This is a genomic window from Bradyrhizobium sp. 62 (genome assembly GCF_023073035.1).
In the GTDB taxonomy this organism is placed as follows: Bacteria; Pseudomonadota; Alphaproteobacteria; order Rhizobiales; family Xanthobacteraceae; genus Bradyrhizobium.
Genome location: NZ_JADPIT010000032.1, coordinates 433,774 through 478,762, shown reverse-complemented (window position 1 = coordinate 478,762; position 44,989 = coordinate 433,774). Strand labels below are relative to the sequence as shown.

Annotated in this window: 36 protein-coding genes and 1 pseudogene; 14 read left to right on the top strand and 23 right to left on the bottom strand. The window is 64.7% G+C overall.

Going from position 1 to position 44,989, the window contains the following annotated elements:
- Window positions 1-165 precede the first annotated feature (165 nt).
- The 14 genes from IVB47_RS31615 to hpaR all read right to left on the bottom strand — a co-directional run bounded on the left by IVB47_RS31615 (window position 166) and on the right by hpaR (window position 19,018).
- On the bottom strand, window positions 166-1,374 hold the full coding sequence (locus IVB47_RS31615; RefSeq protein ID WP_247467370.1) for an ABC transporter substrate-binding protein: 1,209 nt from the start codon (window positions 1,372-1,374) through the stop codon (window positions 166-168).
- A gap of 175 nt (window positions 1,375-1,549) precedes the next feature.
- A complete protein-coding gene (locus IVB47_RS31610) occupies window positions 1,550-3,073 on the bottom strand; it encodes an FAD-dependent oxidoreductase (RefSeq protein WP_247467367.1) in 1,524 nt (507 codons plus the stop codon).
- Window positions 3,074-3,100: 27 nt separating this feature from the next.
- Window positions 3,101-3,727, bottom strand: a complete 627-nt coding sequence (folE, locus tag IVB47_RS31605) for a GTP cyclohydrolase I FolE (RefSeq protein ID WP_247467365.1) — start codon at window positions 3,725-3,727, stop codon at window positions 3,101-3,103.
- Window positions 3,728-3,862: 135 nt separating this feature from the next.
- On the bottom strand, window positions 3,863-4,753 hold the full coding sequence (locus tag IVB47_RS31600) for an alpha/beta hydrolase (RefSeq protein WP_247467363.1): 891 nt from the start codon (window positions 4,751-4,753) through the stop codon (window positions 3,863-3,865).
- Window positions 4,754-4,765: 12 nt separating this feature from the next.
- Window positions 4,766-5,593, bottom strand: a complete 828-nt coding sequence (locus tag IVB47_RS31595) for a metal-dependent phosphohydrolase (protein WP_027568994.1) — start codon at window positions 5,591-5,593, stop codon at window positions 4,766-4,768.
- A 216-nt stretch (window positions 5,594-5,809) separates the two neighbouring features.
- Window positions 5,810-6,688 (bottom strand): transglutaminase family protein, encoded by an 879-nt coding sequence (locus tag IVB47_RS31590; RefSeq protein ID WP_247467361.1) that lies wholly within the window; start codon window positions 6,686-6,688, stop codon window positions 5,810-5,812.
- Window positions 6,685-9,222 carry a circularly permuted type 2 ATP-grasp protein gene (locus IVB47_RS31585; protein WP_247467360.1) on the bottom strand — a complete coding sequence of 846 codons (2,538 nt, stop codon included), beginning with the start codon at window positions 9,220-9,222 and terminating at the stop codon, window positions 6,685-6,687. Before IVB47_RS31585 ends, IVB47_RS31590 begins: the two co-directional genes overlap by 4 nt.
- Window positions 9,223-9,249: 27 nt before the next feature.
- On the bottom strand, window positions 9,250-12,519 hold the full coding sequence (locus tag IVB47_RS31580; protein WP_247467357.1) for a transglutaminase family protein: 3,270 nt from the start codon (window positions 12,517-12,519) through the stop codon (window positions 9,250-9,252).
- Window positions 12,520-12,770: 251 nt separating this feature from the next.
- Entirely contained in the window at window positions 12,771-14,075 is a 1,305-nt protein-coding gene (locus IVB47_RS31575; RefSeq protein ID WP_247467353.1) for a methyl-accepting chemotaxis protein, read from the bottom strand.
- Window positions 14,053-14,574 (bottom strand): PAS domain-containing protein, encoded by a 522-nt coding sequence (locus tag IVB47_RS31570; protein WP_247467349.1) that lies wholly within the window; start codon window positions 14,572-14,574, stop codon window positions 14,053-14,055. Before IVB47_RS31570 ends, IVB47_RS31575 begins: the two co-directional genes overlap by 23 nt.
- Before the next feature lie 186 nt (window positions 14,575-14,760).
- The gene (locus IVB47_RS31565; protein WP_247467346.1) at window positions 14,761-16,284 is read right to left on the bottom strand and encodes an altronate dehydratase family protein; all 1,524 of its coding nucleotides are present in this window, start codon (window positions 16,282-16,284) and stop codon (window positions 14,761-14,763) included.
- 92 nt (window positions 16,285-16,376) lie between these two features.
- Window positions 16,377-17,153 (bottom strand): aldolase/citrate lyase family protein, encoded by a 777-nt coding sequence (locus tag IVB47_RS31560; RefSeq protein ID WP_018456947.1) that lies wholly within the window; start codon window positions 17,151-17,153, stop codon window positions 16,377-16,379.
- Between the two features lie 142 nt (window positions 17,154-17,295).
- Window positions 17,296-18,381: a malate/lactate/ureidoglycolate dehydrogenase gene (locus tag IVB47_RS31555; RefSeq protein ID WP_247467343.1), complete on the bottom strand. Its 1,086-nt coding sequence runs from the start codon at window positions 18,379-18,381 to the stop codon at window positions 17,296-17,298.
- 118 nt (window positions 18,382-18,499) lie between these two features.
- Complete coding sequence (hpaR, locus tag IVB47_RS31550) at window positions 18,500-19,018, bottom strand: homoprotocatechuate degradation operon regulator HpaR (protein WP_027568986.1); 519 nt, start codon at window positions 19,016-19,018, stop codon at window positions 18,500-18,502.
- A 110-nt stretch (window positions 19,019-19,128) separates the two neighbouring features.
- On the opposite strand from hpaR, the gene hpaH reads away from it, so the two are divergent.
- The 6 genes from hpaH (at window position 19,129) to IVB47_RS31520 (ending at window position 25,472) form a co-directional block, all read left to right on the top strand.
- On the top strand, window positions 19,129-19,935 hold the full coding sequence (gene hpaH, locus IVB47_RS31545; RefSeq protein ID WP_247467339.1) for a 2-oxo-hept-4-ene-1,7-dioate hydratase: 807 nt from the start codon (window positions 19,129-19,131) through the stop codon (window positions 19,933-19,935).
- 30 nt (window positions 19,936-19,965) lie between these two features.
- Window positions 19,966-20,364 (top strand): 5-carboxymethyl-2-hydroxymuconate Delta-isomerase, encoded by a 399-nt coding sequence (locus tag IVB47_RS31540; protein ID WP_247359939.1) that lies wholly within the window; start codon window positions 19,966-19,968, stop codon window positions 20,362-20,364.
- Complete coding sequence (hpaE, locus tag IVB47_RS31535) at window positions 20,357-21,895, top strand: 5-carboxymethyl-2-hydroxymuconate semialdehyde dehydrogenase (protein WP_247467336.1); 1,539 nt, start codon at window positions 20,357-20,359, stop codon at window positions 21,893-21,895. The genes IVB47_RS31540 and hpaE overlap by 8 nt, the downstream gene beginning before the upstream one ends.
- A 66-nt stretch (window positions 21,896-21,961) precedes the next feature.
- A complete protein-coding gene (hpaD, locus tag IVB47_RS31530; protein ID WP_027568982.1) occupies window positions 21,962-22,945 on the top strand; it encodes a 3,4-dihydroxyphenylacetate 2,3-dioxygenase in 984 nt (327 codons plus the stop codon).
- 3 nt (window positions 22,946-22,948) lie between these two features.
- Window positions 22,949-23,818: a fumarylacetoacetate hydrolase family protein gene (locus IVB47_RS31525; RefSeq protein WP_247399354.1), complete on the top strand. Its 870-nt coding sequence runs from the start codon at window positions 22,949-22,951 to the stop codon at window positions 23,816-23,818.
- A 25-nt stretch (window positions 23,819-23,843) separates the two neighbouring features.
- A complete protein-coding gene (locus IVB47_RS31520; protein ID WP_247399356.1) occupies window positions 23,844-25,472 on the top strand; it encodes a thiamine pyrophosphate-dependent enzyme in 1,629 nt (542 codons plus the stop codon).
- Here the strand turns inward: IVB47_RS31520 and IVB47_RS31515 are convergent.
- The 5 genes from IVB47_RS31515 to IVB47_RS31495 all read right to left on the bottom strand — a co-directional run bounded on the left by IVB47_RS31515 (window position 25,450) and on the right by IVB47_RS31495 (window position 30,340).
- Window positions 25,450-26,691 (bottom strand): MFS transporter, encoded by a 1,242-nt coding sequence (locus IVB47_RS31515; protein WP_247467333.1) that lies wholly within the window; start codon window positions 26,689-26,691, stop codon window positions 25,450-25,452. The genes IVB47_RS31520 and IVB47_RS31515 overlap by 23 nt on opposite strands.
- Window positions 26,692-26,745: 54 nt before the next feature.
- Window positions 26,746-27,399 carry a DNA oxidative demethylase AlkB gene (gene alkB / locus IVB47_RS31510; RefSeq protein WP_247468155.1) on the bottom strand — a complete coding sequence of 218 codons (654 nt, stop codon included), beginning with the start codon at window positions 27,397-27,399 and terminating at the stop codon, window positions 26,746-26,748.
- A 9-nt stretch (window positions 27,400-27,408) separates the two neighbouring features.
- Window positions 27,409-28,155, bottom strand: coding sequence for a 2OG-Fe(II) oxygenase (locus tag IVB47_RS31505; RefSeq protein ID WP_027568977.1), 747 nt, complete (start codon window positions 28,153-28,155; stop codon window positions 27,409-27,411).
- Window positions 28,156-28,311: 156 nt separating this feature from the next.
- Window positions 28,312-28,998 carry a DUF2848 domain-containing protein gene (locus IVB47_RS31500; protein WP_247467330.1) on the bottom strand — a complete coding sequence of 229 codons (687 nt, stop codon included), beginning with the start codon at window positions 28,996-28,998 and terminating at the stop codon, window positions 28,312-28,314.
- Complete coding sequence (locus tag IVB47_RS31495; RefSeq protein ID WP_247467327.1) at window positions 28,991-30,340, bottom strand: amidase; 1,350 nt, start codon at window positions 30,338-30,340, stop codon at window positions 28,991-28,993. Before IVB47_RS31495 ends, IVB47_RS31500 begins: the two co-directional genes overlap by 8 nt.
- A gap of 173 nt (window positions 30,341-30,513) precedes the next feature.
- Here IVB47_RS31495 and IVB47_RS31490 point away from each other — a divergent pair, with 173 nt between their 5' ends.
- The 4 genes from IVB47_RS31490 (at window position 30,514) to IVB47_RS31475 (ending at window position 34,272) form a co-directional block, all read left to right on the top strand.
- Window positions 30,514-30,927, top strand: coding sequence for an OB-fold domain-containing protein (locus tag IVB47_RS31490; protein WP_247467323.1), 414 nt, complete (start codon window positions 30,514-30,516; stop codon window positions 30,925-30,927).
- A 4-nt stretch (window positions 30,928-30,931) separates the two neighbouring features.
- Complete coding sequence (locus tag IVB47_RS31485) at window positions 30,932-32,071, top strand: thiolase (RefSeq protein WP_247399370.1); 1,140 nt, start codon at window positions 30,932-30,934, stop codon at window positions 32,069-32,071.
- Window positions 32,072-32,076: 5 nt separating this feature from the next.
- Window positions 32,077-32,991: an SDR family oxidoreductase gene (locus IVB47_RS31480; RefSeq protein WP_247288650.1), complete on the top strand. Its 915-nt coding sequence runs from the start codon at window positions 32,077-32,079 to the stop codon at window positions 32,989-32,991.
- 114 nt (window positions 32,992-33,105) lie between these two features.
- On the top strand, window positions 33,106-34,272 hold the full coding sequence (locus IVB47_RS31475; RefSeq protein ID WP_247467321.1) for an SMP-30/gluconolactonase/LRE family protein: 1,167 nt from the start codon (window positions 33,106-33,108) through the stop codon (window positions 34,270-34,272).
- A gap of 50 nt (window positions 34,273-34,322) precedes the next feature.
- On the opposite strand, the gene ppc is transcribed toward IVB47_RS31475, so the two are convergent.
- Together ppc and IVB47_RS31465 are read right to left on the bottom strand one after the other, a co-directional pair.
- Window positions 34,323-37,112, bottom strand: a complete 2,790-nt coding sequence (ppc, locus tag IVB47_RS31470) for a phosphoenolpyruvate carboxylase (RefSeq protein ID WP_247467318.1) — start codon at window positions 37,110-37,112, stop codon at window positions 34,323-34,325.
- Between the two features lie 847 nt (window positions 37,113-37,959).
- A complete protein-coding gene (locus IVB47_RS31465; protein WP_247399381.1) occupies window positions 37,960-38,850 on the bottom strand; it encodes a LysR family transcriptional regulator in 891 nt (296 codons plus the stop codon).
- A 194-nt stretch (window positions 38,851-39,044) separates the two neighbouring features.
- Between IVB47_RS31465 and dctA the strand changes: the two genes are divergently transcribed.
- Both dctA and IVB47_RS31455 read left to right on the top strand, forming a co-directional pair.
- A complete protein-coding gene (gene dctA, locus IVB47_RS31460) occupies window positions 39,045-40,361 on the top strand; it encodes a C4-dicarboxylate transporter DctA (protein WP_247425989.1) in 1,317 nt (438 codons plus the stop codon).
- A 32-nt stretch (window positions 40,362-40,393) separates the two neighbouring features.
- Window positions 40,394-41,557 carry a mandelate racemase/muconate lactonizing enzyme family protein gene (locus IVB47_RS31455; protein ID WP_276576887.1) on the top strand — a complete coding sequence of 388 codons (1,164 nt, stop codon included), beginning with the start codon at window positions 40,394-40,396 and terminating at the stop codon, window positions 41,555-41,557.
- Here IVB47_RS31455 and IVB47_RS35605 read toward each other — a convergent pair.
- Together IVB47_RS35605 and IVB47_RS31450 are read right to left on the bottom strand one after the other, a co-directional pair.
- Window positions 41,558-41,680, bottom strand: a pseudogene (locus IVB47_RS35605) (Ohr subfamily peroxiredoxin); the annotation flags it as partial.
- 46 nt (window positions 41,681-41,726) lie between these two features.
- Window positions 41,727-42,599, bottom strand: a complete 873-nt coding sequence (locus tag IVB47_RS31450) for an SDR family oxidoreductase (RefSeq protein ID WP_247467314.1) — start codon at window positions 42,597-42,599, stop codon at window positions 41,727-41,729.
- Window positions 42,600-42,724: 125 nt separating this feature from the next.
- Between IVB47_RS31450 and IVB47_RS31445 the strand changes: the two genes are divergently transcribed.
- Together IVB47_RS31445 and IVB47_RS31440 are read left to right on the top strand one after the other, a co-directional pair.
- Window positions 42,725-43,348, top strand: a complete 624-nt coding sequence (locus tag IVB47_RS31445) for a TetR/AcrR family transcriptional regulator (RefSeq protein ID WP_247467312.1) — start codon at window positions 42,725-42,727, stop codon at window positions 43,346-43,348.
- 343 nt (window positions 43,349-43,691) lie between these two features.
- Window positions 43,692-44,609, top strand: a complete 918-nt coding sequence (locus IVB47_RS31440; RefSeq protein WP_247467310.1) for an NADP-dependent oxidoreductase — start codon at window positions 43,692-43,694, stop codon at window positions 44,607-44,609.
- Window positions 44,610-44,989: the final 380 nt, after the last annotated feature.

Here is a 44,989-nt window from a genome sequence, read left to right as displayed (position 1 = left end):
GTGGCGCGAAGCGCCGGATGAGGGGTTTCTGTCGGCAAATTCTTCTCGTGAGAGTGGCACACGCGGAGCGAGACCCCTCACCTGTTTCGCCGCTACGCGGCGATCCACCCTCTCCCACAAGGGGAGAGGGTGGACCGTCTCTGCAGCCGCTCGTTTCGCAGTCCCTCACGTGCCGCGCAACAGCTCGCTCGCGACGATCCAGTCGTTGCCGTTGAACTGAAGCATATAGCCGTCCTTGATCGGGCGGAAATCCTGCGGCGTGGTGTTGAGCGTGATGCCGGGCATCAGCAGCGACAGCGGCACGTTCTTCAAATTGGCCGCCTGCGCCATGATGTTCTCGCGCGTCAGATTGTCCTTGCACTGCTTCAGCAAGACCACCAATGCCTCGGCGACGGTGTAGCCGTAGAGACCCGCGACGTTGTTGACGTCGGCATTGGGCAGGCGCTTCTTCATGAAGTCGATATAGGCCGTCATCGCCGGATCGTCCTTTGGCGCCTCGACGAACGGCTTGAGCGAGCCGAGCGAGAGCACGCCCTTGCCCGCATCGAGGCCGGCCGGCACCATCACGGTGGCCTTGTTGGCGCAGCCCGAGGCGAGGAAGCGCGTCGCCTGCCAACCGACCTCATGCGCTTTCCGGATCGCCTGGGCGCAGGCACGCGGCGTCACCGAATAGATCATGAACACGTCGGCCTTGGTGTTGGCGAGCGTCAGCACCTGGGAATCGACGGTGGGGTCGGCGACCTCGAAGCTCGACGCCATCGCGATCGCCTTGTCGGCGTCGGCGCCAAGCGCTTCCTTGACGCCGCGCAGATATTCCTTGCCGGCGTCGTCGTTCTGATAGAGCACCGCGAAGCGCGCATTCGGGTTCTTGGCGCGGGCATAGGCGACGTCGATGGCCGCCTCGCTGGTGTAGTTCGGCGCCCACGGCAGCGCCATCGACCAGGGCATGTTGGCCGGGTCGTTCCACTTCGAGGCCGAGCTGATCAGAAACAGCTGCGGCACCTTGTTGCTGTTGAGATATTTCGCAATCGCCGAGCTCGGCGCGGTGCCCATGGTCGCGAAGATGAAGGCGACGCCATCGCCCTCGACCAGCCGGCGCGCCGCTTCCATGGTCTTCGGCGGCGAGAAGGCGTCGTCGAGCGACAGGAGATTGAGCCTGCGGCCGTTGATCCCGCCCTTCTCGTTGACCTCGTCGAAATAGGCCGAGATCACCCTGCCGGTGATGCCGAGCGGCGATGCGGGGCCGCTATAGGGCATGGTGTTGCCGATCTTGATCTCGGTGTCGCTGACGCCCGGACCGTAGGATTTTTGCGCGGAGACAGGCGTGGACAGGCAGGCAGCCAAGGCTGCAGCCAGGACCAAAGCGGCTTTCATGGTTTCTCCCCGGTGATGATCGCCACGACTCGGAAGGCGCGGCGTGCTGCTCTTGCCAGCACGTCAGATCAGCGGAGTTCCACAAGGCGGTCTTGCGTCGAGTTGCTGATCAGCCGGTGCACAGCCGCCGCCGCGGGCAGCAACATTGACGCCAATCAAGATCGGATGCGGCGCCTCAGCCGCGCGTCCGCTCCATCTCCAGCTCGGCCTTGAGGTTGTCGAGATCCCGATAAATTGAAGCAATCGCAAGGACACGGCCGCCCTTGCGATACTTCAGCAGGCAGTCCTTGCCGGAAATGCTGCCGTCGATTGCGATATCGTCAAAACTATCGGCGTGGCCGACATAGTTGATCGGCACGTCATAGTGCTGCGACCAGAAGAACGGCACGGCCTCGAAGCGCTCGCGCTTGCCGAGCATGTTGCGGGCCGCGGTCTGGCCCTGCCGCTCCGCCACCACCCAGTGCTCGACGCGGATAGTTTGCCGCGAATGCGGATCGGGCCAGCGCGCGATGTCCCCGGCCGCAAAGATACCGGCTATGCTGGTCTCCAGATATTCGCTCACGCTGACGCCCCGGTCGGCCGCAAGCCCTGCCTGCTCGGCGAGCGCGAGGCGCGGCTTGACGCCGATACCGACCACGACCAGGTCGGCCTCGATCACGCCGCCGCTTTTCAACGTCGCGCGCGTGCCGTCCAGCTTCTCCACGGTGTCCTCGAGGTGGAAGTTGACGCCATTCTCCTCATGCAGCGCGCGCACGAAGTCGCCCATCTCGGGACCGAGCACCCTCTGCATCGGCCGTTCGTCCGGTGCGACCACGTGCACCTCGATCTTGCGTGCCCGCAAGGAGGCCGCAACTTCCAGGCCGATGAAGCTGGCGCCGATCACCAGCGCACGCTTGGCGCTGCCGGCCGCCTTAATGATGGCGCGGCTGTCGGCGACGGAGCGCAGGGTGTGGACATGAGGCTGGTCGGCCCCCGGAATCTGCAATCTGACCGGCTCGGCGCCGGTCGCGAGCAGCAGCCGGTCGAACGGCAGCCTGTCGCCGTTGCCCAGCGTCACGCTGCGCGTCTTCGCCTCGATCGCGGCGACATTCGTGTTGAGCCTGAGATCGATGCCGGCGTCCCGATAATAGTCCTCGCCCCGCAGCGGCAGCCAATCCTCCGGCGCGTTGCCCGCGAGGTAATCCTTGGAAAGGTTGGGCCGGTCCACCGGCATCGCGCTGTCATTGCTGAGCATGGTGATGGCGCCGGCAAAGCCCTCGCGACGGAGCGTCAGCGCCGCCGCGAAACCCGCCGCGCCGCCGCCGATGATGACGAATTTTTCCGGCGTTGGCGCCGTCCGGTGAGGCGCCGGAGGCTTCGGCATCTCGCGCTTGCGCTGAACGACGATCTTGTCCTGATCGCGCGAGACCTCCCACACCGCCAGCGCATTCAGCGCCGGCGGACGGGTCGCCTCGCCTGACCGCAAGGAGAAGCAGGCATGATGCCAGGGACAGCGGATGGTGTCGCCAACCACCAGTCCTTCCGCAAGCGGTCCGTGATAGTGGCTGCAGGTCGGCTCGATCGCAAAGATCTCGCTGCCGGCCTGCACCAGCAGGACGTCTTCCTCGCCGACATGGCCGAGCAATTTGCTGTCCTTGAACGCGGCGAGCGTCACGCCTCGACTCAAGTCGGGTCCGCTTGGCTTCTTGTCCTCGGTCATGGCGTTGCCTCCTTGAGCCGTCGCGGATCAATCGTCCGAATTGGCCAGCCCCAGCAGCTCCTGGCGCGTCAACGCGTTGTCGCGGAACACGCCGAGCATGCGGCTGGTGACGAGATCTGTCCCGGGCTTGTGTGCGCCGCGCGTGGTCATGCAGTGATGCGTTGCCTTGATGATGACCCCGACGCCTTCGGGCCTCAGCACATCGTTGATCGTATTGGCGATCTGCGCGGTCATCTTCTCCTGGATCTGAAGCCGCTTGGCGTAGATGTCGACGAGACGCGCGAGCTTGGAGATGCCCACGACGCGCCCTTGCGGGATATAAGCGACCCAGGCGCGGCCGACGATCGGTGCCATGTGGTGCTCGCAATGGCTTTCGAAGCGAACACCGCGCAGAACGATCATCTCGTCATAGCCTTCGATCTCCTCAAAGGTCTTTTGCAGGATTTCGGTCGGATCCTGCGCATAGCCGGAGAAATACTCCTCGAAGGCGCGCGCGACCCGGTCCGGCGTATCGCGCAGACCGTCGCGCGCGGGGTCATCACCGGCCCAGCGGATCATGGTCCGGATCGCGTGCTCGACCTCCGCCCTCTCAGGCCGCTCGCTCGGCGCCTGCGCGACCGCGACACGTTCCAGCCTGCGCGTTTGCGTCTTCATCTAAAACTCCCCTGCAACGAACCGCATACAGAAGGCGGCCCACAGCTTGGACGGCTGCGATCGGAAAAGGTTCCCGGGATCAGGAAAAATTGGAAGCTGTGAGAGCGGCAAGACAGCGGGACGAGAAATCCGGCGCTATGAGGCCGCTTTCCGTACATCGAGCACGGCCTGGGCCCATTCGGCCGGCCGCTCCTGCGGCAAATTGTGGCCGGCCCCTGCAAAGACGCGCCGCTCGAAAAAGCCCTCGAATTTGCCTGCGTGGTGAGCGGTGCCGGAATTGACCCCGTCGCTGTCACCGTCGATCGCGATGGTCGGCACCCGAACCGGCGGCTGGGCGGCGAGCTTCGCCTCGATCGCGGCATAGGCGGGATCGCCGGCGACCAGCGCGTAACGATGTCGATAGGAGTGGATCACAACATCGACGAAATCAGGATTGTCGAACGACATGGCGCTGGTCTCGAACGTCGCGTCGTCGAAGGCCCATGTCGGCGACCACATCGACCAGAGCTGGCGCGCAAAACCGCGCCGGTTGCGCTCCAGCGCGCGGCGGCCGCGTTCGTTGTGGAAGAGATATTGATACCAGAGCGCCGCCTCCTCGGTTGGCGAAGCCGGCTCCATCGAACACGCGATGTTCTGGATGTTGTAGGAATTGCCCGAGACGAGGCCGATTACGCGCTCCGGATGCAGAACCGAGACCACGCAGGCCGCGCGCCCGCCCCAGTCGTAACCGCCGACCACCGCGTGCGAGATTCCAAGCGCATCCATGAAGGCCAGGAGATCGGCGCCAAGCGCCGCCTGCTCGCCGGAGCGCAACGTCGCAGCGGAGCGAAACCGCGTCGGCCCGTAGCCGCGCAGCCAGGGCACCAGCACCCGCGCGCCCGCTTGCGCAATGATCGGCGCGGACTCGGCATAGGCGTTCACGTCGTAGGGAAAGCCGTGGCCCATGATGCAGGGCCAGCCGTCCGGCGCGCCGTATTCGCGATAGGCGATATCGAGGATATCGGTGGCGACTGTTTTTTGTTGCATTACAAAGCGGAGCTATTTTTGCGGCCCGGACAACGTGATGTCACGCTCGGCGCGGAACACGTTGCTGTAGAGGTTGGCGATCCACTGCCGACCGATCTCGGTCTTGTTGAGGTAGCCGATCTCGGTTTGAATGTGCGGTGCGACGCTATTCCAATAGAACTGCGGATAGCGGTTCACGATGTCGGCCGGCGAATCGTAGCCGAGCTGGCGGTTCATGCCGACTTCTTCGAATTCGTAATAGAGCGCGTTAGCCTTGCGCAGATAGTTGGGGTCGCCGAGCTGGCCGATGAAATCGGCGGCGCGCAGGATCGAGGCGTCGTCGTCGTATTCCTGGCCCTCGCGGGCCGGGAAGCGGGTGCCCTCGATGGCGCGCGCGATCCGCTCTGGATCAAGTCCGGGAATATGCTGCAGCCGGCGCATGACGTAGAGCTTGGAACGGTCGACGTGATACATCATCAGACTGGCATCTGATGAGCCGCGGGGCAGCGAGACCTTGCTGCCTGCCGCATCGACCACAAAACCGTCCTCGTCATCTTCCTCGAACAAGCCACGGACATAGCCAATATCGTGCGCAAGGCAGGCGATCAGGACGTGGACGTAATCCTCGGCCGAGAGATGAATATGAAGATACCGGCCGCTCAGGATGGAATGACCCGCGAGCGTGACCAGCATCGTATGTTCGACATTATGATAGAGCGCGTCGCTGTTTCCGATGCATTCCATAGCGGTACGGGTCGCGCTCTCGACGATGTTTGCCGGAGAATCGCCGTACCTGCGGCGCATGAACGAACCTAGCGTCTTCTCAAGGGATTCAGCCGCCAGTCTCGGTAACGTGATCATGGATGCAGCCCCGTCTGTCGGTGGTGTCCCACGCCAACTACCGACGTCTCATTCTCGTCCTCGACGCAAGCGCCAGCATAGCCCATCTTGGGCCGACTGACCAAATCCTGGGACGACAACACGGAAATATATTGCTGTTGTGCCACGCAACATAAGATTGCGGTTACAACTCAGTACATCCATGGCGCCGACGGCTCCGTAGCGGCAAAGCCGCAATCATTCCACCAGCAGCACGTCGACGGCGACGTCGAGCTTCTGCTTCGGCGAGCCGACAATGATGCCGTCGACCGGCGAAACGTCGGAAAAGTCGCGGCCGACCGCGAGCACGATATGGTCGCCAGCGACCATAAGGTCGTTGGTCGGATCGAAATCGACCCAGCCAAGCTCCTCCCCGCACCACAGCGACACCCAGGCATGGGTGGCATCGGCGCCCTGCAGGCGCGGCTGGCCCGCCGGCGGAATGGTGCGCAAATATCCGCTGACATAGGCCGCGGGCAGTCCCAGCCCGCGCAAGCCCGCAATCATCACATGGGCAAAATCCTGACAGACGCCATGGCGCTTGACGAAGACCTCGTCGAGCGGCGTCGAGATCACCGTCGCCTTGGGATCGTAGCGAAATTCGGTGCGGATGCGATGCATCAGATCGACCGCCCCGGCGAGGATGCCCGCGCCGGCCGCGAAGCTTTCCGCGGCATAGGCGCTGACCGGTCCCAGCACCGGCACCAGCGGGCTCGCAAAGACATAGCCGACCGGCGAGGACGGCCCGAGGCTCGTCGCCTCGAAGGCGATGTCGCGAATGCTCTCCCAGCCCGGACTGGCAGCGTCGCGCGCCGGCGGCTGGCGCGACACCTTCACGCGAGAGCGGGAATCGATGCGCAGGGTGCGATGCGCGGCCTCGATCACGACACTCTCGGTCAGGGTGCCGAAGAAATCGCGCCGGACGCTACGCTCCGCGGGGCGCGGACGAATCTCGACCTTATGCGAGATCAGCTCCTGGCCATGGCCGCTCCTCGGCTCCAGCCGCAGCGTGCAGCGGGCGAAGCTGACCGGGCTCTCATATTCGTAGGTGGTGACGTGACGGATGTCGTAGATCACGCCAGCCCCGTCAGCTTTTCCGGCCGGCTGGCATTGGGGCCGTGCGGGAAGTAGTGCTGCCCGACTGCCTCGGCGAGGCTGAGCAGATCCTGCTCCAGTGCGAACAGCGTCTTGACCTCGATCCTCTCGGCCTCCGCGGTCGCGAGCATCGCTTGCAGCGCGACCGCAAGCCGCTGCGGCTTCTCGATCAGGCCGTGCTCCTTCAGGCTTGGCAGCGCGGCGATATGCTCGTTCAGCGCCGTCACCTGGAACGCCACCGAACGCGGATTGTAACTGTCGAGCACGGCGAGATCGCGCACCGGCGCAAGGATCGGCGCCAGCAGATAACGCGAGCGGTAGGTGATCTGGCAATCCACCAGCGTCAGCAGGATATCGAGATCCTCGTCGCCGGCTTCGTCATAGGCGAACTGCCGGGCAAAGCGCGTGGTGTTGATGGCGCGCTCGGTGCGGCGGCCGATATCGAGGAAGCGCCAGCCGGCGGCGCGGTTCATGTTCTCATGCGCAAGGCCGGCAAAGCTCGCGAGCTCCTGCAACGTCAGCTCGGCCGCGCTCAGCACGCTGTCGTCGTCCTCGACCTCGACGGCCAGCCGCTCGACCATCTCGGTGATGACTTGCCAGGCATCGGGCGACAGCCGCTCGCGCAAGGAGGTCGCCGTGCGCTGGGCCGCGCGGACCAGCGACAGTGCCGAGCCGAAACGCTCCGGGCTTTGCAGCGCCTCGGCAACGATGCGGCCGGGCGCCGCGCGCGAGGTCTGTGAGATCGCGCCCCAGGTCACCAGCAGGCGCTGGATACGCTCCGCCGATTGCAGCGAGGCCGCGGTGCCCTTGTTGGGCCCGCTCGGCGAGCCCAGCGCCCGCACCAGCCGCAGCGTCGCCTCGGCGCGTTCGAGATAGCGGCCGAGCCAGAACAGATTGTCGGCGGCGCGACTCGGCAGCACTCCGGCGATACGACGGATGCGCACCTTGTCGACCGCAGGCAGCAGCGTCGCGGTCGAGACCTGCTTGTCCGAGACCACCCAGACGTCGGCGGAACGCGCGCCGTCGCCCATCGACACCGCGCGCGCATCCGGCTGCTCGGCGATCCGGCAGAAGCCGCCGGGCATGATGGCCCAGCCGTCCGGCGTCGCGGCTGCGAACACGCGCAGCACGAAGGGACGGGACGTGATCTGCCCCTGCTCCCATACCGGCATGGTCGAGAGCCGAACCACCTCCTGGCCGACATAGTCCATGCCGCGCGCAGCGATCGCGTTGCTCAGGCGCCGGCGGCCGGCGGCATCGAGCTCGCTCGCGAGCACCGGACCGTTGCTGTCGAAACCGGGAACGCCGCGCCGATAGGCGCCTTCGATCGCGACCTCGTCGAGCCGCGACAGCACCTCGTCGCGCGCCGAGCGCTGGCCGCACCACCAGGTCGCGATGTGCGGCATCTTCAACTCTTCACCGAGCAGGCGGCGGCTCAGCGCCGGCAGGAAGCCGAGCATCGCGCGCGCCTCCAGCACGCCCGAGCCCGGCATGTTGGCGACGACGACGCCGTCCTTGCGCAGCACGTCGATCAGCCCGGGGACGCCAAGCCGCGAGGAGGCTTCGAGCTCGAGCGGGTCGAGCGAATTGGAATCGACACGGCGCAGCAGCACGTCGAGCCGCTTGAGGCCCGCAACCGTGCGGATGTGGATATGGTTGTCGCTGACGGCGAGATCGTCGCCCTCGACCAGCAGGAAGCCGAGATAGCGCGCCAGCGTCGCGTGCTCGAAATAGGTCTCGCTGAAGCTGCCCGGCGTGAGCACGCCGATCCGCGGCTCGTCGCGGTCGGCGCGCGCCCGAAGACTGTCGCGAAACGCCTCGAAGAACGGCGCGACGCGCGGCACGTTCATCGACTTGTAGAGATCCGAGAAGGCGCGCGAGAGCACCAGGCGGTTCTCCAGCGCATAGCCCGCGCCCGACGGCGCCTGCGTGCGGTCGCCGAGCACCCACCAGCGGCCGTCGGGCCCGCGGCCGACATCGGCGGCATAGAGCGAGAGATAGCGCCCGCCCGGCGGCGGCACGCCGCAGACGGGGCGGAGATATTCGGGGCTGCCCGCGATCGCGGCCGCCGGCAGCGCGCCTTCGGCGACGAGGCGGCCCTCGCCATAGATGTCGCGCAGCACGAGCTCGAGCAGCTCGGCGCGCTGGGTGATGCCATCGGACAGCTGCTTCCAGTCGGCCTCGTCGATCAGCAGCGGCAGATGGCTGATCGACCAGGGCCGGTCGGCGCTCTCGCCGGGCGCGCGATAGGTGACGCCGGCCTCGCGGAGATGACGGTCGGCCATGCCGAACCGCCGCTCGACCTCGTCGGGCGCGAGCGCGCCGAAGGCATCGAAGAAGCGGCTCCAGACCGCGCGGGGCTTGCCGTCCGGGCCGAGAAACTCGTCGGGGATGCCGGGCAGGCGCCTGTAGTCGCGGACCCATTGCGCGAAACGGCGCTGGCCTTCGCGCTGGCCATTGCGTTGACCTTGCGCCTTACCCGCCTTGTCGTTCTCTTCGGCTGCGCCCTCGGCCATGCGCCTCTCCCTGCCCCCGCATCATACTCATTGCAGGAGCGGGGTCCGCAAGTCGAGGGTCAGCGGAAACTCATTTGTGCGTTCCTCGGGCGGCGGCTGCATCGGGCCCGGCGTATGGCCGTGGTCCTGGAAGCGCGCCAGCCGCCGCGCCTCGGCCTCGTAGGTGTTGACCGGCTTGGTGTCGTAGCTGCGGCCGCCGGGATGGGCGACGTGATAGACGCAGCCGCCGAGCGAGCGGCCGTTCCAGGTGTCAATAAGATCGAAGGTCAGGGGCGCGTGAACGGGAATGGTCGGATGCAGACCGGAGGCCGGCTGCCAGGCCTTGAAGCGGACGCCGGCCACGGCTTCGCCGGAGCGGCCGGTGGCGGTCATCGGCAGGCGGCGGCCGTTGCAGGTGACGATATGGCGGCCCTCGACGAACCCCTCCGCCTTGACCTGGAGCCGCTCGACCGACGAGTCGACATAGCGCACGGTGCCGCCGGCCGATCCCTCCTCGCCGAGCACGTGCCAGGGCTCCAGCGCCTGCCGCAGCTCCAGCGTCACGCCGCCATGATGGATACGGCCGAAAGCGGGGAAGCGGAATTCGAGCTGGGCCAGATACCATTCAGGCTCGAACGGATAGCCGGACTGCTTCAACTCGGTGAGCACTTCGAGGAAATCCTCCCAGATGAAGTGCGGCAGCATGAAGCGATCATGCAGCGCGGTGCCCCAGCGCACGAACTTGCCTTGTTGCGGCTCGCGCCAGAATTTTGCGATCAGCGCGCGGATCAGCAGCTGCTGCGCCAGCGACATGCGCGGATCCGGCGGCATTTCGAGCGCGCGGAATTCGACCAGGCCAAGGCGGCCGGTCGTGCCGTCCGGTGAATAGAGCTTGTCGATGCAGATCTCGGCGCGATGGGTGTTGCCGGTGATGTCGACGAGGAGATGCCGGAACAAGCGATCCACCAGCCACAGCGGCGCCTGAACGCCCGGCGGCGGCACGTGCGTGAGCGCAACCTCGAGCTCGTAAATGCTGTCGTGGCGGGCTTCGTCGATGCGCGGTGCCTGACTGGTCGGGCCGATGAACAGGCCGGAGAAGAAATAGGACAGCGCCGGATGCCGCTGCCAGTGCAGCACCAGGCTCTTCAACAGATCAGGCCGGCGCAGGAACGGCGAGTCCTGCGGACTCGAGCCGCCGACCACGACGTGATTGCCGCCGCCGGTGCCGGTGTGGCGGCCGTCGACGAGGAAGCGGTTGGCGCCGAGGCGTGTCTTGCCCGCATCTTCATAGAGCCCGACGGTGATATCGACCGCCTCGCGCCAGTTCTTTGCCGGCTGGACGTTGACCTCGATCACGCCGGGATCGGGCGTCACCTTGATGACGTCGACACGCGGATCGAACGGCGGCGGATAACCCTCGACATGGACCTGGAGCTGCATCTCCTCGGCCGTCGCTTCGAGCGCCGCGATCATCTCGAGATAATCCTCGATCTGCTCGACCGGCGGCATGAAAGCACAGAGCACGCCGTCGCGGACCTCGACCGACATCGCGGTGCGAACCGGGACGGAGGTGTTGAGCTCTTCGGGCTCGAGCCGCTCCGGCGAGTCCGGACGCGCTGGAAGGCTGAACACGGGCAGCTTGCCGCGGGCCTCCATCGGATCTCGCTCGACGATGTAGGGGTATTGATCGGGCGGGACATAGCCGAGCGAGTCCAGCGGCAGGCGCAAGCCCAGCGGGGAATCCCCCGGCATCAGGAAAAGATGACTGCGCCGGAGCTGCCAGCGCTCGCTGCGCCAGCGTGGCGCCGCATTCCAGCGCTGCACCGGCAGCACGAAGCCGCGAGGATTGTTGAGCCCCTGCTCGAACACTCGCGCCATCCGCGCGCGGGCCTCCGGATCGGACAATTTGGAATCGGATGGATCGACGTTGACGGGAAGCTCGGATTCCTTCTGCAGCCAGTACGCGGTGTCCTCATAGGCCGGCATGATGTAGCCGGGATCGAGACCAAGCCGCAGCGCCGCGCCCTCCACGAACGCCTGGACGTCCTTGGCCTGCGCCGGCCGCGGATTTTCGATGCTGGCGATGAGGTCGGCATTCTTCCAGATCGGCACGCCGTCCTTGCGCCAGTACAGGCCAAAGGCCCAGCGCGGCAGGCTTTCGCCGGGATACCATTTGCCCTGACCGAAGTGCAGCAGGCCCCCGGGTCCGAAACGCGCGCGCAGGCGGCGGATCAGATCGTCGGCGAGCCCGCGCTTGGTCGGACCGACCGCGTCCGTGTTCCACTCGGCGCCTTCGAGATCATCGACGGAGACGAAGGTCGGCTCGCCGCCCATGGTCAGACGCACGTCCTGCGCCGCAAGATCGCCGTCGACCTGCTCGCCGAGATCGTTGAGCCGTATCCAGGATTCGTCCGAGAATGGTTTTGTGATGCGCGGCGCCTCGCGAATGCGCTTGACGCTCATGTCGAAGGCGAATTCGACCTCGGCAAAGCCCGCGCCGCCGGAGATCGGCGCGGCCGAGCGGTAGTGCGGTGTCGCGGCGACCGGGATGTGGCCCTCGCCCGCAAGCATGCCCGAGGTCGCGTCGAAGCCGATCCAGCCCGCGCCCGGCAGGTAGACCTCGGCCCAGGCGTGCAGATCAGTGAAATCGTTCTCGACCTCCGGCGGCCCCTCGATCGGATCGATGTCGGGACGGACCTGGATCAGATAGCCCGAGACGAAACGGGCGGCGAGACCGAGGTGCCGGAAGGTCTGGATCAGAAGCCAGGCGGAGTCGCGGCACGAGCCGGCCGCGGAGGAGAGCGTCTCCTCCGGCGTCTGCACGCCCGCCTCCATGCGGATGACGTAGCCGATCCTTTTCTGCAGCTCCCTGTTGAGATCGACCAGGAAGTTGACGGTGTTCGGGGCTTCGTGCGGGATCGTGTCGAGATATTTCGCGAACAGCCGATCGGGCTTGACGGTCTCGAGATAAGGCGCGAGTTCGGTCTTAAGATCCTGCGTATATTCGAACGGAAAGCTGTCGGCATAGGGTTCGACGAAGAAGTCGAACGGATTGACCGTGGTCATCTGCGCCGTGAAATCGACCTCGATCTTGAGCTCGGTCGTCTTCTCCGGGAAGACGTAACGCGCGATCCAATTGCCCAGCGGATCCTGCTGCCAGTTCACGAAATGATTGGCCGGACTGACCTTGAGCGAATAGCTCAGGATCGGCGTGCGGGTATGCGGCGCCGGCCGCAGACGGATGGTCTGCGGGCCGAGATCGATCGGGCGGTCGTATTTGTAGTGCGTGACGTGGTGTAATGCGACGTAGATCGACACGGGGTGCGGTACTCCAGCAGCTTTTTTGAGCAGAACACCGCTGGTGACCTCGATCAAGCACTAACAACGGGCAAAGGGTGCCTAGGAAGTATCCCCGCTCTCCCCGGGGCAATCGCAGCGTCATGGCCGGGCTTGTCCCGGCCATCAACGACCTTCTTTCACTGCCCCCAAGAACGTGGATGCCCGGGACGTCTAGCGCGAAGACGCGCTTCGCGCTTCTGCCCGGGCATGACGACCTCATGTGGGCAACGTTACGCCGCTGACGTCAGCCGCTGCAAAAACTGCGTCACCTCGCGCCGGAGCGTCTCGACCTCGCCATGGACGCGTTCGGAGGCGCTGTTGACGCGGCTCGCCACACGGCCGGTGTCGGCGGCGGCTTCGCTGATGCCGGTGACGTTGGAGGACATTTGCGCGGTGCCGGCCGAGGCTTCCTGGACGTTGCGGGCGATCTCCCGGGTGGCGAGCCCCTGCTGCTCGATCGAGGTCGCGATCGAGGCGGTGATGGCGTTGATCTCGGTAATGGTCTGCGCGATCGCCTCGACGGCTGCGACCGAATTGGTGGTCGATTGCTGCATCTCGCCGACCTTGGCGCTGATCTCCTCGGTCGCCTTCGCGGTCTGGTTGGCGAGGCTCTTGACCTCGGATGCGACCACGGCGAAGCCGCGGCCGGCCTCGCCTGCCCGCGCGGCCTCGATGGTGGCGTTGAGCGCCAGGAGGTTGGTCTGCTCGGCGATCGCGCTGATCAGCTTGACCACGTCGCCGATCCGCATCGCCGCGTCCGCAAGCGTGCGGATCTCGCTGCCGGCACGATTGGCTTCGTTCACCGCCCGCCCCGTGCTCGTGGTCGAGCCGGCCACCTGGCGGCCGATCTCGGCGATCGACGATGCGAGTTGCTCCGCGGCGCCGGCGACGGTGGCGACGTTGCGCGAGGCCTGGTCGGACGCACTGAGCACGCCGGAGGTCTGCCGGCTGGTCTTCTCGGCCGCCGCCGCCATCTGGCCGGCGTCGGATTCGAGATCGGTCGCCGCGCCCATGAGAGTGCCGGCGACCTGGTCGAGATGCGTGCCGAACTGCTTTGCGAGGTCCGCGATCTCGACCACGCGACGGCCGAGGCTGTCGGTGCCGGAATTGATGACGGTGGCCGAACGGCGGAACGAGCCGGGTAATCCGCGCGCGAGGATCTTGCGGAAATATTTGCCGCGGCTCGCATAGTCCATCGACGCCGAAGCTTCCCGCAAATAGGCGTCGGTGATGTCGAGCATGTCGTTGACCGACTTCTGAATGGCGCCGATCCGCCCGGCCTGGCGGTTGCTGAGAATGCGCGCCTCGAGATCGCCACGTGCGGCCTTGCGGCACACGTCTGCCACCTCGTCGACGGCCACCGCCGTGCGGTGCTGGCACCAGACGGCGTACCCAAGCAGCACGACCGTAACGCCAGGCAAAGCCGCGCCGGAAATTCCAGTCGCACCGGCCAGCGAGAGCGCGAACGCCACGACGGCGAGAACGGATGCGAGCGCGGTCGCTCCCTGCGCCTTAGAGAGAGAGCACAAATTCATCGTAACCGACACCCTGTTGCTTGAGCAGCCCGACCATCGCCTCGAAGCTCGCATGCATGCCGTCCTTGGCATTGGCATGCCGCGCCTCTTCCGCGCACAGCGCCTTGTATATCGGCTTGATACGCTCGATCTGCGCCGGATCGGGTCTGCGACGGTTGGAGTGATAGCCGACGATATTGCCACGCTCGTCGAATGTCGGCGTGACGTGGGCGAACACCCAGTAATGACTGCCGTCCCTCGCGAGGTTGACGACGTAGGCGAAGATCTCCTGCCTGGACTGAAGCGTGTCCCACAACAGCTTGAAGACGGAGCGTGGCATCTCGGGGTGGCGGATCAGGCTATGGGGGGCGCCCATCAGCTCCTGCCAGGAGTACTTCGCCATGCGGATGAAGACATCGTTGGCGTAGGTGATGCGGCCCTTGAGATCGGTCTTCGACACGATCAGCTCCTCCTCACCGAGGAGATGTTCCACGCCGGTCGGCCGTATCACACGCGTCATCGTTGACGAATCCTCACGAAGGGCGAACTCCCCACATGAGTGGAGGTCGCATCCTCCCAAGGGATTACGGCAGAAGATGTTAATCAGGTGTGACCGCGGGAACCCCCGTGTTCACTTGACGGCTCCGTATCATTACTTAGGAGCGTCGCTTGCAGCGTGTTGTTGCCGCCGACGCGAAACGAGGAACTACATCGTCGCGCCCAGCACCCAGGGCGCGAACTCGGCGCCGCCGAAATCAAAACTCTCGCTCTTGGTCGGCTGTCCGGACGCGGTCTTGAGGATGAGATCGAAAATGCGCTGGCCGCACTGCTGGACGCTCTCCTCGCCTTCGAGGATGGTGCCGCAATTGACGTCCATGTCCTCTTCCATGCGCTTGTACATGGGCGTGTTGGTCGCGAGCTTGATCGAGGGCGCCGGCTTGCAGCCGAACACGCTGCCGCGGCCCGTGGTGAAGCAGACCAGATTGGCGCCGCCGGCGACCTGCCCGGTCGCGGCAACGGGATCGTAGCCGGGCGTGTCCATGAAGACGAAACCCTTCTTGGTGATGGGTTCGGCGTAGCGCAGCACCTCGACGAGATTGGTGGTGCCGGCCTTCGCCATCGCGCCGAGCGACTTCTCCAAAATGGTGGTGAGACCGCCGGCCTTGTTGCCCGGGCTCGGATTGGCGTTCATCTCGGCGCCTTCGCGCGTCGTGTATTCGTCCCACCAGCGCATGAGATCGACCAGCTTCTCGCCGACTTCGCGGCTGACGGCGCGGCGCGTGAGCAGATGCTCGGCGCCATAGGTCTCCGGCGTCTCCGACAGGATCACGGTGCCGCCGTGACGCACGATGAGATCGCTGGCCGCACCCAGCGCCGGATTGGCGGAGACACCGGAATAGCCATCCGAACCGCCGCATTGCAGCGCCACGGTCAATTCGCTCACCGGAACGGACTCGCGCCTGACCTTGTTGGACTCCGCAAGCGCCTCGCGCACGAAGGCGATGCCGGCTTCCACCGTCTTGCGGGTGCCGCCGACCTCCTGGATGTCCATCGCGCGCAGGCGGCCGGCGAGCTTCTGCTCCTCCATCAAGCCGCCGATCTGGTTCACCTCGCAGCCGAGGCCGAGCACGATGACGTGGGAGAAGTTCACGTGCCGCGCATAGCCACCGAGCGTGCGGCGGAGCAGCGCCAGCGGCTCGTTCTGCGTCATGCCGCAGCCGGTCTTGTGGGTCAGCGCAACCACGCCGTCGACATTGGGGAAGTCGGCCAGTGGATTGTCGCCGGTGAACGGATTCTTCTTGAAGACGTCGGCGACGAGGCTTGCGACATGCGCGCTGCAATTCACCGAGGTGAGGATGCCGATATAGTTGCGCGTGGCGACGCGGCCGTCCGGGCGGCGGATGCCTTCGAAGCTTGCCGGCAGCTCGAAATTCGGCGTCGGCTTGACGTCGGCGCAATAGGCATAGTCCTTGGCGAAATCGCCCATGCCGCAGTTCTGCACGTGCACGTGCTGGCCCGGCGCGATCGGCACCGTCGCAAAGCCGATGATCTGGCCATAGCGGATCACCGGCTCCCCGACTGCGATCGGCTTGATCGCGACCTTGTGGCCGGAAGGAATGCGCTCGACCGTGGTCACGCCGTCGGCGACTACCGTTCCCGGCGGCAAACTCGCGCGCGCGATCAGCACGCCATCATCGGGATGCAGACGAATGACGGGGCTGATGGTCATGGGAGTCTCCTTAGGCGAATAGTGAGTAGCGAGGGGCGAATGGAAAAAGGGAGCAGCTCATTCGCTACTCCCCATTCGCCATTCGCGAGTTCTCAGGCCTTGCCGCCGGAATCCTTCCGCGTGGCATTGACCTGCATCTTGGCGTAGGTCGTCATCAGGCCGACCTCGTTCGAGAGCGTCACCAGCTTGAAGCCCATGTTGATGGCGCGCGCGGCACCTTCGGCGCCGCTGCAATGGATACCCGGGTTGAGGCCGCGCTTGCCGCACTCCTTGATGATCTTCTCGTAGATCGCCAGGATTTCGGGCTCGGTGCGATCGAGCTTCGGTTCGAGGCCGTAGGAGAAGCCGAGGTCGGACGGGCCGATATAGACGCCGTCGATGCCTTCGACGTCGAAGATCGCTTCCATGTTCTCGACCGCGGTTTTGGTCTCCATCATCGGCAGCAGCACGATGTCGTCGTTGGCCGTCTTCTGGTAGGAGCCCGCGGTGCCGTACATGCCGGCGCGGATCGGGCCGTTGGAGCGGACGCCCTTTGGCGGGTACTTGGCATAGGAAACGAGGTTCCTGGCTTCCTGCGGGGTGTTGACCATCGGGCAGATCACGCCATAGGCACCGCCATCGAGCACCTTGCCGATGATGCCGGGCTCGTTCCAGGGCACGCGGACCATCGGCGTGATCGGATGCTTGTCCATCGCCTGGAAGCACTGCACCATCGACAGATAATCCTGCACGCCGTGCTGCATATCGACGGTGACGCTGTCGAAGCCGCACTGCGCGATCATCTCGGCCGAGAAGCCGGAGGGAATCGCGAGCCACGCGTTGACCACGGCCTTGCCCGACTTCCAGATTTCCTTGACCTTGTTCGCCACGTTGCCTTCCTTCTTGTTTTGGACCGCTATTGTTTAAGTCGTCGTTATTTGGACCTTCGTCACCATGACGAGCGTCGCGACAGCACAGCCCCGCTGTTACCGCGAACTGGCGCGCCGCGCTACGCTCGCAATGACGCAAGACCTATGCGGTCGCCCTCTGGATGCTCACTTCGCTGACGCCGACCTCGCGGGCCGTATTCACTATTGCCGCCCAGGTGTCATCCGGCAAGGGGACGCCGTTCTGGCTCCGCTCAGCCCTGGTTTTCCGCTCGGGATCGCCGGGAATCAGCACCTGATCGACCCCGGCCACCGGCTTGGTGGCACGGATGAAGTCCGCAAAGCGCGACACCTCTGCGTCGAAGACATGGGAGGTATCGACCACTTTCGGATCGATGTAGAAGGCCAGCATGCCGTTGGCGAAGCGCCGACCGCCGGACGTGGCCCCGGTTCCGGTCAACGCCCCGCCGAGCAGCTCGCACATGAAGGCAAGGCCCGAGCCCTTGTGCTCGCCGAACGCTCGGATCGCGCCCGTTCCCTTGGTGTGGTCGCGCGGCCCGTCCGGCGTGTAGGGGCCGTAGAGCACGGCCGGCTCCTCGCTCAGTCTGCCGTCGGCATCGACCAGCGCGCCCTTCGGCAGCTTCTTGCCGCCGCGGCTCGCGACCAGCACCTTGCCCTCGGCCACGACCGAGGTTGCGAAGTCCAGCACGATCGGGTCTTGGCCCTCGCGCGGAATGCCGACGCAATAGGGCGCGGTGGAGAGCCGTTTCTCGACGCCGCCGAACGGCGCCACCAGCAGCGAGCCCGCGGCATTGACGAAATGCACCGAGATCAGCCCTTCTGCGGCGGCCATTTCGGCCCAATCGCCGACGCGGCCGATATGGCCCGCATTGCGTAGCGCGACTGCGGCAAGTCCCGCCTTCCTGCACTTCTCGATGCCGATCCGGACCGCTTGCGGCGTCACGGTCTGGCCGTAGCCGAACTTGCCGTCGATCACCGCGAGCGAAGGCGTGTCGAGCACCAATTCGGCGTTCTGGTTGGGCACGACCGCGCCGGACTTCTGCCAGCGAATATAGACGGGGACGCGGATCACGCCGTGGCTGTCATGGCCGGTCAGATTCGCCGTGGTCAGGTAGGTGGCGATGCGCCGGGCTTCGTCGGGCGACGACTGCGCATGCGCGAAGACCTCGGTGACGAAGTCGATCAGCTTCTGAACCTGGATGGTGACCATGAGGGTCTGTTTGCCTCTACCTCGGCGCCGATTTTGCAGTGATCGGCTTGAGCGGCACTTGAGCGAAAAACTGCGGCGATGTCCATGATTGTTGACGCGCGCTTGCGCATATCTGCTTTCACTCCTCGGCACTTGCCTCCTCGCCCGCGCCGAGCCCTGCGAGACTTTGTTCGAGCTCGCCGAGCATCTCCTGCAACTCGACGAGCTTGCGTGCGCCAAAGCGTCGCGTGATCTCCGCATAGATCGCTTCGGAGGACGGCGCCACGGAGGCCATCAGCTTCACGCCCTTTTCCGAGATCGAGACCATGCTGCGGCGCTGGTCCGCCTTGGCGGTCTTGCGCTCGATCAGGTTGCGCGCCTCCAGATCACGCAGGATGCGCGACAGGCTTGGTCCAAGCAGGAACGCGGTGCGCGCCAGTTCCGTGACCTCGACCGTGTCGATCGCCGCGAGCGCGCGCAGAATGCGCCATTGCTGCTCGGTCAGGCCATGCTCGCGCAGCGATGGACGGAATTGCCGCATCACCGCTTCGCGCGCCCGCAGAAGCGACATCGGTAGCGAGCGCGAGAAGTCGCGCATCGGCACCTGCCGGACGGCGGGCTCGCTTGCGTTCGCAGGATCAGCCGGTCTCTTCACCATGACGCCCCTTCAAGCCGCGAAACGTTTGCAGTGCAGCAAGCCAATTTGCGATTGACGCATTCACTTAACATGTTAAGTATCTTCCCGCACCACGATTTGTAAGATCACAAATGGCGCTTTCCAACGACGATATCCGAGCTTGCGCGAACCGTCTGCACCAGGCGGAAAAGACCCGTACGCAGATCCGGCAGCTCTCGCAGGACTTTCCCGACATCAGCATCGCTGACGCCTACGCGATTCAGAAGGCCTGGGTCGACATCAAGATTGCCGAGGGGCGCATCGTCAGGGGACACAAGATCGGCCTGACCTCGAAGGCGATGCAGAGCGCGCTCGGCATCAACGAGCCGGATTCCGGCGTGTTGCTGGACGACATGTTCTTCGCCGATGGTGGCCTGGTCCCGACGGAGCGCTTCATCGCCACGCGGGTGGAAGCCGAGCTCGCCTTCGTCATGAGCAAGCGCCTCGCAGGCCCCGACTGCACGCTGTTCGACGTGCTCAACGCCACCGACTTCGTGGTGCCGGCGCTGGAGATTCTGGACACGCGGATCGAGCGCGTCGATCCCCAGACCAAGGCGACGCGAAAGATTTTCGATACCATCGCCGATAACGCGGCGAATGCCGGCATCGTGCTCGGCGGACGGCCGATCCGCCCGCTTGACGCCGATCTGCGATGGATCGGTGCGTTGTGTTTCAAGAACGGCCAGCTCGAAGAGACCGGCCTTGCCGCCGGCGTGCTCAATCATCCCGCCACGGCCGTTGCCTGGCTCGCCAACAAGATCGCACCGCTCGGCCTTGCACTCGAGCCCGGACAAATCGTGCTCGCCGGCTCTTTCATCCGTCCGATCGAGACCCGCAAGGGCGACACAATCCAGGCCGATTATGGCGCCTACGGCTCGGTGAGCTGCTACTTCGCTTAGACGAACAAGAAAACAGGGAGTGAAACCGCGATGCCGCATTTCACGATCGAATATTCGGCCAATCTCGACGACCGCCTCGACATCGGCGCGGCGTGCGAGGTGGTGCGCAAGGCGGCGGTCGAGACCGGCATCTTCCCGCTCGGCGGCATCCGCGTCCGCGCCGTCAGATGCGAGCACTATGCCATCGCGGACGCGCGGCAAGACTACGGCTTTCTCGACATGGTGCTGCGCATCGGCGAAGGCCGCGATCTGCCAACCCGCAAGACGGCCGGCGAGCATGTCTTCCAGGCGCTCTCCCGGCATCTCGATCCCGTCTTCGCAAGCTCGAAATTCGCCCTCTCGTTCGACATGCAGATCAACGACAAGGACACGAGCTGGAAGCGCAACAACATCCACGACGCCCTGAAAGCGGAGGCCGCCCATGGATAAGCCCACGCCGAAAACCGATGTGTTCCAGGCCAACCGAGACCGCGTTGCACCGCTGCTGAAGACGCTGCGCGCCGACGGTATCGGGCACATGATCGACGGCAAGATCGTGCCATCGATCTCAGGCGAGACGTTCGAGACGAAATCGCCGATCGACGGCGCGACACTCGCAAGCGTCGCCCTCGGCATTGCCGCGGATGTCGATCGCGCCGCCACCGCTGCCGCCCTCGCCTTCAAGCCCTGGCGCGACATGGCACCGGCGATGCGGAAGAAGCTGCTGCATCGCGTGGCCGACGCCATCGAGGACAATGCCGAAGACATCGCGGTGCTCGAATGCATCGACACCGGCCAGGCCTATCGCTTCATGGCCAAGGCCGCGATCCGCGCCGCCGAAAATTTCCGCTTCTTTGCCGATCGATGCGGCGAGGCGCGCGACGGCCAGAACACGCCGAGCGACGAGCATTGGAACGTCTCGACGCGCGTGCCGATCGGCCCGGTCGGCGTGATCACGCCGTGGAATACACCGTTCATGCTCTCGACCTGGAAGATCGCCCCTGCCCTCGCAGCCGGCTGCACCGTCGTGCACAAGCCGGCGGAATGGTCGCCGATCACGGCGGCTATCCTCGCAAAGCTCGTCAAGGAAGCCGGCGTGCCCGATGGCGTGCTCAACACCGTGCACGGTTTCGGGGAAGAGGCCGGCAAGGCGCTGACCGAGCATCCCGCCATCAAGGCGATCGGCTTCGTCGGCGAGAGCTCTACCGGCTCGGCGATCATGGTTCAGGGCGCGCCGACCTTGAAGCGCGTGCATTTCGAGCTCGGCGGCAAGAACCCCGTGATCGTGTTCGACGACGCCGATCTCGACCGCGCGCTCGATGCCGTCGTGTTCATGATCTACTCGCTCAATGGCGAGCGCTGCACGTCGTCGAGCCGCCTGCTGATCCAGGCCGGCATCGCCGAGAAGTTCACCGAGAAACTCACGGCGCGCGTAAAAGCCCTGAAGGTCGGCCATCCCCTCGATCCCGTAACCGAGATCGGGCCACTGATCCACGAGCGTCACCTGGCAAAGGTGTGCTCGTATTTCGACGTCGCACGCCAGGACGGCGCGACGATTGCCGTCGGCGGCAAGGCCTATGACGGCCCGGGCGGCGGACATTATGTCGAGCCGACCCTGGTGACCGGCGCGCATGGCAAGATGCGCGTGGCGCAGGAAGAGGTGTTCGGCCCCTTCCTGACCGTGCTGCCCTTCAAGGACGAAGCCGACGCCGTCGAGATCGCCAACGACATCCGCTATGGCCTGACCGGCTATGTCTGGACTAACGACCTTGGCCGCGCATTGCGTGTCGCGGATGCGCTGGAAGCCGGCATGATCTGGCTGAACTCGGAAAACGTCCGGCATCTGCCAACGCCGTTTGGCGGCATGAAGGCCTCCGGCATCGGCCGCGACGGCGGCGATTACTCGTTCGATTTCTACATGGAAACCAAGCACGTCTCGCTGGCGCGGGGCACGCACAAGATTCAGAAGTTGGGAATCTAACGCCCGCGGTTCCTCGGCGCGCGGAGCGCGGACGGGGAATGGCGGGGTCTAGAGAGGGGAAACGCAATGCCCGTACCGCAACATATCTTCGAGCCGCCGTTCAACATCATCCGCTCCAGCCACGCCGTGCTGGACGTCACCGACCTGAAGCTCAGCCGCGAGTTCTATGAAAGCGTTGTCGGCCTGCATGTGGAGGACGCCGACGACAAGGTCGTCTACTTGCGCGCCGCCGAGGAGCACCAGCATCACTCGCTGGTGTTGCGCAAGGCGGCGGCGCCTGCCTGCAACCGGCTCGGTTTCAAAGTTGGCAACGACGGGGATCTGGACAAGGCCGCGAAGTTCCTGTCCGAGAACGGCCTTGGCTACGCCTTCGTCGATCAGCCCTTCCAGGGCCGCACGCTGCAGTTCACCGACCCCTTCGGCTTCCAGATCGAGCTGTATGCGTCGATGGACCGGCGGCCGCACCTGCTGCGCCGCTACGATCTCTACAGGGGCTGCCATCCGCAGCGGCTCGACCATTTCAACGTGTTCGCCGCCGAAGTGCAGGACACCGTCGAATTCTATGCCCGGCTCGGCTTTCGCCTCACCGAATACGCCGAGGAGGACGGACCGAACGGGCGCATCGCCGCGGCCTGGATGCATCGCAAGGGCAATGTCCACGATTTTGCCATCACCAACGGCAAGGGCCCGCGGCTGCACCACTTCGCGTACTGGACGCCGACGGCGATGAACATCATCCATCTCTGCGACGTCATGGCCTCGCAGGGCTTCGTCAAGAACATCGAGCGTGGCCCCGGCCGCCACGGCATCTCGAATGCGTTCTTCCTCTACGTCCGCGACCCCGATGGACACCGGCTCGAGCTCTACACCAGCGACTATTTCACCGGCGATCACGACCACGAGCCGCTGCGCTGGTCATTGCGCGATCCCCGTCGCCAGACATTGTGGGGCGCGCCGGCCCCGCGCTCCTGGTTCGAGCAGGGCTCGCCGTTCGCAGGACAAGCCGTGCGTGAGCCGAACTTCGTGGCCGACGTGCTGGTGGCGGACTAAGCGATGAACCTCCCTCGCATCGCCACCTATTCCGTCAAGGGTGCAACGAAGTACGGCGCCGTCGTGGACGGCGGCATTGTCGATCTCTCCGCGCGCCACGCAAAGGACTATCCGACGCTGCGCGAGGTGATCGCGGCAGGAAAGCTCGCGAGCTTCGCGGAAGAGGCCGCCGGCCGCACGCCCGATCACGCGCTCAGTGACATCATCTGGCTGCCGCCGGTGCCCGCGCCGGAAAAGATCATCTGCATCGGCGTCAACTATCCCGACCGCAATGCCGAGTACAAGGACGGCCAGGACGCGCCGAAATATCCGAGCATGTTCATGCGCTCGCCGCGCTCCTTCGTCGGCCACGACACACCGCTGGTGCGCCCGCGCGCCTCTGCGCAGCTCGACTATGAGGGAGAGATCGTGCTGGTGATCGGCAAGGCCGGTCGGCACATTGCGGAAAGTTCGGCGCTCGATCACATCGCCGCGCTGACGCTCTGCAATGAAGGTTCGGTGCGCGACTGGCTGCGCCATGCCAAGTTCAACGTCACGCAGGGCAAGAACTTCGATTCCAGCGGCAGCCTCGGCCCGTGGCTGGTGCCCTACGCACAGGAATCGCAGGTCGCCGACATCCGCCTCACCACGCACGTCAACGGAGAGCTGCGGCAGGACGACCGCACCAGCCGGCTGATGTTTCCGTTCCGCTATCTCATCAGCTATATCTCGACCTTCGCAACGCTCGTTCCCGGCGATATCATCGTCACGGGCACGCCAACCGGCGCCGGTGCGCGGTTCGACCCGCCGCGTTATCTGAAGCCCGGCGATGTTATCGAAGTCGCGGCCGAGGGCATCGGATCTTTACGCAACGGCGTCGTCGACGAAGCCTGAACAATAATCGAAATGGAATAATGCCATGACTACCCTCACCGGCGGCGAAGCCATCGTAAGCGGCCTTGTCGCCCATGGCGTCGATACTGTATTCGGCCTGCCCGGCGCCCAGGTCTACGGCCTGTTCGACGCGTTCCACCAGGCCCAGCTCAAGGTGATCGGCGCGCGGCACGAGCAGGCTTGCGGCTACATGGCGTTCGGCTATGCGCGCTCCAGCGGCAGGCCCGGCGTGTTCAGCGTGGTGCCCGGCCCCGGCGTGCTCAACGCCAGCGCCGCGCTGCTCACCGCCTTCGGCTGCAACGAGCCGGTGCTGTGCGTCACCGGTCAGGTGCCGACGCAGTTTCTGGGCAAGGGCCGCGGCCATCTGCACGAGATGCCGGACCAGCTCGCTACCTTGCGCACCTATGTGAAATGGGCGGATCGGATCGAATATCCCGGCAACGCGCCGACCACCGTCGCGCGCGCCTTCCAGGAGATGACGTCCGGACGGCGTGGCCCCGCTTCGGTCGAGATGCCCTGGGACGTCTTCACCCAGCGCGCCGACACCGCGGCTGCGCAAGTGCTGGAGCCGCTGCCCGCGCCGCAGCCCGACCCTGATATGATCAAGCAGGCGGCCGCGCTGATCAAGAACAGCAAGGCGCCGATGATCTTCGTCGGCAGCGGCGCGATCGAGGCGCGCGAGGAGATTCTCGAACTCGCCGAGATGATCGACGCGCCTGTCGTCGCCTTCCGCAGCGGCCGCGGCATCGTCTCCAACGCGCATGAGCTTGGGCTGACCATGGCGGCAGCTTACAAGCTGTGGCCGACAACCGATTTGATGATCGCAATCGGCACGCGCGCCGAACTGCCGGCATCGGGCTTCCGCTGGCCGTATCAGCCGAAGGGGCTGAAATCCATTCGTGTCGATATCGATCCGGCCGAGATGCGCCGGCTCGCCTCCGATGTCGCTATCGTCGCCGACGCCAAGGCCGGCGCGGCCGATCTTGTCACCGCCGTGACGAAGGCCGGCTATGCCAGGACCAGCGGCCGGCGGGGCGACATCCGCGAGGCTGCTGCGACGGCGCAAGCCGAGATCCAGCGCATCCAGCCGCAGATGGCATATCTCAACATCCTGCGCGAGGTGCTGCCGGCGAACGCAATCGTGACCGATGAATTGTCCCAGTTCGGCTTCGCCTCCTGGTACGGTTTTCCGATCTACGAGCCGCGCACCTTCATCACATCAGGCTATCAGGGCACGCTCGGCTCGGGCTTCCCGACCGCGCTCGGCGCCAAGGTCGCCAATCCCGACAAGCCGGTGGTGGCGATCACCGGCGACGGCGGCTTCATGTTCGGCGTGCAGGAGCTCGCCACCGCCGTGCAGTTCAACATCGGCGTGGTGACGCTGGTGTTCAACAACAACGCCTACGGCAATGTCCGCCGCGACCAGCGCGAGCGCTTCGACGGCCGCGTGGTGGCGTCCGATCTGGTCAACCCGGATTTCGTCAAGCTGGCGGAGTCCTTTGGCGTCGCATCAGCGCGCGTCACCGCGCCGGACCAGTTCAAGGCGGCGATGGAGAAGGCGCTCGCCCATGGCGGGCCGTATCTGATCTCGATCGAAGTGACCAGGGATTCGGAAGTGAGCCCCTGGGCGTTCATCCACCCGCCGAAGCCTTGAGGTGAACGCCGCCCTGTAGCCGCGCCGCCGCGATCACCAGCAGGCCCGCGCCTGCGACCGCCCAGCAGGCGACCGGGGCCCAGTGCAGCAGCGGCGCGTAGTCAGGCACTTTCTGCAAGCCGCCGGCGACCGCCGCCATTCGTGCCAAGGTCCCGAGTGCCAGCGCCGAGAAGACGAGGCCGGTCACCTTTCCCTCCGCGCCGGTCGAGCCGATGGCCAACGCAGCCGAGATCGCGCTCATCAGCATGCAGCCCCACGCTGCTCCGGCGAGAAACTGCGCGACGATCAGCGTGTTGAGGCTGCCGGCGAATTCGGCTGCAGCAATCGCGACCGCTCCAAGCAGTCCGGCCGCGCCCATCACGATCACGCCGCCACGGTGCTTGGCGACGAGGCTTGCCGGAAACATGGCAATGTTGAAACCGATCCAGAACACCGGCATCAGCCATTGCAGCTCATCCGGCTTGGCAAAGCGCAGGTAGAACGGCGCGCTGTTCAGAGCGAAGTGCAACTGATAACCGAGCGCGAGCGCCACCATCGCGACGATGAAGGCGATCGGCATGAGGCCAAGCGGCTTTGCCGCTTCGGGCGGTGTCGGCGGCGCGGTGTCGCGGGCCACCTCGTGCTCGATCCGTGACAGTCCGAGCGCGGTCAACAGCAACACTGCGCTCGATATCACGAAGGGCAGCCGCGCATCGTGCTCGCGCAGCACCACGCCGAGATAGGGCGAGACTGCGCCGGCGACGCCATAGCCGAGCATCGCGAGCGCGGCGAGGAACGGCACCTGCGGCCGGGCGCGGTATTTGCCGAGCAGGGTCAGCGGCGGCGCGCGCAGCGCGGACGAGGTGATCGACCAGACAACGATCAGGGCAATGAACCACCCCTGCGCGGCCACCCCGCGTCCTGCGACGAAGGGCAGCGCGACGAACGCGCCGCAGGAGATCGCGGCCACGAGCCCGACGAACAGGCCTAGCCTGCCGAGATGGGGAGCGATCTTGTCGGCGGCGATCCCCATCGCGGTGTCGGCGATGGTGAAGATCGCCTGGTCCAGCATCAGGATGAGGATGACGGCTGATGGCGCGACGCCGACCTCAGCCGCGAGCTTTGGCAGATAGATGACGTAGGTGGTCCAGCCAAGCGTGAACGCCAGTTGCAGCACGGCCAGATACAAGCCGGTACGGTTGGCCGCGCCAGTGCCGGCCGAGAGCTGTGTGGTCGCCATATCGCCGTCTCCCCCGCCGGAAGCTTAGACGAGCGCCGGCTGCGAGGAAACGCGTCAGCGGACCGTTCGGAACGTCAAATTGATCCGCTTCCGCCCCAGCAACGCATGTTCACCGTCGGCCAGCGGCGCGACGCCGTGATAGGCGAGCCGTGACGGCCCGCCCCAGACCACGACATCGCCATGGACCAAGCGGAAGCGGCGCGGCTTGTCGCTGCGTGCCAGGCCGCCGAACAGGAACGTCGCAGGTAGCCCGAGCGAGACCGAGACGATCGGCGCTGAATAATCCAGCTCGTCCTTGTCCTGATGCAATGACAGCCGCGTGCCGGGCTCGTAGCGGTTGACGAGGCACGCGTCGGGCGCGAAGCCGGCAAAGCCGCCCTGCTCCGCGGCGCGCAACGCCAGATCGCGGAGCACCGGCGGCATCGCCGGCCACGGCGCCCCGGTCCGCGGGTCGATGGGATCATAGCGATAGCCGGTATGATCGGTGATCCAGCCGCGCTCGCCGCAATTGGTCATGGCGACCGACATCAGATGCCCGCCCGGCGTGGTCATGCGGCGGAACGGCGCCTGCGCCACGATGGCGCGCACCGCTTCGATCAACTCGCTCTCGATCGGCTTGACGAAGCCGCGCAGCAGAACGGCGCCGTCGGCGATCTCCTCGCGCGACGGCTGGGCTTCGGCAACGCTATCGAACAAATCCGCCATCAGTGGCAGCGTTTATTTCGCATCGTGAAAGATCACACCTAGTGTGTGGCGCTGACCGGACCTGACCCGGCTGACGCCATGGCGGAGATTAACGCGGTAGGTGCCGCGTGTCCCCTGCACCGGGCGGTGATGCACAGCGAAGGCCACGGCGTCGCCCTGCGCGAGCGGAACCACTTCGGCGCGGGACTGCATGCGCGGGCGCTGCTCGGTCAGCACGAACTCGCCGCCGGTGAAATCGCGGCCGGGCTCCGACAAGAGGATCGCGACCTGCAACGGGAACACGTGCTCGCCATAGAGGTCCTGATGCAGACAGTTGAAATCGCCGGCCTCGTATTGCAGCAGCAGCGGCGTCGGTCGCGCTTGGCCTGCCTCGTGGCACCGCTTCAGGAACGCCGCGTGTTCGGCCGGGTAGCGGATGTCGATCCCCATAGCCTCGTTCCAGCGGTTGGCGACGCCCTGGAGATGCGCGTAGAGCGTCGGGCGCAACTGTGCGATCAGGTCAGGCAGCGGGTAGGAGAAATATTTGTACTCGCCGCGACCGAAGCCATGGCGGCCCATGACGATGCGGCTGCGGAAGTTGGCGTCGTGGGGATAGAGCGCGGCGACGGCGCGGCACTGGTCCGGCGTGAGCAGGCCTTTCAGGAGCGCGCAGCCCTGGGTGTCGAGTTCGCCGGTGATCTGGGGCCAGTCGAGGGCATCGACGCGGGCGGCGGGGTCCGTGGCTGACTTATGAGGCGATTTGCGTGCTGTTGCTGTCATGGCTCTGACCTTCGCAAGACCGCCCCGTCCTCTACCACCCGATTTCCGCCTCTCTCTCCGTCATTGCGAGCGGAGCGAAGCAATCCAGAATCCCCCCGCGGAACCAGCCTGGGTTGCTTCGTCGCAAGGGCTCCTCGCAATGACGGCGGAGAGACCTTAGCCCCTCACGGGCAGCGTCACCACGTCATAGCCGTGCTTGATCGTGCGCTTCAGCACCGGGTCTTCCAGCTCGAAATCGAAACGGTCGGCGGGGCGGATACCGCCCTTCGCCGCAAACGTGCCGCCGAACATGGCGCAGCCGTCGGGAAATTTCCCTCCCTCGAAGCCACGCGCGATCAGGTCGGCGACCGGCAGCATCGCATCGAGCGTGCCCTCCTGATAGAGCACGCGCTCGCCCTTGATCGTGGCCCAGGAGCGCAGGATCATCCTGTCCCAGTGGCCGATGACGTCCTCGAGCTCCCACAGCCTGGATGCGATCGGCTTGTCGCACATCTGCTTGGACACCGTGACGTTATAGGCCTCGACCTTGCGGTCGGTGTGGTCGGAACCGCACCCGACGAAAAGGCGACCCTGCCAGCCGATCAGCACGAACTCGACCTCGCCAGAGGAATCGCCGCCGGTGCATTCGATGCTGTCTTCCATCGTCAGCCGTCGTGCCGAGGCGCGATAGTAGATCGGCGTCGAGGCCGGCGGGGCGATACCCATCTCCTGCAGCTCGGCAATGTGCTTGTCGCGCGCGACCGGATCGCGGCCGGTCCAGCCGGCGATGACCATCTGGTCGATCGCCAGCGTCAGCGGCGTGGTGGTGTCCTGGGCGTCAACGGTGAAAGTCAGGTCAAACACGAATTACGGCCTCCATGCCGGCAGCAAGCTCGAAGATACGGCGGTCCGATCCGCCCGCGCCCGCCAGCATCAGGCCGACCGGAATCTCGCCCTCGCGATGCGCAGGCAGCGAGATGGCGCAGCCGTCGATCATGTTGATCAGGGTGCAGTTGCGGAGCGCCCGCAGGTTTTCCCTTGTGAACGCCTTGTCGTCGGCAAGGTCCGAAATTTTCGGCGGCGTGTTGGCGGTGGTCGGCAGCACCAGCGCGTCATAGGGCGCGATGCGCGCATTGACGCGGGCGATCAGCGAGCGGCGCTCATGGAGAAGATCGATGTAGTCCGCCGCGCTCTGCGCCTCGCCACGCATGATGCGCACGGAGACTCGGGGATCGTAGACGTCGCCCTTGGACGTGAGGAGGTAGCGATGCCAGGCATAGCTTTCGGAAGCCGCAAAGCCGCCCTTGGCGTTCATCGGCCCGATGTCGTGGAATTCGGCCATCTCGATGCGCTCGATGATCGCACCATGATCGGCAAGGCTCTTGAGTGCACGCTCGAATGTCGCGGCCACAGCCGCGTCGAGGTCGTCGAGCGCGATCGTGGTCGGGACCGCCAGCCGCATGCCCTTGACGGGCCGGGGCTTCAGCGGGGAGATCGGCTCGTTCGCAAGCACGGCATCGAGAATGGCACAGCAACTGACCGATCGTGCCAGCGGCCCGATGCTGTCGAGCGAGAACGACAGCGGCACAGCCCCGTCGAGCGGCACGCGCCGCTGCGTCGGCTTGTAGCCGACGATGCCGTTATAGGCCGCCGGAATCCGGCAGGAGCCGCCGGTGTCGGTGCCGAGCGCGCCATGCGCCATGCCGTCGAGCACGGAAACCGCGGCGCCCGAGGACGACCCGCCGGGCACGTGGCCCTCGGCCCGGTTCCAGACGCCCTTTGGCGTGCCGTAATGCGGATTGATGCCGATGCCGGAATAGGCGAACTCGGTCATGTTGGTGCGCCCGATCACGACGAAGCCGGCCTTGCGCAGCCGCGCCACCGTGGGGGCATCCTGTTCGGCCGGGGAGGAATCGTCGAGCGCGCGGGAGCCGGCGCGCGTCACCTGGCCCTTGATGTCGAAGAGATCCTTGATCGAGACCGGGATACCGGCGTAGCGCGACGGCGACGCCTTCACCTTGCGCAAAACGTCCATCGCATCGGCCGCCATAAGCGCGGCATCCTTGTCGACATGGATGAAGGCACGCTGCCCCTCGCCGGCCGGATCGGCGATTTTGGCGATGCAAGCCTCGACCAGCTTGCGGGAGGTGGTGCGGCCGCTTTCGAGGTCTTCGGCGAGCTTCGTCACTGTCGGAAAATCGGGCATGTCTGTCTCACGGAATATTTGCGCGCAATGTATAGCGCTGCCTCACTTCGACACAAGCATTGTGCGCATGATGGCATGCATGCGCATTGCTGGACCGTTGACGCGCCATGGTCGATTGTCGCATCAAGATCGCAACAGCCGGGCTCAGCTTGGCCTTGGGAGGACCTGCCGAGATGGCCGAACCGCAGCGCGCGCGACCGAAACCGACGCCCGAGACCCAGCATTTCTGGGACGGTACCAAGGCGGGTGAGTTGCGCCTGCAGCGCTGCGACGCCTGCGCGCATGTCTATTTTCCGCCGCGCCCGTTCTGCCCGTGCTGCGCCTCGCGCAAGGTCAGCATCTTCAAGGCGAGTGGCAAGGGCTTCCTCTACAGCTACGTGATCAACCATCGTCCCGCCGCGCCCGGCTTCACGCCGCCTTACGCGATCGCCGTGGTTGAACTTGCCGAGGGACCGCGGATGATGAGCAACATCATCGACTGCCCGCAGACGCCGGAGGCGCTCGAGCTCGACATGAAGCTCGAGGTCGCCTTCGAGGCTCTCGACGACAAGATCACCCTTCCCGTATTCCGTCCGGCGAAGGGGTAAGCCCATGCGCAGCAATCAGGTTGCCGTCGTCGGCGCGGCCGAGACCACCGAGCTCGGTGTCATTCCCAACGCCTCGCAGCTCCAGCTTCATGCGGACGCGGCACTCAATGCCATTGCCGATGCCGGCCTGAAGTTGTCGGACATCGACGGCTTCGCCACCGCCGTCGAGACACCGCAGCAGGTCTGCCACTATCTCGGCATCAAACCGACCTGGGTGGACGGCACCTCGGTCGGCGGCTGCTCCTTCATGCTGCACGTCCGCCATGCCGCCGCAGCGATCGAGGCCGGCCTGTGCAAGACCGTGCTGATCACCCATGCCGAGAGCGGCAAGTCGATGATCGGCAAGGCGCCGCGCTCGATTCCCGCCGACAGCCTGCAAGGCCAGTTCGAAGCGCCGTTCGGCGTCTACGGCCCGCCCAGCATGTTCCCGATCCCCGTGCTGCGCTTCATGAAGACCTATGGCATCACGCACGAGCAGCTCGCCGCGGTCGCGGTGGTGCAGCGGGAATGGGCGGCGAAGAATCCGCGCGCGATGATGAAGGACCCGATCACGGTCGCCGACGTCCTCAACTCGCGCATGATCGCCTACCCGTTCCGCCTGCTGCAATGCTGCCTCGTCACCGACGGCGGCGGCGCGCTGATCCTGACCTCGGCCGACCGCGCCAAGGATTTTCCGCGCAAGCCGGTCTACATCATGGGCACCGGCGAGAGCGTGGAGACGCCGATGGTCAGCCAGATGGAAACGTTCAACTCCTCGCGCGCGTTCAAGACCGCGGGACCGCTGGCGTTCAGGGAGGCCGGCATCGCGCACAAGGACGTCGATCATCTCATGATCTACGACGCCTTCGCGCATCTGCCGCTGTTCGGCCTCGGCGATCTCGGCTTCATGCCGCACGAGGAGACCGGCAAGTTCATCGCGGACGGCAACACGCGACCTGGGGCCAAGCTGCCGCTCAACACCAATGGCGGCGGCTTGAGCTACATGCATTCCGGCATGTACGGCATGTACGCGCTCCAGGAGAGCGTCCGCCAGATGCGCGGCATTGCGCCGGCGCAGGTCGCCAACGCGAAGATTTCGGTGTGCCACGGCGTCGGCGGCATGTTCGCCGCGTCGGGCACGATCGTGTTTACGAACGAGAGGTAATCCACATGAGCAAATCACTGCAAGACAAGGTCATCATCGTTACCGGCGCAGGCCGCGGCATCGGGCGGGAGATCGCGCTGCTTTGCGCAGGTGAAGGCGCCAAGGTCGTCGTCAACGATCCCGGCGTCGCCGCTGACGGCGCCGGCACCAGCGCCGCGCCCGCCGAGGAGGTGGTCGAGGAGATCAAGAAGCGCGGCGGCACCGCCGTCGCCAATTTCGAGTCGGTGGCCGAAGCCATCCCCGCCAGCAAGATCGTGAAGACTGCGACCGATCATTTCGGCCGGCTCGACGGCGTGGTCAACAATGCCGGCATCCTGCGCGACATGATCTTCCACAAGATGAGCGTTGAAGCGTTCGAGGCCGTCATCAAGGTGCATTTGATGGGCTCGTTCTACGTCAGCCACGCCGCGGCACGGATCTTCCGCGAGCAGGAGAGCGGCTCCTTCGTCCACTTCACCTCGACCTCGGGTCTGATCGGCAACTTTGGACAAGCCAATTACGCCGCCGCCAAGCTCGGCATCGTCGGCCTGTCGAAGTCGATTGCGCTCGACATGGGCCGCTTCAACGTCCGTTCCAACTGCGTCTCGCCGTTCGCCTGGACCCGCATGATCGGCACAATCCCGACCGAGACCGAAGCCGAGAAGGCGCGGGTCGAGAAGATCAAGCAGATGGGACCGGAGAAGATCGCGCCGGTCTGCGCCTATCTGCTCTCCGACGCCGCCAAGGACGTCTCCGGGCAGATCTTTGGCGCACGCATGAACGAGCTGTTCCTGTTCAGCCAGAACCGTCCGCTGCGCTCGGTGCACCGGAGCGAAGGCTGGACGCCGCAATCGATCGCGGAACACGGCATGCCGGCGCTGAAAGGTTCGTTCTACAAGCTCGACCGCTCCGCCGACATCTTCCCTTGGGATCCCGTGTAAGCGAATTCCACCTTTGCTGCATTGCGATCTCCGGTTGTCCAGCCGGGGATCGCCCGCTTTACGCCCGATTGCAGGCGGACAGTTTTCTCCCAAACAAAAAAATGGGAGGCGACTATGACAAACCCACTGACCATCTCCACCGACGTCAATGAGCCTGTTCTCGCGCGCCGCACCCTGTTGAAGGGTGCGGCAGCGGCAGTTGCGGCGACGGGCGTCACCATGACCGCAGCCCTGGGGGCGTCGGTAACGCCCTTGGGCCAGACGGGTGCACCGACAAGATCGACCGCGCCGCTGCCGTTGGGGCCGCTGCCAGGCAGCCGCTACCCGGACGCCCATTTGGAATCGGCCAAGAAGGGGCCGCCATCGTTTGGGCCCCCCGGCTTTCCCGCCTTTGCCGGCACCATGGCCGTCGAGCGCGTCGCAACGGGCTTCCGCTGGGCCGAGGGGCCAGTATATTTCGCGGCCGGGCGATACCTGCTGTTCAGCGACATTCCGAATAATCGCATCATGCGCTTCTCGGAGGACGACGGCCACGTCAGTGTCTATCGCCAGCCCTCGATGAACTCGAACGGCAACACGATTGATCGCGAAGGACGCCTGATCACGTGCGAGCACAGCGGTCGGCGCGTGACGCGCACCGAACTCGACGGCTCGATCACCATCATCGCCGACAAGTTCAATGGCAAGCGACTGAACTCGCCCAACGATGCGGTCGTGACGGCCGATGGCGCAATCTGGTTCACCGATCCCGCCTACGGCATCGGCGGTTTCTACGAAGGAATCAAGGCCGAGCCCGAGCAGGAGAAGAAGAACGTCTACCGGGTCGATCCGAAGTCTGGAGAGGTCAAGGTCGTCGTCGACGACTTTGTCGAGCCGAACGGGCTTGCCATCTCGCCGGACGAGAAGAAGCTCTACATCTGCGACACCGGCTTCACGGATGGGCCCGACAACCCGTCGCATATCCGCGTGTTTGACCTCGACGTCGCCGGGGCAAAGGTCTCGAACAGCAAGGTGTTCGCAGAGATGCCAAAACCGAGCATCACCGATGGCGTCCGCTGTGACACCGAAGGACGCGTCTGGTGCTCGGTGGGCTGGGGGGACGCAAACGAAGACGGCGTACGCTGCTACACGGCCTCCGGCGAGTTGCTGGGCAAGATTCATATTCCGGAAACCGTCGCTAATTTGTGCTTCGGCGGTCAGCAGCGAAACAGGCTCTATATTTGTGGCTCGACATCGCTCTATGCCGTCTACACCAGTGTGCAGGGCGCGATGAAGCCGTGAGCGATTAATAGAGTGGCGAGTAGCGAACCGTACGGTTCGCTACTCGCTTCTCAACCCGTATTCCTCAGCCCCGCCGAGATCCCGTTGATCGTGAGCTGAATCCCGCGCAGCACCTGCTCGTCCGGGTTCTGCGCGCGATGCTCTCTCAGCAGCTCGACCTGCACGTGGTTGAGCGGGTCGAGATAGGGGAAGCGGTGGCGCACCGAGCGTTCCAGCAGCGGGTTGCCTTGCAGCAGGCGGTCCTGGCCCATGATGTCCAAGAGCGTCTCGATGCAGGAGTGCCATTCGCGGCGGATGCGGCCGAAGATTTTTTCACGCAGAGCTTCGTCGGGCACGAGTTCGGCATAGCGCGAGGCGATCGCGATTGAGCTTTTCGCCAGCACCATGTCCATGTTCGACAGCAGCATGCGGAAGAACGGCCATTCCTTGTAGAGCTCTTTGAGGAACGGCATGCCCTTGTCGGGATGCTCCGCGATCCATTGCTCGACGGCGCTGCCAAAGCCGTACCAACCGGGCAGCATCAGGCGGCATTGCGCCCAGGAGAACACCCAGGGGATGGCGCGAAGGTCCTCGATCGCACGGGTCTTCTTGCGCGAGGCCGGGCGGCTGCCGATGTTGAGCGTCGCGATCTCGTTGATGACGGTGGACGCCCAGAAATAATCGACGAAGCCGTCGGTCTCGTACACGAGGCCGCGGTAGGCCTTGAAGGCGAGACTTGAAAGCTCGTCCATCGCGGTCAGATATTCGCGCCGCGGCGCGCTCTGGCGCGGATGCAACAGGCTCGCCTCCAGAGTCGCGGCGGCAAGGATCTCCAGATTGTTGCGGCCAACTTCGGCGTTGGAGTATTTCGACGAGATGATCTCGCCCTGCTCGGTGATGCGGATCTGGCCGTTCACCGCGCCGCCGGGCTGGGCGATGATGGCATCATAGCTCGGGCCGCCGCCGCGGCCGACCGAACCGCCGCGGCCATGGAACAGACGCAGGCGCACGCCGTGGCGCTCGAACACGTCGACGAGGCAGATCTCGGCCTTGTAGAGCTCCCAGCCCGAGGTGACGAAGCCGCCGTCCTTGTTCGAGTCGGAATAGCCCAGCATGACCTCCTGCACGCTGCCGCGGCTGTCGACCAGCCGGCGGTAATCATGCAGCGAGAGCATGCGGTCCATGATGGTGGAAGACGCCTGCAGATCCTCGATGGTTTCGAACAGCGGCACGATATTGATGGCACTGCGCCCCGAGGGATGCACCAGCCCCACCTCCTTGAGCAGCACCGCGACCTCGAGCATGTCGGACATGCTCTTGCACATCGAGATGATGCATTGGGGGATGGCGTCCGAGCCGAACTTCGCATGCGCTTCTGCTGCGGCATGGAAGACGTTGAGCTCGCCCATGGTCTCGTCGCTGTACTTGACGAACGGCGACACCAGCGAGCGCGTCGAGCGCAGCTCGTTGGTGAGCAGCGAGATGCGCGCGTCCTCGCCGAGCGCGAGATAGGACATGCCGGGGTTGGCGGCGTCCATCAGCTCGGCGATAGTGCGCTCGTGCACTGCGGAGTTCTGCCGGATGTCCAGCCGCGCCAGATGGAATCCAAAGCAGTCCACCGCACGGCGCAGCAGCCGCAGCCGGCCGCGGGCGATGACGCCGGCGTTGTTGGAGATCAGCGAGCGGTGCAGCACGTCGAGATCGGCCTTGAACTCCCCGACGCTGTCATATGGCGCGCCCTTGCCGACCGGCCGGCGCGTGATCTCGACCTGAAGCATTTCGGCCGTTGCGGTCAGGCGCGCATAGATGCCGGAGACCGCAAGACGATACGGCTCGCCGCTCCGGTGCGGCGAGGTATCGGGCGAGCGCTCCGCCAGCGTGCGCAGCTCCTCGGAGACGTCGGCGAGATGCGCCGCGATCGACAGCTCGGAGCCGAGCACGTGCAGCTCATTGAGATAGAATTGCATCACCCGGCTCGACTGCAGCCGCAGCGTGCCGCGCATGACGTCGGCGGTGACGAAGGGATTGCCGTCGCGGTCGCCGCCGATCCAGCTGCCCATGCGCAGGAACGAGGCGAGCTCGCCGGCCGCCTGCTCGCCGCCCTCCTCCAGCCGGTCCTCCAGCGTGTTGACCAGCCGCGGCACCTCGCGCAGAAACGTGTAATCGTAGAACGACAGGCCGTTGGCGACCTCGTCAATCACGGTGAGCTTGGTCCGGCGCAGCAGATTGGTCTGCCACAGCGTCAGCACCTCGCGGCGGAGCTGCTCGTCACTGGCGGCGGCCTCCTCCGCCGTCAGCGCGACGCGCTCGCGGCGATCGAGCAGGGCGGCGACCTCCATCTCGCGGTCCATCGTGCTCTTGCGGCGGACCTCGGTCGGATGCGCGGTCAGCACCGGGCTGACCAGCGCGCTCTTGAAGAAGTTGCGCAGGGCATCGGCACCGATGCCCGCAGCCCTGGCATGGGCGAGCGTCTCGGCCAGCACGCCTGAGCCGCCACCCTTGTTGGCGCGCATCTGGCGGATGTTGTTCTGGTCCTCGGCGATGTTGGCGAGGTGGGAGAAATAGCTGAAGGCGCGGACGATCCGTACCGTCTCGGAGGTCGACATGCTGTCGAGGATCTGCTCGAGCTCGCGGCGGGCGAGCCGGTCCTCGTCGCGGTGGAATCGGATCGAGGTCTGCCGGATGCGCTCGACCAGATCGAACAATTCAGGCCCCTCCTGGTCGCGCACGGTGTCGCCGAGGATGCGTCCGAGCAGGCGGATATCGTCCCGCAGCCGCGCATCCGCCTCCAGCGCCAGGACTTCCTCGGGGCGGTTGGGGCGTTGGTCGACGGTGTCGGACGATATGGTCTGGAGGGACATGGCTCGCTCCCCTTGTCGAGCTCGCTTGACTGCCCGGCTCAGCCGAGTGTGCAAGTTTTTTGCCGCAGCGCAAGATGAAGTTGGGGGCGGCGCGGCAACATCACCGATCATGGGTGGGAATGCGCCTTGGTGACGGGCGCAGACATACATTCGCGGTCTCGCGGCGGGGGGCGCCCGAGTTTGCTGTCCGTTTCGCCCTCGTCGAGAAAAAAGGGCGCAGGGAAGACCGGGCGCCGGCTGGCACCCAGGGTCCGCACGCGAAAAACGCACGCGGGGCTGACCACAGGTGATGCCGGAACATCCGGCCTTCCCTGCGCAATGGTTTTACGGCTTATGGCGTGCTCTCCCCGGGGAGCGATGCACTATTGCCCCCGTCGCCTTGCGGATGATCGATGCGCGCACCCGGTCGGGCCGCACATCACCGCAAGCCTTGACGCACAGACCCCGGGGCGTCAGGACCACACGCTTTTGTCGTCCGCGGACGTCCCTCCCCGGACATCCGGAAGCTCGCGCGTGCTCGCCCCCGAAGCCGAAAAGAACCGCTGTGACCGCGCCGGGTCGTTCGCGCAGATCGCGATGGCTCACAGGCGTAGCCCGCCCTGCCACCTCGTCACGCGCCGGCGCTGCCGCGTCCATCGCATCCCGGCTCACGTATCGTGACGATCGCGAAACGCCCTTTTAGCGGGCCGGGATGTCTTGTAGCGGGCCGGGATGTCTTGCGGTTTACCCGAAGCCGTAATTCGGTCAATCAGAATATTTGTCGGTGCCACTCCTTGATCTGCATGTAGCGTGTTTTGGCGTCGGAAGACCGTGGGCGTAGTAGTCACCATGGGAGCCGAATGTTTCCTCAGCCGACCTCTGCAGGTTCGAATGCCAACCAGAGAGCTTCAACTTCGTGACTCTGTCGTGCAGCCGGGCGAAAGAGCCGTATCTCGATCGGGATTACGGACTTGGCATCGCCGGCCGCGACCAGCGAACCCGCCTTGATGTCGTCTTCGGCCAACGTTCGCGGAAGCCAGGCGACACCGTCTCCGGACCTGACCATCGATAGCAGCGTCGCGGCGAGATGCGACGTGAAGATCTTCTTCAGGTCTCTTTTCGCTAACTGACTTGCAACGATACGGCCCAGCCCTGACTGCGGGCTGTAGGCCAAGTAGGGGATGGTCTCGTCGCTCTGCAGCGACCACCGCGGCTTCCGGCCGGTGCCCGCTGCGCTGAGCGGAAGTAGCGTGTCGGTCCCTACGACAATGCTCTTGAATTGCCTGGTATCGAGCCGGCTGCCCATGCTGCGGTGGTAGTGGCACAACAAGAACGACACGTCGCCCCGGAGCATCATCCGCTCGCACGCCAGCATGCTGTCGGAAACCAGATTAAGATTGCCTAAGGCGAGGATCTTCTCGCTGCTCCGGACCCACTTCGGAAAGAACGTGAACGACAATACATGCGTCGCCGCGATCGACAGCGGTCCCACGCCCCGGCCGGCCACTTCGAGGGTCTCGCGGCGCAGTTGGTGAAGCGCTCTGGTCAGGATCTCTGCCTGGCCGTGGAAATGCTCGCCGGCGGGCGTGAGCGTCACGCTGTGCGTCGTGCGAACGAATAGCGGCGCTCCCACCCAGTCCTCCAATGCCCGGATACGCCGGCTGAAGGCCGGCTGGGTGACGTGACGGGCTTCGGCCGCCTTGGAGAAGCTCAAGGTCTCGGAGAGAGCCAGATAGTCCTCAAACCAGATCAGCTCCATCGGTAATGCCAAATCGGCATAACTATTCTCGGCAACAGCATTAGCCTTCTCCCCGCCTGAAGCCTACGGATCACTGCAGGCTATACAACACCGCAGCAGGACGGAAGTCGTTCCGGACATCGGAGCGGCCCTTTCCAAACAGCTATAGAGGCCGATCCACGGCCCGGCACAGCGCGGCCATCAGGGAGAAAACATTGAGAAAAGCGTCATCATTCGGACTTTTGAGCGAACTGTATGTGCAGGTCCTCCTTGCCATCCTGCTCGGCGGTTTGGTGGGCTATCTCTGGCCTCAGGTCGGGACGAGCCTTCAGCCGCTCGCCGACGGCTTCATCAAACTGATCAAGATGCTGCTATCGCCGATCATCTTCGGTACGGTCGTCGTCGGCATAGCCAAGATGAGCGACATCAAGGAAGTCGGCCGGATCGGTGTCAAGTCGCTGATCTACTTCGAGGTCGTCTCGACACTGGCCTTGGTGATCGGCCTGGTCGTCGTCAACGTGATCAAGCCAGGCGTTGGCATGAACATCGACGCCAGCCACATCGATGCGGGATCGATCTCGGCCTACGTAAAGGCCGCTGACGGCAACCACGGTTTCGTGCAGTTCCTACTCGACATCATCCCGACCACGATCGTGGAGGCCTTCGCCAAGGGAATGATGCTGCAGGTCATCCTGATTTCGGTGCTGATCGGCATCGCCATGGTTCAACTCGGCGATTACGGCAAGCCGCTGGTGAACGTGATCGACATCCTGCTGCACGCCCTGTTCCGGATCGTGGCCATGGTGATGCGCCTCGCCCCGCTAGGAGCCGGGGCGGGGGTCGCGTTCACGATCGGGAAGTACGGGATCGCGACGCTCTGGTCGCTCGGCTATCTGATGCTCGGTGTCTACGTCACCACCATTCTCTTCGTCGTCGTGGTGCTCGGCGGCATCGCGACGTGGGCCGGTTTTTCGCTGCCGCAGTTCTTCCGTTACTTCAAGGACGAGATCCTCATCGTCCTGGGCACCTGCTCGACCGAAGCGGTGATGCCGCAGATGCTGGTCAAACTCGAACGGCTCGGTTGCGACAAGACCGTCGTCGGCATGGTGCTGCCCACCGGCTACACGTTCAATGCCGACGGAACGTCGATCTACCTTTCCATGGCCGCCATCTTCGTAGCCCAGGCGACGAACACCGATCTTTCCTTCGGCGACCAGATTGTCCTGCTGGGCGTGCTTCTCCTGACGTCGAAGGGATCCGCTGGCGTCGCTGGCGCCGGATTCGTGACGCTCGCCGCGACCCTCTCTTCGATCCACACCGTTCCCGTAGCCGGGCTCGTTCTACTGCTCGGCGTCGATCGCTTCATGAACGAAGCCCGCGCCGTGACCAACCTGATCGGCAACGGGATCGCGACGATCGCGATCGCCAAGTGGGACGGCGCCTTTGACCAGAAGCAGGCAGCGGAGGCCATGCGCCTTCATGGCAAGGAGCCCATCACAGGCGAATACGAACTTCCCGAGACAACCCACTAACCCGAGTCAGCAACTTAAAACGGAGAATGCCGATGCGTATCGTAGATGTCGTCGAGGCGACCAAGCCAATCTCGTCACCGATCCGGAATGCCTACATCGATTTCTCGAAGATGACGTCCAGCCTCGTCGCCGTCGTAACCGACGTCGTCCGCGACGGGCGGCGAGTGATCGGCTACGGCTTCAATTCGAACGGCCGCTACGGTCAGGGCGGACTGATCCGGGAGCGCTTTCGCGACCGCATTCTGGAAGCCGAACCCGTCAGCCTGCTGAACGACGACGGTACCAATCTCGATCCGCATCGCATCTGGGCGAAGATGATGTCGAACGAGAAGCCCGGCGGTCACGGCGAGCGTTCCGTGGCCGTCGGAACGCTCGATATGGCAATCTGGGATGCGACCGCAAAAATCGCCGGCAAGCCACTTTTCCGCCTGCTGGCCGAAATGAAGGGCAAGGAGGCCAACCCGCGGGTCTTCGTCTACGCTGCCGGCGGCTACTACTATCCCGGCAAGGACAACTCCGCATTGCAGGCAGAAATGCGCGGCTATCTAGACCGCGGCTACAACGTCGTGAAGATGAAGATCGGTGGCGCGTCGATCGACGAGGACCGCGGCCGCATCGAGGCCGTGCTCAAGGAAATCGGGTCGCAGGCCAAGCTCGCCGTCGATGCCAACGGCCGCTTCGATCTCGAGACCGGCATCGCCTATGCCAAAATGCTGCGCCAGTACCCGCTGTTCTGGTATGAGGAGATTGGCGATCCGCTCGACTACGCCCTCCAGGCCGCCGTCGCCGAATTCTATCCCGCTCCGATGGCCACGGGCGAGAATCTGTTTTCGCATCAAGACGCTCGCAACCTGCTCCGCTACGGCGGCATGCGCCCGGACCGCGACTGGCTGCAGTTCGACTGTGCCCTGTCATACGGTCTCGTCGAATATCTCCGGACCCTGGACGTCCTAGCCCAACACGGTTGGTCGCCGTCGCGCTGCATCCCGCACGGTGGTCACCAGATGTCGTTGAACATCGCCGCCGGTCTAGGGCTCGGCGGCAACGAGAGCTACCCGGACCTCTTCCAGCCCTACGGTGGATTCCCGGATTCGGTCGGGGTTCAGGACGGTCACATCGTCATGCCGGACATTCCGGGCATCGGCTTCGAGGGCAAGTCGGATCTCATCAAGATCATGCGCGAACTGGCGGAATAGGCCGGCTGCAAAGAGTTGCTCCGGATTGGTTGCGGCGCCCTTGCCGCCCATCGTCTTGGGAAGCGCCAGCGGAAGCTCGATAATCCCGTCCTCGCTACGGATGCTGCCGCTTCGCCCGCCCATCGCGGTGACCCTGTTGCTGTAAAGTTTGTTCCTCGTCGTCTTCCCGTCAAATCATGCTCGCCATGCCGAGCGCGCGAAGGAGGTCGTTCTGAATCGGGGCGACGGCCTCGTTCAGCCGCTGGACACCGAAATCCATGCCTTCGGGCATCACGACCGTCCGCAGAGGCCGCCGTTCCGTGGCCTCGACCAGATGCGCGATCGCATTCGCGACGCGCTGGGGCTGTGGCGGATTCTGCGGATCGTTTCCATCGTTAGAGTGCTCCTTGATCTGACCCGGGATCGCCGCGACATCGCCATAGGTTTTCAGCACGGCTTGGTCGGAGGGTTCGGGGCTGGATGGAAGAAGGTTGCTCGGGAACGGGCCTGGCTCGACGATGACCGAATCGACGCCGAAGCTCGAAAGCTCGTAGCGGTAGGCTTCCGCGAGGGCTTCGAGCGCGAACTTGCTGGCGGAATAGACACCGAAGAACGGGAAGACCACCCGACCCATGAGCGACGTGACATGGATGAGGACGCCGCCGCCGGCGGCCCGCATGTGCGGCAGAACGGCGCGATCGGTGCGAACGGCGCCGAAGAAGTTCACGGCGAACTGCGCTTCGATATCCTTGACCGTATAGGCTTCCGTGACGCCCACGGGCATCATTCCCGCGTTGTTGACCAGGGCATCGACCCTGCCGTGCTGCCGGATGACATCCGCTATCGCGGCGTTGACGGATTGCTCGTCGGCAACGTCCATCTCCAGGACCTGGAGCGCACGCCCTTCGGCCTTTTCGACAAGCTCGTCGCGAACACGGCTATTTCTTCCTGCGACGTCGCGCATGGCAGCAACCACCGTGTGACCCCGCCTTGCGAGTTCCGAGGCGGTGAGTTTCCCAAAACCACTGCTCGCACCCGTCACAACCACAACTTTTCCGCTCATCTCACGATCTTTCTCTCAAATCCAAGGAACGACGGAACTTATAGACAGACCTGTATGTCTTTGCAATCCCTTAATTGACAGAATAGTCTGTCCAGTGACGCAAACGGCTCGGTTAAGGATGATCGATGGGCACGCTGCTTGATTTCGTGGACGTGGATATTCAACCACTCGATGCACTCGCCCCGCGCGAGCGCATTTTGAAGACGGCGTCAGATCTGTTTTACCGGTTCAGCATCAACTCTGTCGGAATCGACCGGCTCATCGCCGAAAGCGGCGTGGCCAAGATGACGTTCTACAAGCACTTTCCCTCGAAGGCCGACCTCATCGCCACCTACCTGCGCTACAAGAGCGCCGTCTGGTTTCAGATGCTTTCGACCTCCACCGAGCGAGCCGGTCTCACGCCAGTGGAGCGCGTTCTCGCTGTTTTCGACGCACTCGAACAACCGCTCCTTGCGCCCTCATTCCGCGGCTGTCCGTTCGCGAAAGGAATGGCCGAATTCGGCCCGGAGGCAAACTCCCCGGGCGTAGAGGCGACCATCGCAGCGTATTTTACAAAGTTGCACGGCTTCGTTGCGTCACTCATTGAGCCCTTGGCATTGAGCAAACCCGAAAGGACCGTGATCCAGATCCTGTCGCTGTTCGAAGGCTCGCTCGTGATCGCACAGTCAACGCGTGATCCCGCCATCGTCCAGGCTAACCGCGAGGCGGCCAGAGTGTTGCTGGAAAACGGGATCGCCTCGTCGTCCTGATCCGTAGCCCTTGCGAAACCCATCATGCTTCGTCATCGGCGGACGGTTTGATGGGCTTCGTGGCGCTCTACTCATCCTACGCGCTCAAGCTAAGCGCCGTCTGATGCGCTTGGTACAGCCAAAATTTGCAATCTTGGTACTGGTTTCATGACCAGGCGCGACGCATCTAGCTGCTAGTACCGCGACCGAAGCGAACCCGATCGGCAGTCTCAATACGAGTCGGTCAATGCAGACAGCGCAGATCGCGGACACTTTCACACCGCCCGGCAGTTTGTAGATAGCCTTTGTGCTTACGCTGCCAGCAACAGTTGCATCAAGAGACAATGACCGAGGAGGTAATTCCATGAAGGCGATCGTTGTAACGGAACGGGCCGCGGGAACGGCCGGGATGAAGCTGGTGGACCGGCCCGAGCCGCAGGCATCGATAAACGACGTCATTGTTCGGGTTCATGCGTCGGGATTTGTTCCGACCGAGTTGACGTGGCCCTCGACCTGGACAGATCGCCTCGAGCGTGACCGAACGCCGTCGATCCCTGGGCATGAGTTGGCTGGAGTGGTTACCGCTCTCGGATATGGCACTACGGGGTTGTCGGTAGGACAGCGGGTGTTTGGCCTCGCGGACTGGTATCGCGACGGCACACTGGCCGAGTATGTGGCGATCGAGGCACGCAATCTCGCGCCGCTCCCGGGCGACGTCGACTTCACGGTGGGCGCAAGCCTGCCGGTCTCGGGCCTAACCGCGTGGCAAGGGCTGTTCCAGCATGGCCGTCTCCAGGCGGGGCAGAGCGTCCTCGCACACGGCGCGGCCGGCGCAGTCGGGTCGATGGTGACGCAACTCGCACGAGAGGCCGGCGCCTACGTCATCGGCTCTGGACGCGCCGCCGACCGTCAGACAGTGCTCGACTTCGGCGCGAAGGAGTTCGTCGACCTCGACAACGATGCCCTGGAAGACATCGGCAAAGTCGACCTGGTGTTCGATGTCATCGGCGGTGACATCCAGAAGCGGTCCGCAGGATTGATTGGAGTCGGAGGAACACTGGTCACCATCGTCGGGCCCGCAGAGGCGCGACCCTCCGACGGCCTGGCGGTCGACTTTGTCGTCGAGGCCGATCGTGCCCAACTGAGTGAGATCGTCCAGCGGGTGCGGGACGGACGATTGCGGACAAACATCGGCAACATCTCGATCTTCGACGATGCGGTCACCGCCTTAAACCCGACCAGGCGACGCAAGGGGAATACAATCATTCGCGTTCGTCCCTGAGGGAGCATGCCCATTGATGCACGCAGCGTGCAGGATGGGCTGAGCCCTTGCGAAACCCATCATGTTTCGTCATTGGCGGACAGTTTGATGGGTTTCGCTCACGCTCTAGCCCATCCTACGAGCTTAGTTGGTCCTCAAGCTCCCGGATGTGCTTCGCGGTCCGCATTAAACGTGATCACCACTCCGATCTCGGGACAATAGTGACGCTTACCAGTGGTGATGGTGCCGCCAGCCATAGTGATGGCCTCGGCCTCTGCCCCAGCCGTAATGATGACCACGGCCGCCGCGATGACCCCAGCCGTGGCCACCGCCATGTCCGTGGCCGCCCTTGACCTCGATGGTGTCAGTCTGAGACGCGCCCAGTGCGTCCGGCTTGGCAA

Bases quoted from the DNA above. Each gene is read 5' to 3' on its own strand.
- IVB47_RS31490 (WP_247467323.1), top strand. From the start codon at position 30,514: ATGGCCGAACCGCAGCGCGCGCGACCGAAACCGACGCCCGAGACCCAG.
- IVB47_RS31555 (WP_247467343.1), bottom strand. From the start codon at position 18,381: ATGGTCACCATCCAGGTTCAGAAGCTGATCGACTTCGTCACCGAGGTC.
- hpaD (WP_027568982.1), top strand. From the start codon at position 21,962: ATGCCCGTACCGCAACATATCTTCGAGCCGCCGTTCAACATCATCCGC.
- IVB47_RS31565 (WP_247467346.1), bottom strand. From the start codon at position 16,284: ATGACCATCAGCCCCGTCATTCGTCTGCATCCCGATGATGGCGTGCTG.
- IVB47_RS31525 (WP_247399354.1), top strand. From the start codon at position 22,949: ATGAACCTCCCTCGCATCGCCACCTATTCCGTCAAGGGTGCAACGAAG.
- IVB47_RS31515 (WP_247467333.1), bottom strand. From the start codon at position 26,691: ATGGCGACCACACAGCTCTCGGCCGGCACTGGCGCGGCCAACCGTACC.
- IVB47_RS31450 (WP_247467314.1), bottom strand. From the start codon at position 42,599: ATGAGCGGAAAAGTTGTGGTTGTGACGGGTGCGAGCAGTGGTTTTGGG.
- IVB47_RS31495 (WP_247467327.1), bottom strand. From the start codon at position 30,340: ATGCCCGATTTTCCGACAGTGACGAAGCTCGCCGAAGACCTCGAAAGC.
- IVB47_RS31445 (WP_247467312.1), top strand. From the start codon at position 42,725: ATGGGCACGCTGCTTGATTTCGTGGACGTGGATATTCAACCACTCGAT.
- hpaE (WP_247467336.1), top strand. From the start codon at position 20,357: ATGGATAAGCCCACGCCGAAAACCGATGTGTTCCAGGCCAACCGAGAC.
- IVB47_RS31520 (WP_247399356.1), top strand. From the start codon at position 23,844: ATGACTACCCTCACCGGCGGCGAAGCCATCGTAAGCGGCCTTGTCGCC.
- hpaH (WP_247467339.1), top strand. From the start codon at position 19,129: ATGGCGCTTTCCAACGACGATATCCGAGCTTGCGCGAACCGTCTGCAC.
- IVB47_RS31485 (WP_247399370.1), top strand. From the start codon at position 30,932: ATGCGCAGCAATCAGGTTGCCGTCGTCGGCGCGGCCGAGACCACCGAG.
- IVB47_RS31610 (WP_247467367.1), bottom strand. From the start codon at position 3,073: ATGACCGAGGACAAGAAGCCAAGCGGACCCGACTTGAGTCGAGGCGTG.
- IVB47_RS31480 (WP_247288650.1), top strand. From the start codon at position 32,077: ATGAGCAAATCACTGCAAGACAAGGTCATCATCGTTACCGGCGCAGGC.
- IVB47_RS31570 (WP_247467349.1), bottom strand. From the start codon at position 14,574: ATGACGCGTGTGATACGGCCGACCGGCGTGGAACATCTCCTCGGTGAG.
- IVB47_RS31585 (WP_247467360.1), bottom strand. From the start codon at position 9,222: ATGGCCGAGGGCGCAGCCGAAGAGAACGACAAGGCGGGTAAGGCGCAA.
- IVB47_RS31465 (WP_247399381.1), bottom strand. From the start codon at position 38,850: ATGGAGCTGATCTGGTTTGAGGACTATCTGGCTCTCTCCGAGACCTTG.
- IVB47_RS31595 (WP_027568994.1), bottom strand. From the start codon at position 5,593: ATGATCACGTTACCGAGACTGGCGGCTGAATCCCTTGAGAAGACGCTA.
- IVB47_RS31505 (WP_027568977.1), bottom strand. From the start codon at position 28,155: ATGACAGCAACAGCACGCAAATCGCCTCATAAGTCAGCCACGGACCCC.
- IVB47_RS31540 (WP_247359939.1), top strand. From the start codon at position 19,966: ATGCCGCATTTCACGATCGAATATTCGGCCAATCTCGACGACCGCCTC.
- hpaR (WP_027568986.1), bottom strand. From the start codon at position 19,018: ATGGTGAAGAGACCGGCTGATCCTGCGAACGCAAGCGAGCCCGCCGTC.
- IVB47_RS31615 (WP_247467370.1), bottom strand. From the start codon at position 1,374: ATGAAAGCCGCTTTGGTCCTGGCTGCAGCCTTGGCTGCCTGCCTGTCC.
- IVB47_RS31475 (WP_247467321.1), top strand. From the start codon at position 33,106: ATGACAAACCCACTGACCATCTCCACCGACGTCAATGAGCCTGTTCTC.
- IVB47_RS31455 (WP_276576887.1), top strand. From the start codon at position 40,394: ATGCGTATCGTAGATGTCGTCGAGGCGACCAAGCCAATCTCGTCACCG.
- IVB47_RS31440 (WP_247467310.1), top strand. From the start codon at position 43,692: ATGAAGGCGATCGTTGTAACGGAACGGGCCGCGGGAACGGCCGGGATG.
- ppc (WP_247467318.1), bottom strand. From the start codon at position 37,112: ATGTCCCTCCAGACCATATCGTCCGACACCGTCGACCAACGCCCCAAC.
- folE (WP_247467365.1), bottom strand. From the start codon at position 3,727: ATGAAGACGCAAACGCGCAGGCTGGAACGTGTCGCGGTCGCGCAGGCG.
- IVB47_RS31575 (WP_247467353.1), bottom strand. From the start codon at position 14,075: ATGAATTTGTGCTCTCTCTCTAAGGCGCAGGGAGCGACCGCGCTCGCA.
- IVB47_RS31600 (WP_247467363.1), bottom strand. From the start codon at position 4,753: ATGCAACAAAAAACAGTCGCCACCGATATCCTCGATATCGCCTATCGC.